We start from the raw sequence: 56,821 nt of genomic DNA, 5'->3' as shown, positions 1-56,821 counted from the left end.
GTCAACACGATCCTCGTGGACTTCCGCGCCCTGGACACCCTGGGCGAACTGACGGTGCTGGGTGTCGCCGGGCTCACGATCGCCGCCCTGCTGCACGGGCGCCGCCCCGCCGCGGACGACCCCGCCCCGATCGACGAGCAATCGCCCGTGAGCGACCCGGAGACCAACACCGTGTTCGTGCGCACCGCCGCGCGCCTGCTCGGGCCCGTGATCGTGGCGATGTCCGTGATACTGCTGCTGCGCGGACACCACGAACCCGGCGGCGGCTTCATCTCCGCGCTCGTGGGCGGAGCCGGCTTCACCCTGAGCTACCTGGCCGCGCCGTCCGACGAACGCGCCCGCGTGCGCCTGCCGTACCTGTGGTTGATCGGGGCCGGCGTGGCCGTGGGAACCGTCACGGGCCTACTGGGGTACCTGGACGGGTCCTTCCTGCGGCCCCTGCACCCGCGCATCCTCGGATTCGAGATCACCACCGCGCTCGTGTTCGACGGGGGCGTGTACCTCGCGGTGATCGGCGTGATCCTGGCCGCGTTCAACCTGCTGGGGCGGCCGCCGTCGGACATCACCAAGGTGCTGTCCCGCGAACCCGAACCCGGTGCCGCGGGACCGGACGACCAGCCCGGTTCCGGCGCGTCCCCGGGCGCGCGCGCCGGGGCCGGCGAGCGCCGTCGTGCCGCCCGGAGCGGTACCGCCGCGAGTCCCGCGACGACCCGTTCGTCACACACGACCCACGAGACCGGAGAGGTGACCCCCCGATGAGCGCAGCCGTGATCGCCGGACTCCTCGTGTTCGGTGCCGTGTACCTGCTCATGCAGCGCGAGATGCTGCGCGTGATCCTGGGCTTCGTGCTCCTGGGCCACGCGGGCAACGTGGTGCTCATGGCCGCGGGCGGCAGCGCGCGGCGCCACGAGCCCTTCGGTGCCCCCGAGGACCTGTCCACCGTGGCGGATCCCCTGCCCCAGGCGTTCGTGCTCACGGCGATCGTGATTGCGTTCTCGATCACGATCGTGATGCTCGTGCTGGCCGTGACCGGCCGGGACGATGACGACGACACCGAGGCGAAGCTCGAGGAGGTGCGCTCATGAGCGGCGCCCTCCTCCCCCTGTTCGTCGCACTTCCCCTGCTCGTGTCCGCGGTGTTGTTGATCGTGGGCGACCGCCGCGTGCTGCACGCCGCGGGTCTCCTCGGGACCCTGTTGCTCGTGATCGCCGGAGGCGTGTGGCTCGTGACCGATTTCGCCGGCAGCGGCGGGGCCGTGGCCCACGGTGTGGCGCAGTGGCCCGTGGGGATCTCCATCCCGTTCGTGGCGGACATGTTCGCCGCGCTCATGCTCACGGTCACCGGGGTGCTGACTCTGGTGTGCTCGTGGTTCGCTTACGCCTCCGGCCGGGCGGCCACCGTGTACTTCGCCCCGCTCGTGCTCGTGCTCACGGCGGGCGTGAACGGCGCGCTGCTGACCGTGGACCTGTTCAACCTGTTCGTGTTCGTCGAGGTCATGCTGCTGCCGTCCTACGGGCTGTTCGTCCTCGCGGCGCGGCACCGGGGCACCGAGCGGCAGGTCATGGGTGCACGGTTGTACGTGACCCTGAACCTGCTCACCTCCACGATCTTCCTCATGGGCGTGGGCTTCATCTATGGCACCGCGGGCACCGTGAACATGGCCGAACTGGCCGGCCGCGCCGCGACCGACGGCACCGTGGCGATCTCGACCGCCGTGTGCTTGTTCGCCCTGGCGATCAAGGCCGCGGTGGTCCCCATCCACGGGTGGCTCGCGGTCGCCTATCCGGCCACCTCCCCCGCGATCACCGCACTGTTCTCCGGGCTGCACACCAAGGTGGCCAGCTACGCGATCTACCGGATCTACGCCGTGGTCTTCGACGGCGACGCCCATTGGCTGTGGATCGGCGTGGCACTGTGCTGCCTCACGATGGTCGCAGGCGTGCTGGGCGCCGTGGGCGAGAAGACCACACGATCGATCCTGGCGTTCCACATGATCAGCCAGATCGGGTACATCCTGCTGGGGGTCGCACTGTTCACCCTGGCCGGGCTCGCGGCGGGCATCTTCTACCTGCTTCACCACATGATCGTGAAGGCGTCCCTGTTCCTGTCCACCGGGGCGATCGAGGTGCGCTACATGACCGGGAGGATCGGCGCGCTGTCCGGGATGACGACGCGTGAACCGGTCATCGCGGTTGCGTTCTTCGTGGCCGCGCTGTCCCTGGCCGGGCTGCCGCCGTTCTCCGGGTTCGTGGCCAAGTTCTCGCTCATCCTCGCGGCGGTCGACACCGGTCACGTGATCGCGGTGATCGTGATGCTCGCGGTCAGTCTCGTCACGCTGCTGTCGATGCTCAAGATCTGGAACGGCGTGTTCTGGGACTCCGCGCGCGAGTCGTCGCTCGAGAACGGGGGCGGTTCCGGGGCCGGTGGCGGTCCCGCCGCCCGCACTGGCGGTTCCGGTGCGGGGACCGTGCCGGAACCTGCCCCGGCCGCCCGTGACGACGGCGCCGTGGCCACCGCGAGCGGGCGACGCATCTCCGCGGCCCTGGCGGGGCCCGCCGTCGTCACCGCGTGCCTGACGCTCGCGCTGGGCCTCGGCGCGGAAGTGCTCATGGGCGTATCCACGACCGCCGCGGAGGGCCTGCTGGACACCTCGACCTACGTGAAAGCGGTGATGGACTCATGAGTTGGCTCACCTGGCCTGTCCGGGTCGTGGGGTTCCTGGTGTGGTACGCCGGGCAGATCATCTCCTCGAGCACCGCGGTGCTGCGGGACAACCTCACCCCGGGACAGAACTCGACTCCCGGTGTGGCCCGCGTGCGGACGCGCTGCCGCTCGGACCTGGAGGTGACCCTGCTGGCCGCCCTCATCACGCTCACCCCCGGCACGCTCACGCTGGGGATGCACGACGCACCCGTGGCGGCGCAGCGCCGTCGTGACGAGAACGAGATCCGCACGCTGTACGTCCACTCGCTGTACTCGGGTAACGCCGACAGCGTGCGGGTCGAGGTCCGGGAACTTGAGACACGACTGCTGCGCGCGGTGCGCCGCACGGGAGGGACGTCATGATCGGTGTGACCGTGGGGATCGTGATCCTCGCCGTGGCCTGCCTCGCGGCGGCCTTCCGGATCCTGCGCGGGCCCACGGAGGCGGACCGCGCGGTCGCGGGTGACCTGTTGCTGTTCGGGTTCGTCGGTCTGATCGCGTTGTTCGGTGTGCGCGTGGCCAACGAGTACACCTTCGACATCGTGCTCGTGGCCGCGCTCGTGGGATTCCTCAGCGCGCTGTCCCTGGCACGGGCTCTGACCAGGGGGAAGCGATGAACGAAATCCTGACCGTGCTGGGCAACGTCCTGATCGTGGCCGGGGCCCTCGTGTTCGCGACCGCCGCCCTGGGGGTGGCCCGTTTCCGGGACGCGTACATGCGGGTCTCGGCCGTGGGGACCGCGGGCGGGCTCGGCATCGTGTTCGTGGTGACGGGGGCATTGCTGCTGCAGCCGTCCGTGTCCAACGTGGTCAAGGTCGTGCTCATCATCACGATCCACCTGATCACGTCCGCGGTGGGGACCATGGCGATCGCGCGATCGGCATATCTCACGGGGACTCCCCTGGAGCGGTATGCGTTCGACGAGCTGGCCGCGGATTCGCCCGGCACGGAGCGGGACCCGGAACCCGCACGGAAGCCTGCCGTGGACTGAGGACCGCACGTCCCGCCCCCCGGCACCGGGTGTGGACCGCGGTCCCTCGTGGCGTACGGCTGGCGCTTCAGCGCCCGGAACGGCCACCCGGGGTCAGTGTGCGGCCCCGCTGAGCCGGTCTACCGCCTCCACGACGGTCTCGGGCGCGCACGCGAGGTTCATCCGGGCGAAGCCCTTGCCCGCGCCACCGAACATGGGTCCATTGGACAGTGCCACCCCGGCGTGCTCGAGTGCGTAGGCGGCGGGATCATCGCCCCATCCCAGGGCGCGCATGTCGAGCCACGCGAGATAGGTCGCGTGACCTCGGCGCACGACGACGCCCGGGAGCTTCTCGCTCACTTCGCGCTCGAGCAGCTCGGTATTGTCCTGGATCGAGGTGATCGTCTCGTCCAGCCAGTCGAGGCTGTTGCGGAAACCCTCCCGCGTGGCGAGCAGGCCGAAGCTGCCGGTGCGGTAGGACACCTCGTCCGGCAACTGCTCGAGCCACCGCATCATGGGTTCGGAATCCACCACGAACATGGCAGTCTTCAAACCGGCCAGGTTGAACGCCTTGCTCCCCGATTCCGCGGCCACGCCGTGCGCGCGCGCGGCATCGGACACCGAAAGGTATGGCGTGAACTTGGTCCCGTGATGCGTGAGCGGGGCATGGATCTCGTCGCTGACCACGAATCCGTCGTGCTCGGCCACGATCTCGGAGAGCCGTTCGAGCTCCTCGCGGGAATGTACGAGCCCCACGGGGTTGTGGGGATTGCACAGCAGCACGCCGCGGGCACCCGCGCGCAGGGCGGCGTCGATGCCGCGCAGATCAAGACGGTAGCTCGCGGCGTCGTCGAGCAGCGGGACCTCCACGACCCGCCCGCCGGCCTCGACCACGAGGTCGAAGAACGGCGGGTAGACGGGCGGGGTGATGATCACGCCGTCGCCGGGCGCCATGAGACGGCGCAGCGACTCCACGATCACCACGCTCACGTCCGTGGTGCAGGAGATCCGCGCCGGGTCCGGGCGCCACCCCCACCGCTGCGCGGCGAAGTCCGCGAACGCCTCCGCGGCGCCGCGGTCGGTCGGGGTGGCGTACCCGGTGTCGCTGTTCTCGATCGCATTCTGTAGCGCCGCCTTGATGGCCGGCGGCGTGGGGAAGTCCATTTCCGCGACGAACATGGGCAACACGTCCCGCGGGTACGTGCGCCACTTGGCGCTCGTACGACGTCGCAGGGCGGGCATGTCATCGGCGGTCGTCATGGTCCCTCCTCCCGTTACTGTCTGGTCCTCAGGACTCCGTGAGTTTCTTGGCCTGGCCCAGACGCAGCGACTCGAGGGTCTTCTCCTGCTCCTGCGCGCGCTCGTAGAGGTTCTGCAACAGGTCCTTGTCCAACCGCTCGTCCGGGACCTCCAGGAGCAGCCGCCAGCCGAGGCCCTTGGCGTGCACGGCGGCCACGAGACCCTCGAGTTCCTCGATGTCCGACAGCGGCGAACGTTCCTTGATCCGCTCGTTCGGCTTGAGGCGTGCGAGCTTCTCCCCCGCCTTCGCAGGGAGATCCTTGTGCAGGGCAGGCTTGGCCCCGACCATGGACATGATGTCCTCCAGGGACTTCTGATCGCGGGCGATCTCCGGGACCAGTCGCTCGACCTGTTCCCGCACCTCCGGGTCCCCGTGGCCTTCGGCCACACGGCGGAACACATCCACCCCCGCGGCCGATCCGGCGTGGTGGTCCTGCAGGTACGTGGTGATCACGTTGCTCATGGGATACCCCTTTCGTCGTGTCCCTCCACCTAAGCATGCTGAGCGCCGGACGGTCACACCCGGGTGGGTACATGACGTGCGCATTTGCCCGATGACTCGCGCCACCCCGCCTGCCACACCCGCGTTCTAATGGAGCAAAAGCAGCTTCGGTGCACCGGATCACGCCTTAGCTCAATAAAGGCGAAGGGGTGCGGCGTCGTCGTCCGGGGTGCGGGCGCGGCATACTGGACGGGTACGCGCCGTGCCGGGGGAATCGGGGCGGATCATCTCAGGGGGGACAGTGGCACCGGAAACTTTCGTGGACTTCACCGCGCCGAACGGACTGAGCTCGTGGTACCACGTGTGGGACTCGGGCACCGCGGGGATCATGTACTACTTCGACGGCGACTACTGGGACCTGGACGACACGTCCATCAACTGGCCGGACGAGGGCGATCTGGCCCGGCTCGCGGTGGCAGCACGGGCCCGGGACCTCATGTTCGTGGCCGTGAACACGCCGGACGAGGACGGCTCCGGCGACGGCTACACGTGGTGGGAGGACTGCAAGGCGAACGGCAAGTACTTCCGGGCGCTGCACGAGCACATCGTCGAGCGGAACCCGCAGGTGGACGCGAGCAACATCTGGCTCCTGGGGTACAGCGGCGGCGCCGAGTTCATCACCTACGAACTGCTGGACCGGGGTATTCCCGGGATGACGCACGGCGGCGCGGTGATCATCGGCGGCGGCGGAGCGAACGCGCCGGTGGCCACCAAGAAGAAGGCCCGGCCGTGCATCGGCAACACGGCCATGCACTGGTGGGTGGGCGATCAGGACGTGGACGGTGCCACGAACCCGCCCGAGTGGAGCGCGCTGGGCGCCGCCGAGGAGGGCGTCGCCGCGTTCCAGGCCGCGGGTTTCGACACGAACCTGCACGTCCTGCCGGGCGTGGACCACTCAGGGTACGACGCTGTGGCATGCCTTTCGCACGCACTGCCCGCGGTCTCGCGCAAGGCGGGCCTGCGCGCTGCGCTGTCCGACGGATGGGTGCGGCTCACGCGGGACACCTGATGAGTGACGAGGAACGGCCGAGTGGCGGGTCATGATTTCTAGTGAAGTTAAAACAGCTTCGCCGCACCGAAATGTGCTCTAACGCCACTAGAAATTCGGGTGGTAGCCATGAGCGGGACCGTGCACCAAAAACCGGCTCCGGCCAAGGATTTCTGCCTGGCCGGAGCCGGTTCACTCGGTCGGGATGACAGGATTTGAACCTGCGACCCCTTGACCCCCAGACGTCCAGACTGCTCCGGCCAGACCGGATTCTGCGTGATTCCTAGCGTCAGATCATGCAGAACACGTCACGAGATGCATGGAGTGCATGATTCTGGTCCCCTTCTGGTCCCCCTCGTGGGCAAGCTCACTTCGCGGCCAGAACCGTGAGAGGCGCTACGGCGGCGTGGAACCTGTTGCCCACGAGCAGCACGACGATCTTGTGGCTGGCGCTGCCTTGCTGCGGTTCTCCGGGTGGTGATGTCGGGGGCGGACGGGCCAGCTCAGGCCGGTTGCGGGATGGCGGCGATGTTCGCGAAGACCGCGACGATCGCGGCTGCCCAGGGCCACGTCTCCGGGATCTTAAGGCGAGTTGATATGTCCGAGACGCTATAGGGCAGGAGAGTCGCCTTCCTCGCCGCCGACGGGGTCGAGCGAGTCGAGCTCGAACAGCCCCGCGAGGCACTGGAGCGGGCTGGCGCGCAGACCGAGGTGCTGTCGATCCATGACGGTGAGATTCAGGCGCGTGAGAACGATCTGGAGGCAGCAGGCACCTTCACCGTTGACAGGTTGGTCGCGGACGCCTCTGTCACCCACTATGACGCCCTGCTTCTCCCGGGCGGCACGGTGAATCCCGACCAACTCCGGGTTGACCCCGACGCGGTCTCCTTCGTCCGCGAGTTCGTCGAAAGCGGCAAGCCCGTTGCGGCGATCTGTCACGGGCCGTGGACGCTGATCGAGGCCGGTGTGGTCGAAGGCCGTGGGCCGCCCCCTTCATTCGGTCCGGTCGCTGTGCGAGTCGTCGGTTTCCGATTGATGGGTGCATTGCCGAGCGTAGTCGACGGGTGCGAGGTAGCCGAGCGATGAATGCCGGCGGTCGTGGTTGTATTCGGTCTTCCAGTCGCCGATCACGACCTGGGCGTGGAGCAGCGAGTAGAAGCTGTTGATGTTCAGGCACTCGTCGCGGAGCCTGCTCTCGGCATCCTCGCCTTCACTTCGGCGAGGTCACCCGTGGCCAGGCCTCTCGCCCTCGCTGCGCCACCGGCGACATCCTCCGCTTCGCGAGGTCACCATGGACGAGCCCCTCGCTGGGCGACGCGTGCGTCCCGTCATGGCCTGAGACCTCACATCACCGACGGGGCCCTGCCGAGAGACGATCCTCACGGCAGGGCCCCGTCACGGTGCTTGGGCGCGAGCGGCCGGGTGCGCCTCGGGGGTCAGGCGTCGTCCCGCCCGGCGGCGCGGTGGACGAACTCGATGAGGGAGTTCTCCATCTCGGCGCGGGTCTCGGGCTCGTTGTGAACCTCGTGGCGGACGTCGGGGTAGATGTGGAGTTCGACGTCGTGGCCCTTCTCCTCCAGGCGCCGGGCGACCTCGCGCGCACCCTCGCCGTAGTTGGTCACCGGGTCCTCCGCGCCCGCGAAGATCGCGACGGGAACCTGCGGAAGGCGGTCGAAGAAGTCGTCGCCGTTGGCCTGGTCGTACACGTCGACGAAGCCCTGCAGGAACCGGTTGCTCAAGGGGGCGCCGAAGTTGTTGAAGGGGTCGCGGCCGTGATCACGGACGACGTCCGCGTTGCGCGCCACCCAGTCCGTCGGGCCGAAGTCCGGGCCGAGGCGGTCGTAGAAGCCGTCGAACAGCTGGCCCACCAACGCATCCGCAGCGGGGGCGGAACCGTCGGCCGCCACGGCAGCCTTCAGGGCCTCGCGATCCAGCGTCGACTCGACACCGCGCATGCCCACGGCGATACCGCCCAGCGCGAGCCCGTCGACCTCGACACCCGGCTGCAGCACCAGCGCCCGCGCGATCATCGACCCCAGGCTGTGGCCGAACACCACGTACGGCAGGTCGGGGAACAGCTCCTTGGCCTTCCGGTACAGCGTCACCTCGTCCTGCACGATGACCGTCGCCGACTCGTCACCGGCGTCACCCCACGTCCCCGACTGCATCGCCGTCCGACCGTGACCCGCGTGATCGTCCGCGACCACGACGAACCCCGCATCCACCAGCGCGGCCGTCATGTGCAGGTACCGGCGGGAGTGCTCGCCGAGACCGTGGATGAGCTGGACCACCGCCACCGGCGTGACCGCCGGTTCGTACACCCAGGCCTGGATGGTGTCGGTGCCGTTGTGCGACGTGAACTCGAGTTCGCGCAGAGCCATGCTGACCTCCTCGTCATGCCCCTCGGGCGGGGAGCTCGACGGTATGACCCTACCGTACCTGCCGACAACGGGATGTCCGGCCCCCGACCTCCGTCGCCCACTCGCGGAACTCCCTGTCGCGGGCGCTGAGAGCGGCAGGTACGCGCCCAGCCCGTCCCGAGAGCCGCGTGACCGGGTCCGGACCCGGCGGCCCGGCAGGGTCACCCCCGGTGGGGGGGCCGCGTCCCGCCCGGATCATGCCTGCCGGCCCGCCCCGTGGCACTTCGGACGCTCTGTGCCGGCGCCGGGCGTGCCCGTCCACGCCCGGACGGCCCGCAGAACGTGGACCAGGCCTCGGCATCGCGGCTAAGGAAGGTGAGGCCGGGGTCGATCAGACAGGCGACACGGGACATCACATGGAGAAACGGCGTCCCCGCTCCGGTGCTGCGTGTACCCGACGACGGCCCCCCGGCCGACGAGCCCGGCGCCGACGACCTCGGTCCCGGCGATCACGCCGCGGCCCACGTCGCCCGCGACTACGGTGCCCGCGCCGACGACGCGCCCCACGACCACGCCCACCACGCGCCCGACGACCCGTCCGAGCGTCCCCGCAGTGAAGGCGGTGCAGCGCACCTTCCAGGTGGACCGGTACATGCCCAAGACCGCGGCTCAGGCCCGGGTCGTGGCGCGCCTCGACGACGACGGCGTGCTGCGTTACCGCGAGGACCGCGCCCTCTGGGGCGCGAACAACTGGCAGTTCGTGACGGTGCGGGTGCCCGCCGACGCGAGCAAGGCGCAGGTCATGGCCGTGATCGACGCCAAGACGTCCTCGCGTGTGGGTGACGTGCACACCGGTTCGCGCCTGCGTTCCATCACGCGTGGTCGCTCGGTGACGATCGCGTGGGAGCTCGGCAAGGGCGCCCGCCCCACCTCCGCCTGGGGTGCGAACAAGTCCGTCAACCAGATGTTCTTCGCCCGCTCCTGAGCGACCACAGGTGGGCGTGGCCATCACCACCACGCCCACCTGTGGCGGGCCTGCATCGCCGAGCCCGGCCGAGCGACGCGTCACCCTTGCGAGGGTGGCGCCGTCGCCGCATGTCGGCTCCGCCCCTCGGGGGTGAGTCCGGGACCGGCGCCCTCATGGGTCGAATCACTCGGCCCGGCCATCGAATTCGGCGGCAGCCTCTCGGTGATCCTGGGACCCGCGCGGTGTTGCGGGGCGGCCTGGCACCTCTTCTCCGCGTCGTGCAGCAGCGTCCCTTCGCGTGAGAACACTGTGAACGTTCCCCGAGATGCCGGGGGCGGCCCAGGACGTCGTGGTGAACGGGAACCTGATCACCAGCCGCTCGCCCGATGACCTGCCTGCGTTCTGCGATACGATGGGGGCGAAATTTGCGAGCAATTCGACCCGGGAAGAGGTGATGTCATGAGCGTGACTAAGGGACTGCTTGTCAGGCTGGAGGCCCTGCCCGGCAAGGAAGACGAGGTCCAGGAATTCCTCGGCATCGGGCGAGGGCTCGTCGAGGAGGAACCGGCCACCGTCGCATGGTTCGCGATCCGTCTCGGCCCATCCTCCTTCGGGATCTTCGACGTGTTCCCCGATGACGATGGCCGCGACGCGCACCTGTCCGGCGCAGTTGCCACCGCTCTCGGCGAGCAGACCGGCAAACTGTTCAGCGAGCCCACGATCGAGAAGTTGGACGTCCTGGGCTCCAAACTCCCCGCCTGACACCACAGACCGGGAGTACTGGCCCAGAGAGGAGGGGTCGTTGCGCGCGGTGACTTCGGGCTTACACAGCCCGCTGACGTCGTGGCAGCGGCCCCTTCTCTTGCGGCCTATCGCTAATCACCAACGGATCGAGGAACCGCGATGACAGGAACTGACGACGGCGTTGCCACGACGCGTTCACCCGAGGTAGCAGTGATCGGGGGCGGGATCGTCGGTCTGTCCACGGCGTACGCGCTGCGGGAGCAGGGCGTGCCGGTGCGCTTGTACGAGGCTGGTCTGCCCGGGACGGGTCAGTCCGCAGGCGAGTCGCGGATCTTCCGGCATGCCCATGACGACCCGCGACTGGTCGCTTTCGCGCGCGAAAGCCGCGGCGTATGGGATGAGTGGGCCGAACACTTCGACGTCGAGCTGGTCTCATCAGACGGTGTCCTGGCGATCGGAGACAGCGCCCTGGCGCGGCTGCGGGTGCTCGACCAGGTCGGCGGCGTGGAAGCGCACGAGATCGACGCGGCCGAGGTCGCCCAGCGGATGCCGCTGCTCGCTGGGTACTCGGGGCCAGCGGTGCTCGACGAGTCGGGCGGCGCGATCCGCACCCGCGCCGCGATCACGGCACTCACGGGTGCTCTCGCAGATGCGATCACCACCGGTGAGGTCATCTCCATCGATCCCCGCGCCGACGGGACGGTCGAGGTGCGCAGCGTCACCGACCGGGCTGTCTACTCCAAGGTGGTCGTGTGCGCCGGCCGCGAAACCGCCCGCCTGGCACGCAGCGTCGGCCTGTCGCTGCCGGTTCGCCTCGCCGCACACGTACGGCTGACCTTCGACGTGAAAGCCGCCGCCCCGGCACGAGTCGCGTGCCTGCAGGACAGCAGCGGCGTCTTCGGCGAAGTCGGCGTCTACGCCACGCCGCTACCGGGCAACAGCAGCTATTCGGTCGGACTCAGCGACACCGTCGGCGTCCGCGACGACGGAACTTTCATCGACCCGGCGGCGATTCGATCGCTGGACGAACGCGCACGCGAATACGTGACACGGGCGCTGCCCGGTCTCCACCCAGAGCCGCGCGACTTCCTCCACTGCTGGGTGACCGACCTCCCGTGGAGTGAGGACGGCGTGGCCGTGTGGGAGGCAGGCTCTGTCTTCTTCGTGGCCGGTCACAATTTGTTCAAGCAGGCACCTGCACTGGGTCGCGCTCTTGCCCGGGCTGCGACCGGCGGCGGTCTCCGCGCCGAGCTCACGCCCGAAGCGCGCCTCGGCGAGGCCCAGGGCTAGCCCCGGTCTTTCATGACGGCGGTCGGGATCGTGTCGGAGCCGTGTGGTCGAGTGCGCCCGTGTGCGGAGTGACTGCGGGTACGACGACGGGCTGGCTGGCGCTGTCGGGCTGCGGTTCTCCGGGTGGTGATGTCGGGGGCGCACCGGCCAGCTCAGGCCGGTTGCGGGATGGCGGCGATGTGCGCGAAGACCGCGACGATCGCGGCTGCCCAGGGCCACGACCCCGGGATCTTAAGGCGACGTCGGCGTGCGCTGTGAGCGAGTCGGGCGGGCACGTGGAGGAATCGGTAGCGCAGCGCCTTCGGCTCGCAGGTTGCCAACATGGCGGCGGAGCCGCTGCAGCCGAGCAGGCGGGTCCACGCGGTTAGGTCGCCCGCGATCTGGGTGATCATCAGCCAGGTCTGGTTGATGTTGAACTTCCGCGACGGAAACCGTCCCAGGCCGCTGTCCTTGGCGTGGCGGATGCGGTCCTCGACCCGTGCATGGGCCCGGTGCCGGGCCTCGAGAAAGGCGAGATGGCCGGCCGTGGTGTTGGTGTCGAAGACTTCGTAGCGCCAGCCGTCGCGTTCCTCGAACAGAGACAGTTGCGCGCCGGGGTGGGGGCGTTCGCGGCGCACGATCACCCGCATCCCGGCTGGCCACTTGGCGAGAACCTTCGGGTCGATGAGGCCGGTCAGCTCGGCGACGTCGCCGCCCTCACGAACGCCGCCGTTGGCATCGAGTGCTGGGGTCCAGACCTTCTTCGGGACCAGATCGATGGCATCGCGGAGCTTTCCGGTGATCGCGAATCCCACGCTGTACTCGACGCTGCGGCCGCGGACCGTGCCCCGTCCGGTGAAGGAAGGGGGTTCAAGGCGCTCCGTTCGGCCACAGGCGACCGCCGGCGAGAGCGCCGGGGGGACCAGAAGGGGACCACGAAAAACGACCGCCGGACATGATGAAGCCCAGGTGAGAAACCTGCTCTCACCTGGGCTTTTCTGTCGGGATGACAGGATTTGAACCTGCGACCCCTTGACCCCCAGGCGTCCAGGCGGCTCCAGGGGGACCGACTTCCGCGTCATTCCGGATCGCGGATCATGCAGAGCACGTCACGAGATGCATGGTTTGCATGGTTCTGGTCCCCTTCTGGTCCCCCTCGGGACCGAGACAGTGCCGACGAACTAGCCTGCTCGCCAGCGACGCTCGGAGAATAGTTGTCGTTGAGCCACGATCTCGCGTGCGGCGAACGCAGGCAGCTCAAGCTGCTCCACGTCAACATTCCCGATCCAAGCTGTGCATTGCGCAGGAGAGAGCGAGGGCTCCAGCACAAACTCCGCAATCGCGCGAGTAGTAGCCCTTGACAGCCCAACCGAGATGAAGGACATGTCGGTTGGCCGTGGCACTCCCAGTTCAAGCATCATCTCGATATCGACGGCATCCGCATCGATCTGCCGACCAAGTTCTCCCGCCGCTTGCGCCACGATGTCGGCGTAGCAGGATAGGTACCTTGGCGCCTCAAAACGCGCGATGTCCTCTACGTCCGCCATCACCTTGCGGATCAGGCCCGGATAGGAGACTTCTTGGCCTTGATCGCGTCGCCACCTCGCGCGGTTGTCGATAATGACGCTGAGAGGCACTCCTCTCATCCAGTGAACGATGAGGCGCGCAAGCGACAAGCGACGAGACTCGGGCTCGAACGATCCGCCCAGGTACTCAGCAACATAGTCCAGCGCGATCTTGTACTCATCGAAAGCATCATCGCTAGTTGGAGGAACGAGAGCAAGTTCCTCGGGGTGACCGTTCGCCAAGACGGCGTCCAAGAGGCGCTGCATCGACATCGGACTGATGCCTGCATGCTTCTTCACGAGGTCTGAGCGAAGCCGGAGAGTTGGCGTCACGCGCCCAAGTGCCTCAGCAATCCGGTCGGTCTCTTCCGCCCTTAAGGCAACACCATGAAGTCCAACCAGATTCCCGTCAGATATGAAACGACCAGCAAGCCAGTTGAAGGCTGATTCGAGCTCCGGAGGCGTCTCGCGATCAGCTTTGTGTGCGCCACGATCGATGTATTCGATCACGCTAGCTACGTTGGACAGGGTCGTAGTCGCCGCAGGCACGATCGATGACCGCTCTCGCCTGCCGGGTTTCTCAGGCCAGGCCTTCGAATCTGATGTATCGACGCAGAATATGTTCCCCTGGAACTCAGTGCCCCATCTACCAGCTCTTCCGGCCAGGTTCCAGAAGTCTGGCATGGGCATATGCATCCTGGGCCCCTTGTGCGGAGCGCGTAGGAAGAGGTTTCGGCACGGCAGATTCACTCCCTCAAGAAGGGTGGAAGTGCATACCAGGTATCTGAGTTCTCCTCGCTTGAACAACTCCTCAACCTTTGCCTTGAGCACGAGAGGCATGTCACCGTAGTGGAAGGCGACACCCCGCCTGGCGAACTCGGCGAGTTTAAACCTCTCGTGCACGACGCCTTTGGAGAAGTCGACCAATTCTTGGATCGCATCCGACTCTATCGCGAGGTCTTCACCTAGAGCATCAAATATGGTTCTAGCAAACTTCTCCGCTTCAGCCGGTCCGTTCGCAAAGACAAGGTTCCCAGTGGAGTCGCCCCCAATCGCGGCAGCGATGAGAGGAACTTTCTGCCCAACGCCATCTGGAGCAAGGGGAAGCTCTATTTGACCAACCTCCCGCTCCTCACCCTCGTAGACGAGTGAGAGCGCATAGCGGCGCGGCTTCCGAGGGACCTGGTTGACGAAGACGAGGTTCTGATTCACCGTCACCGTCTCGCCGACAAGCGCGGCCTTGCGCTCCTGTGAGGATTCGGGTTCCAGGAGTACACGGGGGTTTGCTGACAAAGGACTTGCGAACACTAACCGAACAGTTGGGTCCCGACGAAGGGCTTCGTCAAGCACCTGCGTTAGCAGTATCCCGCGAGTTCCATCGGCGATCTTCTGCGCTTCGTCTACAAAGATCACCGATGGTGCAAACTGCGGCAACCGCTGATGCAGCAGGTGAAGACGCTCTTGCGTGAGGACGAATACCTGTCGCTCGAAGCCAGTAATTTCAGGGTCCCACGGGAGGGTATGAACACCCACGCTGTCATCCAGTTTGGATCGGAAGACCTCGCTAACCTCCTCAACGAGGGCTCTGGTGGGTGCTATGTACACAAGTCGCGCAGGCGTCGACCCTCGCAGTTCGGAGAACATCCACTCGCGGATGATGTACGACTTACCTGCGGATGTCGGCGCAGATACACTCACCCAGTCATTGGCGGAAGCGAGCTCCCAGAACGCCTTTTGAAAGGGATTGACATCGATTACGTCGCCGCTCGGCAGCGTTACCGTTAGTTCGGCGCGACGGCCAAGCGCATCAAGGACAAGTGTCGACGAGTTTGCTTCGATCGACGCCAGGATGCTTTCGTCACGGTCTCGCGCCAGAGCGATTGCTGGTTGATTCCCCACACGATCTAATAGAAGAATGGCGGCGGCCCGCTGCTCGTCGGTACTTTGGCGCGACCGAAGGCAGCCTTGCGCAACACGCAGCACGGCATCCTGAGCAACCTCATTCACCTCCGGCGTTAGTGCGCTCGCACACACCAAGAGAAAGGCCCAGTCAGGCTCGCGTGCAGGAGACGCGGAGTCGTCCAGCAAAGGCACATCCGCCTGTACCGAACTGACCGCTATTTCCTCAAGTCCAGCTCTGAACCGGCTGAGGGCGAGCACCCGGTCCGACAACTGGCTCACGACTTGACCTCGATCCGGAGTTCAGCCTTGATCGCCTTTCGAAATTCCTCGACGGACGGCATTGGAAAGAAGAACACCTCAATAGCGTGTTTAGTCAGGGAGCGATTCTCAAGGCGCGTCTTTGTAGATTTTGTCCAGCTACTGAGGACTTCGTCCAATTCAGCCTTCACAGACGCTTCTTCACGAGGAAGACTTGGATAGTTCTCATGCACGAAGCCAATAAGACAGGCGCCACGCATCTCGACATTCGCAGAAAGAATCGATTTGTCGTTGAAGTACTCGAGCAGCCGGGCCGTCACCTCCGCGTTTCCAGCGTCGACGTAGTGTCTGATCAGGAATACGTCCTGCTCGTGAGCGGTACCAGTCAAATACGGCTCGATGCTGTCCATGCAATCCGTCATCGCTTTAGCAACCGACTCATAGAGTTTTGCTTCACCCCAATAAACAGCCAGATCCCCGTTATCAAGGAGCTTCGCATGGACTCCGTCAGCGCCGTGGTACTGCATCTCGGTACTCGTCTTTAGAGACATCTTGCTGAGGACCTGCGGTATCTGGAGTCCTTTCTCAAGCAACGCGTATAGAAGTAGTTCTGCACCCTCCCCTGTCTTGACCTGGGTTTGAGTGAACAGGCGTGCGGCTTCGTTAGCTAGGCGAGTAATCTCCGGAATCTGCCGATCTGGGGATAGTAGTCCAACCTTCTCAATTTCCGTCCGAGGGATGCAGTAGTTGACGATCTGATTCGCAAGCTGCTGCGCCAGCGTCTTGAGGCGAGGGGTCCCCAGAGGGTCACTTCGGAGGAAGTGGCAGCGGACAATCGAACGCGTGCCTTCAACAGCGATCGGTTCGCCGTAAGTGACTAACGAACTCTCTACTTCGTCCCAGCCACCCCGCACGAGCCGCTGAACCGCTTCGATCAACGGCACTTGTTCGACAACGGCAGTCTGAGCCGCCTCGCTAGTCATGCGGTCAAGCCGATCTTGCTCCGGGCGGACGACGCGACGACTCGCGGTCCAACGCCCCACGACTCGTGTTGGTTCATCATCGACCTTCCTCAGCTAAGGGTCGAGTGGACCGACGACCCGGGTCAGACTGTCACGTCGCCCATCTTGCCGTATCGCCATGGCCGAGAGGCCGCGACACGGCGACGCCGGCAGCCATGTTCCTGAGGAGCCGCAGTTCGGGCGCCATCGCTCACAATCGGGGCTACCGTGGCGACCTCACAGACTCCGACGTGGGGGTGCGGGCGGCCGCACCGATGGTGGACGAGGAGCACGAGGCTTACCGGTCCGACCCAGATGAACTTGAGGGCATTCCAGGCGAACAGCAGGGCCAGCAGGTGGAGCCAGCCGGGACCGTCGTCGTTGATGATCGTGGTGCAGGTCGCTGCCGCGTAAAAGTAAACCCCGGCGAGCAGCATCGCGGGGACGCCACACTTCATGCCGCGTCTGGTGCGGATGGCGTTGATGAGCAGGTTGGTAGGTGCGTAGCGGAGTACGCCGTAGCCTCGTGCGCTGAGCGCGACCGATGTGCGGAGCATCACCGGGTCTCTCTTTCCTCGTCATAGCGCGACGGTGTTCCGTCGTGGAGGCGGCTATGAACCGAGTGCCCTCGAAGGGGCCGTCCCGCAGAACCCGCGTAGCTGAAGAACCTGCCTCACCATCCAGTCTACGACCGTGCTCTGACAGAGGGAACCCGTCACTGGAGCAGAGGCGTGTACCTCGTCGGTGACCTTGGAGCGAGAAGACACCGATCATGGCGACATTGGCAGAGCGGATGCAGGGTGAGCGGATGGCGCGGGTCGCGTTGTCGATGGTCGCCGAGCCGAACGACTCGACCACCGGGCGCGTCCTCGCCCAGGTCGGTGGTGTTGAGACTTTGCGGCTGGTCGAGTCTAACGATCCGGTTCCGGGTCTTGCCCGCGCGGATACGATGATATGGCGCGAACGGCTCGCCGCTCGGGTCACTCCCGACTTGCCCGACCGGGTGGCTGAGACGCAAGGCGGCGAGTTCGGCACTCTCCTCCCGGCGGACAAGGAGTGGCCCGCGGGTCTGGATGATCTGGGTGAGCGTGCTTCGTACCTGTTGTGGACGCGCGGGGCGACTTCGTTCTTGACAGCGGCGTTGAGCAATCGCGTCACGATCACCGGCTCCCGCGCCGCGACCTCCTACGGCGAGCACGTCGCCGGCGAGCTGGTGACAAGTCTTGCCGATGAGGAACGCGTCGTCGTCTCCGGCGACGCCTACGGCATCGAAGGTGCCGCGCACAAGAGCGTGCTCGCCGCGTGCGGACAGACGATCGCGGTCTCGGCCGGTGGGGCTGAACCGTCCCTACCCTGCCGGGCACAGCGAGCTGCTGGGTCGCATCGGAGATGTCGGGCTGCTGGTGAGCGAGCTGCCGCCGGGCGCCGCGCCGACGAGACACAGGTGTTCCTGGCTCGCAACCGCCTGCTGGCGGCACTCTCAGGTGCGACCGTGATCCCCGAGGCCGGTCCCCGATCCGGGTCGATGACCACCGTCATCGCCGCGCACGAACTCGGCCGGGGCGTCGGCGCGGTGCCCGGTCCGGTGACCAGCGCGACCAGTAGTGGCCCCAACCAGCTCATCCGGCAAGGCTTCGCCCAACTCATCACGGAACCCAGCGAGCTACTTGTCCTACTCGACGCCGACGAGGTACCAAGTCGAGCGGCGACGGGGCCGGGGGTTCGACAGCAGTTCGACCGCCGCCCTCAGCTGGGAAGACCGGGCCGTTCGCTCTGATCATCTTCAATCGACACCGCAACCGGCGTGAGCTACACGGCTTCGATGTCGTCGGTCGATGTCGAGACCGCCTCAGTGCGGGCTACCAGCTCACTGTCTGAGCGTGTCACTACTGTTTCGGGTTTCAGGAAATGGGATGGCCCGTACATCGAGAGCATCCAGCGGCCCGGTTCCCACTCTGTCGCGGTACCTCCTGCTTCATCGACGCGAACCCATCGGAGATCGGTTCGGTAGGTGTCGCCATTCACGAGGAGTTCTACATCGACGTGTGCCACGGCGGCCGCAACGTGCCGGACGCCGAGGATCGTCCATGCCGTGAGGTCTAGTGTCTGGTAGAGGTCCTTGGCCTCGACGGCGAGCTTGCCGACGGAGGATCGCGAGCTGCCGAGTTCCATGAAGTGGGCGCCTGCGGGAGCCCATTGCTTCTTCTGCCACCTCAGTAAGAAGTCCCCGCACGTCGTAGCGACCTCGGACGGATTGTCAGTAGATGCGCCTGGTTCGTACCGATGAGGGTGCCATTCTTCGAGTTTGGCCTTCTGGTCTTGGACCGTCTTCCAGCGGGTCAAGGACTCGCGCAGCGTTGGCGTCGGTTCGACAGGCTTTGCCCGACGTTCCTGGGCGTCTGCCCAGTCGGTTACCGCGAAGAGCCGATTCCACGCTTTGGTGGCGACGACCTCGTTGTCGAAGTTGACCAGGGTGCCGTGCATGATGCCGTTGCGGAATAGCTCGGTTACTTCGGTCGTATCGGTCTTGTAGAAGCCCTTGACGAACGACTGGTGTGCATGGCTCAGGCCCAGATGGTGTCCGGCCACACTGTCCCACGCCACCATGTCTTCTACGGGACGCGCATGCAGTCCCTGCCGTGCCGCCGTGTCGAGGTCGTTGACGAAGCCGTCCATCACTGACAGCAGCACAAGAACGGTGCTGTAGTACCGGCCTGCCTCGTAGTCGATCAGCGCCTTCTTCAGTAGCGGGATGCGCGGACGCATCGCGTCGAAGCGATGGAGGCGGCGGAGCGGGAACGCGATCCGATCGGCTGACTTGTAGTACTCGATGAGCCGTGCCTCAGCGATCGACGCATCATCGGCGCAGACGACGTGCTCGATAGCAGGCAGATTGAAGTCACCGGTAAACACCCAGTTCCGTTCACCAAGAAAGCCGTAGAAGGTGTCAACAATCCCAATGATGCGCCGGTGCTCGCTCTGCAAGTCCTTGAGCTGCTTCCGTTGCGCCTTCGGCAGCAGCAAGCCAAGCAGCTTGAACGCCGCCATCTGCTGCTCCATCTCCTTGACGGACGGAAGATCGCGCGCCGAGCCGTAGGGGCTCACTTTGTGCGTGTCGCTCATGTCTTGACCGTATCTGTGAGCACCGACACTCACGGCATGTTGTGGCTCGGTCCGTGCAACTCCGCTCGTCATAGGCTCCGAGCGGGCCGAGCCGCCGCGGTCTGTCGTACCTGCTGCGCCGACTGCTCGTCGTTGGTGATGGCGTGGGCGCGGTTGAGGGCGGCGCGGGCGCGGATGGCATCGATCTTCTGGCTGGTGCTCTCGGGGTCCGGGCCGAATGGCGTGCGGTCGTCGGTGATGCCGTAGCGGTCGCGGTAGGCGGCGATCGTGCGGGCTGCGCGCCACCATGCCGCCTTCTGCTTCTCGCTCCTCGGCTTCCTGCCGAGGTCGGCCGTCCACGGTGCCTCATCGGTGAGGGAGCCACGGAGCACGGCGTCGGCACGAGCTTCGATCAGCTCGCGGCGCTCGTCCAGGGCTTGCCGCATGTCGTCTGCTATCTGCCCGCTGGCGTGCGGGATCAGACCGACGATCAACCGCGGGGACTTGCGAGTGCGGCCTGATCCGGCGGGCCGGACGGTGGCGCGCGCGACGCGGGCGTGGAGGACGGAGGCGATGTCGTCGGCATCGTCAAGACGGCGGGCACCGACGAGCCGCGGGAGCAGAGCATCGAGGTCGTGGTGATTGGCCTCGGCGTGCCGAAGTTCGGCCGACAGCGCGCCGTAGGCGTCGGAGTCCAGCACGTCGCCGACCTGATCCGGCGTGAGACCGGACGCCGCAAGCAGAGCTGCCCAGCGGTCGTGCTGTGCGGCTTGGGCGATGGTGTCGTATTCGGCCGCAAGTTGGGCGATGGAGCCCCAATATTCTTGCTCGGCGGTGATCGTCTCGTGCGCCGACAGCTCCGCGCCGACGTGCTGGAGCACGCCATACAGGACGCTGCGGGCGGTGACGTTCGGGTTGTCATCAGGGTGCGGCTCGCTGTGCTCGTGATCCTCACGGTCGACGGCTACATACCCGAAGTTGCCTTCCGCGCCACGCGTCATGGAGACGTAGAAGTTCTCCCGCGTAGTCGTCGGAGCGACAACGACGTGCGAGGTCTGCATGGTCACGCCCTGCGCCCGGTGCGCGGTGATCGCGTAGCCGAGGTACAGGTGCTCGGCTACATAGTCGGCAGGTAGGACGATCCCGCCGCCGAACCTGCGGGCGGCCGGGCGGATGCTGACCGATCCGTCCTCGCGTACGGCAGTAACGGTCCAGCGGGAGCCATTGCGGACCCATGTTCTGCCGTTGCGGAGGCGGCGGTCGTTGTGGCGGGTGATGACCAGATCACCTTCAGAGGCCGCGGTGCCGTTATGCAGGGCGGCCTCAGGGCCGAGTTCACCTGCCCGCCGATGATCCGATCGGCTCGCGCTCGCCCGTTGAGGGTCGTGACCGTCTCGTGCGTTTCGGCCACGAGGACCGGCGCGCGGCCGGCAGCGAGGTCGCGCTGCCAGGCGGTGTACGCGGCGTCGATCATGGTCTCGGCTTCGCCGCCGGTGATCCGGTCGTGCTCGATGAGCGTGTCGATCGCTTCGGATCGGCCGTGACGGAGCTGCAGCGAGGTCGTCTTCTCCCAGGCGTGGGTGAAGCGGTGCAGGTCGTGAAGCTCCGGGGCGTCATCGCGGGAGTGGACCAGGAGACCGAACGATCCGCCGGCGTCGACCATCAAGAACACCATCGCACCGCTGGTCCGTGTGCTCGATGAAGCGGTCCGGGACGGGCTGATCCAGATCAACCCCGCCAAGAACCGCGCCAAGCCGAGCCTGAACCGCAACGCCTTCCGCGACCAGTCCGCCGAGCAAGCCTCCCCACGGGCGCACGCGATCCCGGATATGAAGACCCTCAACCGGCTCGCCAAGACGTGTGGGAAGGTGCACCAGTCCTACAGCGACTTCGTGATGCTCGCCGCGCTGCTGGCCGCACGGTCCTCGGAGGTGTCCGGGTTACAGGTCGGGGACGTGGACTTCGGCAAGAACCTCGTCGTGATCCGCAGGCAGGTCTTCCCCGGCAAAGGCGGCCTGGTGACCAAGCCGACCAAGAGCCGCAAAGAGCGCCGGGTGCCGATCCTCGAACCGCTCCGCCCCGTCCTGGACCGCCTCACCGAGAGCAAGCAACCCGAAGACCAACTCCTCGTCGGCCCGAAGGGCGGATACCTCACCACCGCAACCGTCCGCGACGCCACCAACTGGGACAGCATCGTCGCAGGGCTCGGACTGCCCGACCTCACCCGCCACGGCTTACGCCACACCGGAGCGACCTGGATGGCCGACGCCGGCATCCCGTTGCACGTCCTACAAGACATCCTCGGTCACGCCTCGATGGAGACCACCCGCGGCTACCTCCACCCCGACGACCGCCACCTCGCCTCGGCAGCCGAGCAGGCCAACGCCTTCCTCTCCGCCGCCGGGCAACGCAAACAGGCCCGGCGCAGCGGCCCCTCAGCCAGGGGCCTGTGATGTGCGCCCGCGACAGCATGGGTGGCCGCGCGAGCGTTCTGGTCCTCTTTTGGTCCCCTTATCCCCAGGGAAGCGGGTCGAGGCGGTCCGACTGTCCACAGGCGACCGCCCGACGCCACCCCAGGGGGACCACCGAAAACCGCCCTCGGACAGGACGAAGCCCAGGCGAGATACCTACTCTCACCTGGGCTTTTACGTCGGGATGACAGGATTTGAACCTGCGACCCCTTGACCCCCAGTCAAGTGCGCTACCAAGCTGCGCCACATCCCGCGACCGTGTTCGGCACCGTTTCCGGCCCCGAACACCCGAGTTACATTACCCCAACCCTGCCCGAATTTCACATCGGCGCGGGCGACTCGCGAGCCGCCCGCGCCGACTGGAAACCGAGCCAGTAGGGGCAACCACTCAGCGCTTGCGCTGGCGCTTCTCCCGCACCCGCATGGTGACCTCCAGCGGGGTGCCCTCGAAACCGAAGGTCTCACGGATCCGACGCTGGATGAACCGGCGGTAACCGGGGTCCAGGAACCCGGTGGTGAACAGCACGAACTTGGGCGGCCGGGAGGCCACCTGCGTCCCGAAGAGGATCCGGGGCTGCTTGCCGCCGCGCACGGGGTGCGGGTGGGCCGCCACGATCTCGCCCAGGAACGCATTGAGCCGCCCGGTGGGGATGCGGCGGTCCCAGGAGTCCAGGGAGGTATGCAGCGCCGGGACCAGCTTGTCCTTGTGCCACCCGGTCTTGGCCGAGAGGTTCACCCGGGGAGCCCAGGACACGTGGGCCAGATCCCGTTCGATCTCGCGTTCCAGGTAGAACCGGCGCTCGTCGTCCAGGGTGTCCCACTTGTTGAACGCGAGCACCAGCGCGCGGCCCGAGTCCACGGCCATTTGCAGGATGCGCACGTCCTGTTCGGAGAGCACCTCGTCCACGGCGAGCAGCACCACGGCCACCTCGGCGCGTTCTAGAGCGGTCTGGGTGCGCAGCGACGCGTAGAAGTCCGCCCCCTGCTGCAGGTGCACGCGGCGGCGGATGCCGGCGGTGTCGATGAAACGCCACGGTTCCCCGCCAAGCATCACGATTTCGTCCACGGGGTCACGCGTAGTGCCGGCAGTCTCGTCCACGACCACGCGCTCGGAACCGGCGAGCTTGTTCAGCAGGGAGGACTTGCCCACGTTGGGCCGCCCGATCAGGGCCACGCGGCGCGGTCCACCCTCGAGCTCGGCCTCGGCCACCTCCGAGTACTCGGGCAGCGCCGCCACGAGGGCATCCAGCGCGTCGCCAGAGCCCTTGCCATGCAGCGCGGAGACCGGGAACGGCTCCCCCATGCCCAGGGACCACAGCGCGGTGGCCTCGATCTCGAGCTGCGGGGAATCCGCCTTGTTGGCCACCACGATGATCGGCTTGGTCACGCGCCGCAGCATGGACACCACGGCCTCGTCGGTCGCGGTGACCCCCACGGTCACGTCCAGCACGAGCAGCACGGCGTCCGCGTTCTCCACGGCCAACTCCGCCTGATCGGCCACGCGCTTGTGGATGCCCTTGGCGTCCTGCTCCCACCCGCCGGTGTCCACCAGGGTGAAGTTCTTCCCGTTCCACTCCGCCTTGTAGGACACGCGGTCGCGCGTGACGCCCGGGGTGTCCTCGACCACGGCCTCGCGGCGCCCGATCACGCGGTTGACCAGTGTGGACTTGCCCACGTTGGGCCGGCCGACCACGGCCACCACGGGGTCGGGGCGGCGGGCGTCCCGCTCGTCGTCTCCGTCGACCCAGTCCGCGAGCAGCGCGGCGTCCTCGTCGTCCAGCTCGTAGTCGGCCAGCCCTTCGCGCAGGGCCTGCGCACGGGCCTCGGCCTCGGCGTCGTCGATCGCGGCCAGGCGCTGGGAGATGTCCTCGTTGCCCCCGCCCAGGACGGACTGTTCGTAGGAGTCCACCGTGGGCTCGTCCGATGCGCTCATGGTTACCTCGCTTCCTCGGGGGCGTTGGCGCCCGTGTCGTGAGGCGCGGCGAGCGCCCCGTCGTGTGTGGTGGCGCGGATGATCAGGTCGATCACGCCCTGCACCGTTTGTTCCATGGTCAGTTCGGAGGAGTCGAGCAGGTGCACACCGTCCTGCGCCGTAGTGAAGTTCACCACGGTGGAGTCCTTGGCGTCCCTGCCCACCACACGGGCCTCCAGGTCCGACGACGCCGCTGCGCCCACCTGTTTGCCCCGCCGCGCCATCCGCGCGGCCTCCGAGGCGGTCAGCAGGATCCGCACCTGGGCGCCCGGGGCCACGACCGTGGTGATGTCCCGGCCCTCGGCCACGATCCGGTACCCGCTGTCCCGGATGATGTCCTGCTGCATGCGCACCAGGACCTCGCGGGCGGGGATGGTCGTGGAGACCGCAGAGACGTGGTCCGTGACCCGGTTACCGCGGATCGCCGTGCGCACGTTCTGCCCGGCCACCGTGATCCGCTCCTCGTGGGGATCGGTGCCCATCTCCAGGGGGACGGTCTCGGTTGCGGCCGTGACGGCCTGCGGATCAGTGAGATCCACCCCGGATTCGAGGCACCACCAGGTCACCGCCCGGTACATGGCTCCCGTGTCCAGGTAGGCCAGGTCGAAGCGGCGGGCCACCTCCTTGGACACCGAGGACTTCCCGGAGCCCGAGGGCCCGTCGATCGCGACCACGAGTCGCGCGTTCGTGTCCCATGCGTTCATCACTGCACCACCTTCCAGCCGCGTTCCTGCAGCTCGTCCACGAGGCCTTCCCGGCGGTTGGGATCCACCGAGGCCACGACCAGGCCCACCGGTTGCCCGGGTGAGTGTTCCAGGCGCAGGTCCTCCAGATTGACCCCGATCTCCCCGATCTCCGTGAGCAACTTGGCAATGGTCCCGGGGGTGTCGTCCACGGCCACGGTGAAGGTCGCGAAGGCCCGCGGTGCCCCGCCGTGCTTGCCGGGGATCCGCGCCTGGCCCGCATTGCCCTCGGCCATGAGTTGGGCAATGTCCAATCGCGCACCGTCCGCCGCCGGGTCCTCCAGCGTGGCGATGAGCCGTTCGATGTCCTCGCGCACCTCGTACAGCGAGCGCACCACGGGCCGGGCGTTCGCGGAGAGGATCTGCACCCACAGGCCGGGGTCCGAGCCCGCGATCCGGGTGGTGTCCCGCAACCCCTGCCCCGCGAGGGACAGGTGGTGCAGCGGGGTGTCCTGCAAGCGGGAGGCCAGCAGGGAGGACATCACCTGCGGTACGTGGGAGATCAGCGCGACGGTCTCGTCGTGTTCGGTGGGGTCCAACACCGTGATCGTGGCGCCGAGGTCCACCGCGAGGTTCTTCGCCGCCGTGATGGCGCCCGCACCGGTCTCAGGACCGGGGCAGATCACCCACGGCATGGATGTGAACAACTCCCCGCGCGCGGCCACGGGCCCGGACTTCTCCCGCCCGGTCATGGGGTGGGTCCCCACGTACCGGGTGAGGTCCGCACCGGACGCCGTGACGGCGGCCAGGATGGGGGCCTTGACGGAGGCGATGTCCAGCACCGTGGCACCCGGGTGATCGGTCAGTGCCTGCACCACGAGCTCGGCCACGACGTCCGGAGGGGCCGCGACCACCACGAGCACGGGCTCGGGCACGTCCCCGCCCGCGGCGCGCACGCTGCGCCCCGCGCCGATGTCCTGGGCCACGGCCTCCGTGGTGGGCGAGGAGTCCCGCAAGTACACGCTCACACCCAGGTGCCGCAGGCCCAGGCCGATGCTCGCCCCGAGCAGACCGGAACCGATGACCAGCACCGGTCCGGTCGTGGATGCTGTCACGGGAACCACGATCACATCCCCACGGACGCGAGGAGGTTGCCCACCTCGGTGTGCGAGAGCTTGCGCACGGTGCCCTGGCGCTGGTCTCCGATCGCAATGGGGCCCACGTGGGTGCGCGCGAGCTTCTCCACGGGGTGGTTCACGGCGTCGAACATGCGGCGCACGATCCGGTTGCGCCCGGAGTGCAGCACCACCTCGATGAGCACGTGCCCGGGGGTGGAGTCCACGAGGCGGAAGTCGTCCACCTTCGCATCGCCGTCCTCGAGCCGGATGCCCTGCTTCATCTGATTGCCCACGCCCTTCTCCACGGGCCCGTGCACCTGGACCAGGTACGTCTTGGGGACCTCGTAGGAGGGGTGGGTCAGGCGGTTGGTGAGCTCGCCGTCGTTGGTGAGCAGCAGCAGACCCTCGGTCTCCACGTCCAAGCGGCCCACGTGGAACACGCGTTCGTGCTTGCGCGGGTCCAGGAAGTCGCTCACGCAGCGCCGGCCGTCCGGGTCCTCCATGGTGGAGACCACACCGGCGGGCTTGTTGAACGCGTAGTAGACGAGCTTCTCGTCGGTCTGGATGCGCATCCCGTCCACGTGCACGGCCTGCAGCACAGGATCCACGCGCACGCCCAGCTCGGTGACGATCTCACCGTCCACGGACACGCGCCCGTCCTGGATCATCTCCTCGCACACGCGCCGGCTCGCCACGCCCGCCTGGGCCATGAGTTTCTGCAGCCGCACGCCGTTCTCGTCGTGCACCTCCAGCCGGTCCACGGGCGGGTTCTTGGGACGACGACGCCGGTGCGGGCCGTGCTCCTTGATCGCCGCCGCGCGGCGCTCGTACTTGTCCACGCCCGCGAACGCGCGAGGCTTCTGGGGTCCCTTGCGGGACGCCGCGGCCTTGGGCTTGCCCGCCGCCTTGCCGCGCCCGGCACCCGGGCCCTTGGAGTAGCCGCGCCCGGCTGCGTCGCCCGAGCGGGATCCGGAGGCCTTACCGGGACCCGAGCGGAAGCCGGCCTTGGGCCCGGATTTGGAGCCCTTGCCGCGACCCTGGGGGCCGCGGGCTCCCCCGCCGCGGGATGGGTTGTTGCGTGATTGTGCCATGCGTCGATCAGTCCTCTATGTCGTCAAGTTGGTCGGTTCCCGGCAGCAGGGGTGCGATGTCCGGGAGCTCGTCCAGCGAGCCGAGACCGAGTTTTTCCAGGAAGAGCGGGGTGGTGGAGTACAGGACGGAGCCCGTGGCTTCCTCGCGCTCGTGGGCCGTAAGCAGCCCGCGCTGCACCAGGGTGCGTACCACGCCGTCCACGTTCACGCCGCGGATCGCCGAGACGCGGGAACGGGAGACCGGTTGCAGGTAGGCCACCACGGCCAGGGTCTCCAGGGCGGCCTGCGACAACCGCGAGCTGCTGCCCTCCACCACGAAGTCCGTGACGAGCTGCGCATGCTCGCTGCGGGAGTAGATTCGCCACCCGCCGGCCACTTCGCGCAGTTCGAAACCACGCACGCGGGCGGCGGGCACCGTGTCGTCACGGGAGGCCGACCGTCCATCATATCCGGCGGCGCCGTCCCGTGGTGAGTGCGCCGGGGTGTTTCCGATCACGCCGTCGTAGTCGGCCTTGAGGTGTTCCAAGGCGCTGCGTACCCGGTGCACGGGCTCGCCCGTGACGCGCGCGAACTCCTCGAGCTGCACGGGGGCCGCGGCCACCATGAGCACGGCCTCCAGGGCCGAATACAACTGCGCGTCGTCGAGCCCTGTGGGCTGTTCCGAGTCGTGGGTGTCGACGATGTCGACATTGGGGGGTCGTGCGGGGCTGGGTTCCGCCACGCGCTCATCATCTCCTTCGGTACGGTTCACACCGATCCTGTGCGGGAATCATTCTCCCAGGTTTTGCTCCCCGGCGCTCGCCGCCGGATCCGCCTCCGCGCCCGTGTACTCGCTGCTCAGGGACTCGGCGGTCCAGTCGTCGGAGCCGTCCCAGCGCACGAGCAGGGGTCCGAGCACTTCGTCCTGGCGCATGCGCACCACCCGGTCTCGGTACATCTCGAGCAGGGCCAGGAACCTCACGACGATCACGAGCGTGGACGTCGCGTCCGCGATCAGCGACCGGAACGTGTGTTCCTCGCCGTCCCGCAGCGCCTCGGCGATCGTCTCGGCCTCGTCCGCGACCCGCACCCGCGCGCCGTGGAGGTGAGCGACGTCGACCTCTTCAGGGACGTGCCGCTCGGGGTCCAGCGTCACGACGGCCAGGTGCGCGAGCTGATCGGGTGTGAGCGTCCACATGAGCGGCGGCAGGGCCGTGACGACCGCGGGGTCCAGGTCCACGTGGCGCGGGATCCGCACGGACTCCGCGGCGAAGCGCGCGTTGAGCTGCCCCGCGACCTCCTTGAACGCCTTGTACTGCAGCAGGCGTGCGAACAGCAGGTCGCGCGCTTCGAGCAGTTCGACGTCGTACTCGTCCTCGACCTCGCCGCGCGGCAACAAGCGCGCCGCCTTGAGATCCAACAGGGTGGCCGCGACCACGAGGAACTCGCTCGCCTCGTCGAGCGCCTTGGGCGAGGCGATCTCCTGCAACTCTCGCACGTACTGGATGAACTCGTCCGTGACCGCGGACAGGGACACCTGGGTGATGTCCATCTCGTGCTTGGCGATCAGGGACAGCAGGACGTCGAACGGACCCTGGAAGTTCTCGAGCGCCACGGTGAAACCCGCGGCCGCCCCGGACGGCGCGTCCGACGGCTCGCCGGAGGACCCACCCGACGCCGCATTTGCCTCGCGCTCGACGGTGCTCACGAGTGCGTGGGGATCACGGCGCCCCGCCGCGCGAGATCAGCTCGCGCGCGAGCTGACGGTAGGACTCGGCACCGGGGTGGTTGCTCGCGAAGTTGAGGATCGGCTCCGCGGCCACGGTGGCGTCCGGGAACTTCACGGTGCGCTTGATGACGGTGTCGAAGACCTTGTCCCCGAACGCGTCCACGATGCGCGCGATGACCTCGCGCGAGTGCAGGGTGCGGGAGTCGAACATGGTGGCCAGCACGCCGTCGATCTGCAGCTTGGGGTTGATCCGCTCCTGGACCTTAGAGATCGAATCCACGAGCAGTGCGACCGCGCGCAGCGCGAAGAACTCGCAGATCAGCGGGATGATCACGCCGTGGGAGGCCGTGAGCGCGTTGACCGTGAGCAGCCCCAGGGACGGCTGGCAGTCGATCAGGATGACGTCGTAGTAGTCCTCGACCTTGCGCAGCGCGGACGCGAGCACCTGCTCGCGGGCCACCTCGGTCACGAGCTGGACCTCCGCGGCGGAGAGGTCGATGTTGGCGGGTAACAGGTCCACGTTTTCCACATGGGTCTGCTGCACCACATCCCACACGTCCACGGAACGGTCCATCATGACGTTGTAGATGGTCAGGTCCAGCTCGTGGGGGTTGGACCCGAAGCCCGCGGACAGCGCGCCCTGCGGGTCGAAGTCCACGAGCAGCACCTTGCGCCCCAGCTCGGCGAGCGCGGCCCCCAGGTTGATCGTGGACGTGGTCTTACCCACCCCGCCCTTCTGGTTGACCATCGCGATGATGCGGGCGGGGCCGTGTTCCGTGAGCTCGGGCGGGTCCGGGAAGGTCCGCACGGGGCGGCCGGTGGGGCCTACGGCGTCCGACGCCGGGTTCTGCTGGGGCGTCTCATCACTGGCGTTGCTCACGGGCGACAGCCTTCCTTCCTGGGCGTCCGTTCAAGTCTCAACGCCCTACCCTACCGCCCGGGGGTGCACCCGACCGGTACCAGCTGCGCTCCCCCGCACGAACGTGGACATGCACCGGGCCCCACCGCGGTGACGGTGGGGCCCGGTACGGGGGCTCGGCGGCGTGACCTGGGGAGTCAGTGCTCCCGCGGGGTCACGGGCCGGGATTCCGGATGTCCCTCGAGGGCCTGCTCCGGGGCGGTCGGGGAGCCGTGCGGGTCCACCGTGAGGGATTCCTCGTCGAAGGGCTCGGCACCCGAGAGCACCCGGCGCACCCGGTCCTTGTCCACCTGCTTGACCCACGTGCCCAGCACCAGGGTGGCCACCGCGTTACCGGAGAAGTTGGTCAGGGCGCGGGCCTCGGACATGAAGCGGTCGATCCCCACGATCAATCCCACGCCGTCCACGAGGTCCGGGCGGTGGGACTGCAGGCCGGCGGCCAGTGTGGCGATGCCCGCGCCGGAGACACCGGCCGCACCCTTGGACGCGATGATCATGAACAGCAGCAGCGTGATCTGCTCCCCCAGCGCCAGCGGCTTGCCCATGGCGTCCGCGACGAACAGCGCGCCCATGGTCAGGTAGATCGCGGTGCCGTCCAGGTTGAACGAGTAACCCGTGGGCACCACCACACCCACGACCGGCTTGGACACACCCAGGTGCTCCATCTTGGCGATCAACCGCGGCAGGGCCGCCTCGGAGGAGGACGTGGAGAAGATCAGCAGGTACTCGCGGGCCAGGTACCTCATGAGCGAGAAGATGTTGACCCCGGAGACGAGCTTGAGGATCAACCCCAGGACCACCACGATGAACAGGATGCACGTGACGTAGAACGCGAGCATGAGCCCAATCATGGACACGATGGCTTTCATGCCGGTGGCACCGACCACCGCGGCGATCGCCCCGAGCGCACCGATGGGTGCGAGCCACATGACCATCATGAGCAGCCGGAACACGAGCGCCTGGATGTAGGTCACGGCCTTGAGCACGGGCTTGCCGGACTCCCCCATGGCCTGCAGTGCGAAGCCCACGAGCAGCGCGACCAGCAGGGTCTGCAGGATGTTCCCGGAGGTCAGGGCGGAGAACAGCGTGGTGGGGACGATGCCCAGCACGAAGCCCACGGCACCGCCCTCGGCCGAGTGGTCTCCCCCGGAGGCCAGCCCCGAGGAGTCGTAGTGCGCGTTGGCCAGGTCCAGTCCGGATCCGGGCTGGACGATGTTGCCGACCACCAGACCGATCGCGAGCGCGAAGGTGGACATCACGATGAAGTAGGTCAGCGCGAGCCCACCCACCTTGCCCACCGTGGCGGCGTGGGCGATGGACCCCACCCCGAGCACGATCGTGCAGAAGATCACTGGCGCGATCATCATCTTAATCAGGGCGATGAACCCCGTGCCGAGCGGCTTCAGCGCCACACCGACGTCCGGGAACAACAACCCGATCAGCGCGCCGAGCACCACGCCGGCGATCACGAAGATGTAGAGGTAGTGGGTGCGGTCCTTCTTCCGCGGACCGGCGCCCGCGGCGCGGGCTCCCCCGGGGACGCTGCCCCGGACGCGCGTGTCTGACATGGTGTCTCCTGACGGATCGGAGGTGGTTCGGTGGTGGAATGGTGATCAGCCTCACGCACCATCCGCGCCCGCGTCGCGTTGTGGTCATATCGTTCATGACCGGGATCACAGTGCCCGCCGCGAACCTCCCGCTGCCCGCCCGTACGACCCGCACCATTCGCTCGGAGCCGCCATGTCCCTCGCCCGCCGTTTCCTCGCTCTGCAGTTGGGGCTCGTGGTGGTCATCTCGCTCGTGGTGGCCGGTGTGATGGTGTGGCAGACCCACACCCGGGTCACGGAGCAGGCCCAGGCGGTCACGCGGGTGGCCACGGGAACACTCGTGGACGATCCGTTCGTGCGGGACGTACTGCTCTCCTCCGACCCCCACCCGAGGCTGCAGGAGCTGACGAGCACCCTCGAACGGGACACCGCGGTGGACTTCATCACGATCATGACCCCGGACGGCACCCGGATCACCCACCACGACGAGGGCCTCGTGGGTCAGCAGTACCTGGGCGACCGTTCGCAGGCGCTGCGCGGCGAGGTGCACGCCGCGACCGAGGTGGGTCGGCTGGGTCCCTCCGTGCGCACGATCGCGCCCGTGCGGGACCGGGACGGGACCATCATCGGACTCGTGTCCTCGGGGGTGCTCGTGAACCGGATCGCCGCGGAGAGCCGCCACGAGCTGCCAGGACTCGCCCTGATCGTGGGTGCGCTGCTCGCGGCGGCCTCGGTGGTCTGCGTTCTGGTGGCGCGCTACCTCAACCGCATCACGGACGGGCGCTCCCCCGAATCCCTCGTGCGCGGTCTCGCGCTCAACCGCGCGGTGCTGTCCCGCGCACGGGAGGGGCTCGTGCTGCTGGACCCCGCCGACCGCCCGGTGCTGAGCAACACGCGCGCCGGTGAGCTGCTCGGCGTCACCCCCGGCGAGCAGCGCGGCTCCTCGCCGGAGGACGCCCGCTTCGAGCCGTACGACAACGCCCGCTCCGGCCCCGGGAGCCCACGACGCGGTCGCGGTCTCTCGGGTTCACGCGGGATCGCCCGACGACGACGCCGCCCGGCCGCCGAGCCCGTGCCCCCGGCCGTGGCCGAGCTGCTCGCCCGGGCGGGCACGTTCGCGGACGAACGCTGCACCGTGGCAGGACGCACCCTGGTGGCCTCGTGCACCCGGGTCTCGGAGGACTCCGGGCTGCGTGTGCTGATGGTCCAGGACCAGACGGAGCTGAGCAGGATGTCCGGCGAGCTGGACACCGTGCGCACGATGGCCGCCGGGCTGCGCGCCCAGACCCACGAGCACGCCAACCGGATGCACACCGTGGTCTCGCTGCTCGAACTCGAGCGCTACCCCCAGGCCCGGGAATTCGCGGCCTCGACCCTCGAGGGGTCAGTGCGATTGGGTGAGACCGCCCGAGAGATCGAGGACCCGTACGTCGCGGCATTGCTCGCGGGTAAGACCGCCACGGCCCACGAACGCGGCGTGGAACTGGTGGTCGTGACCCACGAGCGGGTGCCACCGCTCGCCGTGGACCCCTCCGAGCTCGTGAGCGTCCTCGGCAACCTCGTCGACAATGCCGTGGATGCGGTCAGCGATGTCGAACGGGACGAACGTCCGGGCGACGAACCGCCCACCGTGGAGGTGGAACTCGTCCCGTCCCGAGACGGGCGGTTCTTGCACCTCACGGTCGCCGACAACGGGCCCGGCATCCGACCGGACGTGCGGGAGCGGCTCTTCGACCCCGGGGTCACCACCAAGCCCGCCACGGACGCACCCCGCGGGGTGGGCCTGGACGTCGTGCGCCGGGCGGTGGAGGGCTGGGGTACAGAACTCACGGTGTCCCACGAGGCGGGCGCCGTGTTCTCGGTGGACATCCCCGCGCAGCACCCCGCCCTCGATCGGAAGGAGAACCGATGATCCGCGTGCTCGTGGTGGACGACGAAGCCCTGACGGCGTCCGCGCACGCCGAGTACGTGGCCCGCTGCGCGGGATTCGAGGTGGCAGGGGTCGCGCGCAACGGCACGGCGGCCGTGCGCGCGGTGCGGGAGCGGGCGGCGTCGTCGGCCCCGGTGGACCTCGTACTGCTGGACCTCACGCTCCCGGACATCTCCGGGCTCGAGGTGGCCCGGGCCCTGCGAGCACAGCGCGCGGCCGTGGACCTGCTGATCGTCACCGCACACCGGGACGTGGCCACGGTGCGGGACGCCACCGCGGTGGGGGTGGTGGGCTACCTCGTGAAACCGTTCACGTTCGACGAGCTGCGGCGCAAGCTCGAGGCCTACGCCGCGTACCACCGGGTGCTCGCGGCGGCCACGCCGGACGACGCCGCGATCGAGCAAGCGGAGCTCGACCGGATCTTCGCCGCCCTGGTTGCTCGCCCCGCTCCCGCGCCGCCCAAGGGTCTCGCTCCCGACACCCTCGAAGCGGTCGCCGGCTTCCTGCGGGAGGCCCCCGACTACCACTCCGCGGGTGAGCTCGCCCGTGAACTGGGGCTGGCCCGCGTGACCGCGCGGCGTTACCTCGAGCACCTGTGCGCGGCGGGATCCGTGGAGCGGCGGGCGCGACACGGCACCCCCGGGCGCCCCGAACTGGAATACGGGTGGCGCCGCTGAACCCAGCGGCGCCACCCGTCACGTGGTCGATCGGTCGTGGGGGGGGACTACTCGGAGGTCACGGCGCTGCTTTCCGCGCGGGCACGACGGCGCTCGCGGCGCCGTCGTGAGAGCGGGACGTGGACCCTGGCCACGAGCCCGCGGTGCGCGCGGTGCCTCAGCATCTTCAGGGGCCCCGGTGCGGGTACGGCGCGCGTAGAACGCGGCCACCAGCCCGAGCACGCCGAAGGCCACCATGGACGAGGTCCCGTAACGGGACAGGGAGCTCGTGGTTTCCGCCCACAGGGTGCGGCACGCGATGTCCAGGGGCAGGCCCACCAGGAACCCCAAGGCGCCCACGAGGAACAGGCCCAGACCCATCGTGAACATGATGGGGATCTCGAAGCGCACGGCCACGAAGGTCTCCAGGCCTTCCGCGACCATCCCCCGTACGACTCGGTGTTGCGCAGCCCACCGCCGCCGTTGCCGACGGCGCCCAGGATCGCCGGCGCCGATGGACGAACGGCTCGAGGACTGGCCCGGCAGCAGGGTGAGCACCGTGATCATCACGGCGTGCAGCGCCAGGCCGATCCAGAGCCAGATCTTCTAGGCCTGGGGACTCGTGGCCAGCACCGCCGCGACCACCAGGGCCGCGAGACTGCTTACGGACGAGCTCGAGAAGAGCCAGATGTTGGTCAACAGGGTGCCCAGGAGCGCCAGGCCGCGCAGGACTTCCAGAGCCACGAGCCGTCTGCTCATACTCAGGGCGAGGGCCTGGGCCCCCGTCCACCGCACCTGCCGAGTCACCGGACGGCGGGTGGCAACACCCCGCGAGCGGTCCTTGACCGCGCGGGCGGGGAGTGTTTGTGCGGAGTCAGAGTGTCTACGCGACTGCGGAGTGCCCGCGCGGATCCTGTCGGTCCGCGCGAGCCGCTACCCCTGCTCGCGCGGTGCCAGCACGGCGTGCAGCGCCTCAAGTACGGAATCGTCCTCGATGGTCGAGGGCACCGTGTACTTCTCCCCGTCCGCCATCTGACGCATGGTCTTGCGCAGGATCTTCCCCGAGCGGGTCTTGGGCAGGGCGTCCACCACGGCCACGTCCTTGAAGTCCGCCACGGGCCCTATCTGCGAACGCACCATGCCCACAAGGTCTTCGCGCAGCTTCTGGGGTTCGATGTCCGATCCGGTCTTGAGCACCACATACCCGCTGGGGCGCTGACCCTTGAGGGGATCGTTCACACCGATCACCGCGCACTCGGCCACGTCCGGGTGGGTCGCCACGACCTGCTCCATGTGCCCCGTGGACAACCGGTGCCCGGAGACGTTGATGACGTCGTCGGTGCGGCCCATCACGAACACGTACCCGTTCTCATCGATGTAGCCCGAGTCCCCCGTGGCGTAGTAGCCCGGGAACGCCGAGAGGTAGGAGGACACGAACCGCTCGTCGTTGCGCCACAGGGTCACCAGGGTGCCCGGCGGCAGGGGCAGCCGCACCGCGATGTTGCCCTCTTCCCCCGGACCCAACGGCTCACCCACGGGATCGAGGATCTCCACGTTGAACCCGGGCACGGGGACCGTGGGCGAGCCCGACACTATTGGCAGCTTCTCGATCCCGAAGGGGTTGGCGCAGATGGCCCACCCGGTCTCGGTCTGCCACCAGTGGTCCACCACGGGCACCCTGAGCACGTCCGAGGCCCAGCGGTGGGTCTCCGGGTCCAGTCGCTCACCGGCCACGAACAGCGTCTGCAGCGAGGAGATGTCGTAGTCGCGCACCAGGTCCCCCTGCGGATCGGCCTTGCGGATCGCGCGCAGCGCCGTGGGGGCGGTGAACAGCACCTTGACGCCGTGCTCGGCCACGCGCTTCCAGAAGGCCCCGGCGTCCGGGGTGCCCACGGGCTTGCCCTCGTAGACCACGGTGGTCGCGCCGGCCAACAGGGGCCCGTAGACGATGTAGGAGTGGCCCACGACCCATCCCACGTCCGAGGCGGTCCACATCACGTCCCCGGCGCCGATGTCGTAGATGTTGCGCATGGACCAGCTCAGGGCCACCGCGTGCCCGCCGTTGTCCCGCACCACGCCCTTGGGGGTGCCCGTGGTGCCGGAGGTGTAGAGGATGTAGAGCGGGTCGGTGGCCTTGACCGTCACGGGCTCCGCGGGCGTCACGCCGTCCTGCGCCTCGGTCCACGACAGCCACGCGGGCCCGCCGTCGCCGGCCCGCTCGCGCGCCTGGGCCACGGTCGTGACGAAACCGTCCCGTTCGTGCACGAGCACCGCCGACGGCGCGTGGTCGCTCAACTGCAGGGCCTCCTCGATCGCGGGCAGGTACTCGATCCGGCGCTTGGGCTCCACGCCACCGGACGCGGTGACGACGACCACCGGGGCGGAGTCGTCGATCCGGCTCGCCAGTTCCTTGGGGGCGAAACCCCCGAACACGACGGAGTGCACCGCACCCAGTCGCGCGCACGCGAGCATCGCGATCAGGGACTCCGCGATCATGGGCATGTAGAGCAGTACCCGGTCCCCCTTGGTCACACCCTGGGCGACGAGCGCACCGGCGAAGCGGGCCACGCGCTCCTGCAGCTGCGCGTACGTGATGTGTTCCTGGGTGTCCAGCACGGCGGAGTCGTAGATCAATGCCGTGCGCTCCCCGTGCCCCGCGGCCACGTGACGGTCCACGGCGTTGACGCACGTATTGAGCTCCCCGTCCGGGAACCACCGGTAGAGGGGTGCGGCGGAGTCGTCGAGTGCGCGGGTGGGTGGGCTCACCCAGTCCACGGCGTCGGCGGCGTCGAGCCAGAACCGCTCGGGGTCCTCCACGCTGGAACGGTAGACGGATGCGTACGTGGCCTCGGACATGGCTTCCTCCGCGGGTGGTCGTGGTGAGGATCGGTGCCACCAGGATAGTGTCCCTGATCACACAAAACAAGAGCTTTGTATACACACGATGCGTAACTTCCTCTTCAGTCCCGGAAAACTCTTGGCGCATGACGGGCTCGTGTATACACTGGAAGAACTTTCGATCTTCAGGAGGAGCCATGCGAGCGGGTGAGCGTGCCTACCGCGAACTGCGCGCGGACATCGTGTCGTGGCGCCTGGTCCCCGGGCAGGTCCTGGGCGAAGTGGACCTCTCCGAACGGCTCGGCATCTCCCGCACCCCCGTGCGCGAAGCGCTGTCCCGGCTCACCGCGGACGGGCTCACCGAGCCGCACAACGGCCGCGGCGTCGTCGTCAGCGCCCTGTCTGCGGACGACGTGCGCGCCCTCTACGAATTGCGCGACACGCTCGACTGCCGGGCCGCCGAACTCGCTGCCCAGCGCGGCGACCCAGAGACGTTCCGAGCGCTCGCGGACGAACTGTCCCACGCGGCGGAGCGGCTCTCGGACGACCCCGACCACCCTGCGTACTACGATCTCGTGGACCGCATGGACGAACAGATCGACGCCGCCGCGGGCAACCCCTACCTGCAACAGGCCCTCGAGAACGTGCGTCTGCACCTCGCCCGCGTGCGCCGGCTCGCCACCTCCGATCCGCAGCGGCTGGCCGCCGCGGCCGCCGAACACGAGGCGATCGCCCGCGCGATCGCGCACGGGGACGCACCCCTGGCCGTCGCGACCACGCGCGTGCACCTGAAGAACGCCCTGAGCAAGGCCCTCGGCTCCCCCGCGCTCGCGCGGGCCCGCCCGGAGGCCTCCTGACCGGGGCGTACGCCCCACGAACCATCCGCAAGCCCGCGGAGACATCCCAGAGACACCTCGCAGCGAAAGGAACGCCCGTGACCGTCGAACACACCGTGCGCACATACTCGTCCAAGGAGGAACTGCCCCGCGAGGAGCAGCTCGCCCACAAGCTCGCGAGCGTCGCGACCGACCCGGTGGCCGTGGAGCCCGAGGTCGTGGACATGGTCATCAACCGGATCATCGACAACGCCTCCGTGGCCGTGGCCTCCCTCAACCGCGGGCCCATCGTCTCCGCGCGCTCGCAGGCCCTGTGCCACCGGGTCGTCGACGGCGGCGGCTTCTCGGGCACCGGCGCGCTGCTCTACGGCGCCCCGGACGACGACGCCGCGGTCTCCCCCGAGTGGGCCGCGTGGGCCAACGGCGTGGCCGTGCGCGAGCTGGACTACCACGACACGTTCCTGGCCGCGGAGTACTCCCACCCCGGGGACAACATCCCGCCCATCCTGGCCGTCGCGCAGCACGTGGGCAGCTCGGGCGAGGACCTCGTGCGCGCGATCGCCACCGGGTACGAGATCCAGGTGGACCTGGTCAAGGGCATGTGCCTGCACGAGCACAAGATCGACCACATTGCGCACATCGGTCCGTCCGCCGCCGCGGGCATCGGCACGCTGCTCGGCCTGGACACCGAGACCATCTTCCAGGCGATCGGTCAGGCACTGCACACGACCACCCAGACCCGGCAGTCCCGCAAGGGCGAGATCTCCACGTGGAAGGCCCACGCGCCCGCCTTCGCCGGGAAGATGGCGGTCGAGGCCGTGGACCGCGCAATGCGCGGGCAGACCTCCCCGACCCCCATCTACGAGGGCGAGGACGGCGTGATCGCGTGGCTGCTCTCGGGCCCGGAGGCCCGCTACACGGTGCCCCTGCCGGCCCCGGGTGAGCCCAAGCGCGCAATCCTGGACACGTACACCAAGGAGCACTCGGCGGAGTACCAGGCCCAGGCGTGGATCGACCTGGCGCGCAAGCTGCACCGCGAGCACCCGGAGGTCACCGACCCCGCCAACGTGGCCTCGGTGCTCATCAAGTCCTCCCACCACACCCACTACGTGATCGGTTCCGGGGCCAACGACCCCCAGAAGTACGATCCCACGGCGTCGCGTGAGACCCTTGACCACTCGATCCCGTACATCTTCACCGTGGCCCTGCAGGACGGCGCGTGGCACCACGTGGACTCCTACTCCCCCGAGCGTGCGGCCCGCCAGGACACCGTGGAGCTGTGGCACAAGGTCACCACGCAGGAGGACCCGGAGTGGACCCGCCGGTACCACTCCCTGGACATCTCCGAGAAGGCGTTCGGCGGTTCCGTGGAGATCACCCTCACGGACGGCACCGTGATCACGGACCAGATCGCCGTGGCGGACGCCCACCCGCTCGGTGCCCGCCCGTTCGCGCGGGAGCAGTACATCACCAAGTTCCGTACCCTGGCCGAGGGCATCGTGGCCCCGGAGGAGATCGAGCGGTTCCTGGACGCGGTCCAGCGCGTCCCCGAACTGGGTGCCGGGGAGCTCGGGCAGCTGAACATCACGGCCGCCGTGGAGCTGGAGACCTCAGCGAAGGGAATCTTCTGATCATGCTGTACACCACCGTGACCCCCGCCGAGAAGCGCGAACGGTTCCGCGAACTGCTCGCGGCCCCGGAGATCGCCCGTTTCCCCGGAGCGTTCACGCCCCTGTCCACCAAGCTCATCCAAGAGCAGGGCTTCGAGGGCGTCTACATCTCCGGCGGCGTGCTCGCCAACGAACTGGGCCTGCCGGACATCGGTCTCACGACCCTGACCGAGGTGGCCACGCGCGCCGGTCAGATCGCGCGCAGCACGGACCTGCCGTGCCTCGTGGACGCGGACACCGGATTCGGTGAGCCCATGAACGTTGCCCGCACCGTCCAGGAACTCGAGGACGCCGGCCTGGCCGGTTGCCACATCGAGGACCAGTTCAATCCCAAGCGCTGCGGCCACCTGGACGGGAAGAACGTGGTGGACACCGCCACGGCCACCAAGCGGATCAAGGCCGCCGTGGAAGCCCGCCGGGACCCGAACTTCGTGGTCATGGCCCGCACGGACCTGCGCGGTGTGGACGGACTGGATGCCGCGATCGACCGAGCCAAGGCCCTCGCCGACGCCGGCGCGGACGTGATCTTCCCCGAGGCCATGGCGGACCTCTCGGAGTTCGAGCGCATGGCTGAGGCCCTGGACGTGCCGATCCTGGCCAACATGACCGAATTCGGCAAGTCCCAGCTGTTCACCACGCAGCAACTGCACGGTGCAGGGGTGTCCATGATCATCTACCCCGTGTCCCTGCAGCGCCAGGCCCTCGGCGCCATGGAACGCCTGCTCACCACCATCCGGGAGGACGGCACCCAGCAGGCGCAGGTAGAGAACATGCTCACCCGTAAGCGGCTGTACGAACTCGTGGACTACAACGGGTACAACCAGTTCGATTCCGGGGTGTTCAATTTCGAGGTCCCCGAGACCCCGGACGCCTGAACCCCTCTGTTCCCACCACGCCAAGTGTGGTGTGGTGGGAACACTCAGTCCGTGCACGAGCCCGATCGTCGAAGGAGATCACCGTGGCCGATACCGAGATCCACAAAGGACTCGCCGGGGTGGTGGCTGACACCACCGCCGTGTCCAAGGTCAATGCAGAGACCAACTCGCTGCTCTACCGGGGCTACCCGGTGCAGGAACTCGCGCAGAACTGTTCCGCGGAACAGGTGGCGCTGCTGTTGTGGAACGGCGAGCTGCCGTCCGAGGACGAGCTCACCGCGTTCCAAAAGCTGGAGCGTTCCCACCGCGCGCTGACGCCCGAGCTCAAGCGCGTCATCGACGAGCTGCCCACCACGTGCCACCCCATGGACGTGTGCCGCACCGCCGCCTCGGTGATCGGCGCGCAGCACCCGCACGCAGAGGACAACTCCCCCGAGGCGGAGCTGCGCAAGGCCCAGGAACTGTTCGCCGTCATGCCCGCCGTGGTGTGCTACGACCAGCGCCGCCGTCACGGCCAGGACCTCGTGGATCCCCGCGAGGACCTCGATTACTCCCAGAACTTCCTGTGGATGGCCTTCGGCGAGGAACCCGCCCCGGAGGTCGTGGACGCGTTCCGGGTGTCGATCATCCTGTACGCGGAACACTCGTTCAACGCCTCCACCTTCACGGCGCGCGTGATCACCTCCACGCTCGCGGACCTGCACTCGGCAGTGACCGGGGCCATCGGCGCCCTCAAGGGCCCCCTGCACGGCGGTGCCAACGAGGCCGTGATGCACACGTTCGAGGAGCTCGGGATCCGCAAGGACGAATCCGCCGAGGAAGCGGAGAAGCGCGCCAAGGAGTGGATGGACCAGGCGCTCGCGGAGAAGAAGAAGGTCATGGGCTTCGGCCACCGCGTGTACAAGCACGGTGACTCGCGCGTGCCCACCATGCAGGACGCCCTGTTCCGCATGCTCGAGCACTACGACCGGCCCGAGGTCCTCGGGCTCTACAACGGTCTGGCCAAGTCCATGGACGAGGCCAAGTCCATCAAGCCCAACCTGGACTACCCCGCGGGCCCCACGTACTGGCTCATGGGGTTCGATATCCCCGCGTTCACGCCCATCTTCGTGGCCGCGCGGATCGTGGGCTGGACCGCGCACATCATGGAGCAGCGCGCAAACAACTCGCTGATCCGCCCGCTCTCGGACTACAGCGGCCCGGACGAGCGTCACCTGTCCTGAGCTTGGGACACCACGACGGCCCGCCGCCCCTTCACACGTGAGAGGTGGCGGGCCGTCGTCAGTACTTCGGGGCCCGCGGCAGACCCATGTAGGACTCCACCGTCGCGGACCCGCTGTTCTTCAAACTCGTGGCCGTGGCGGTGCCCACGTAGCGCAGGTGCCACGGTTCGTAGGCGTACCCGGTGGTTGCGGTGTGCCCGTTGGGGTAGCGCACCACGAACCCGTAGGTGTGCCCGTTCGCGGCGATCCACTTCCCCTGTGGGGTGTTGCCGAAGCACGGGAGCAGACCGCAGGTGGCCCCGGGGGCGCCCACGTCGATCGCGAGGCCGGTCTGATGTTCGGAGTGACCGGCCCGCGCGGAAATGGTGTCGGCGGTGGCCTGTCCGTACAGGGCCGTGTACTCGCGGTAGAGGCGCGCTTGGGCGCCGTAGTCGCGGTACCCGCTCACCGGGACCAGCGTGACCCCCTGTGCGGCCGCGGCACGGCTCATGCGCTGGTAGGCTGCTGCGGCGTCGTCCCGAAGCAGGACTCCCCCACCCACCGAACGTAACGGAGCCGGGGCGTAGGTGCGCGGGGACAGCGGGCGTTTCTTGTTCACGACCACGGACACGCTGCGGGCATCGTCGATGTCCCGGTACACCCGCGCTCCTCCCTGGGCGGTCCAGGTGATGCGGCCGCGCTGGTAGCGGACCTCGCACGTGCCACCCGTGCAGGTCTCACGCGTCACGGGGTACCCCAGGGCCCCGTGCTCGGAGCCCTCCGCGCGCCACTTCGCCAGGATCCCGCCGCGCTGGGCACGCGCACCGGTCGTGGACGTCCAGTGGATCGTGCCCTTCTGGTACTGCCGATAGCAGCCGCGGTCCCGCAGGCCACAGCGTTCGGCGGACGTGGGCTTGCCCAACCATGCGCCGGGATTCGGCAGGGCGCGGTACTCGTTGTCGATCCCCGCCCCGGCGTGGGCCGGTACCACGCCGCCCACGAGCAGCAGCGCGGCTAACAGGGCGGTGAGCAGGGCCGGACGACGCATGACGGTTCGCATGAGGCCACGATAGATGCTGCGCGTGACGCGCGGTCGGCCTATGGGCGAACAGCCGACGACGCCGCTCCCCGCCCCTCGCGGGCCCGGCGCCCACGCGCGGGAGGTCCCGGGCTCCGGGCGGTGCGGCGGGCGACGTCGCCGGCTCGGTGTGCGGGCGGAACGTCACCCACTCCGTGTGCTGCGGCTCCCGACGTGGTCGGCTCAGTGCGCGGCCCCGACGTGGTCGGCTCAGTGCGCGGCCCCGACGCTGCCGGCTCAGCGCGCTCGCGGGTGGGACGTCGCGTAGACCTCGCGCAGGGACTCCACGGACACGCGCGTGTAGATCTGGGTCGTGGCCAGGGAGGCGTGACCCAGCAGTTCCTGCACGACCCGCAGGTCCGCGCCGCCCTCGAGCAGGTGCGTGGCGAACGAGTGGCGCAGCGTGTGCGGCGTGATCCGCTCCTCCTGGTGGATCGTGCGCGCGGCGTCCTTGACCATGTTCCACGCCGTCTGCCGCGAGATCCGCGTGCCGCGAGCATTGAGGAACACCGCCGGGCTCCCCCGACCGTGCCGCGCCAACTCGGGGCGGGCCCGGACAAGGTAGCGGTCCAGGGCCGCCACGGCGAACGATCCCACGGGCACGAGCCGTTGCTTGGCGCCCTTGCCCGTCACACGGATCAGGGCGAGGTCCTCGTCGTGCAGACCGGCGAGGTCGTCCACGTCCAGTGCGACGGCCTCGGAGATACGCGCACCCGTGGCGTACAGCAGTTCGAGGAACGCCCGGGCTCGCAGTCCCGCGGGTGTGTCCGGGTCCGGGGCGGCCAGGAGGTTCTCGACCTCCGTGACGCCGATGGCCTTGGGCAGCCGCTGCGGCGGCATGGGCGGGCTCACGCGGGACGCGACGTCCGTGTCCACGCTCGACTCCGTGACCCAGAACGCGTGGGCCCCCCGCACCGCTGCGAGCACCCGCGCACTGCTGCGCGCGGACAGCGCCGGGTGGGCGGCGTCGCCCTCGCGGATGCTCCGCACGAACGCCCGCACGTGATCGGCCGTGATGTCCCTGGGCACGCGCACGTGCGCGGCGGTCGCCGTGAGGTGCTGCAGGTAGCGCGCGAGGTCCCGGCGGTACGCGCTCACAGTGTTCGCTGCGAGTCCGCGCTCGACCACGAGGTGGTCCAGGTAACGCGCCACGGCCCGCCGCAGTTCCGGTGCGGCCTCCGCCTCGGTCGTCGAGTCCGACGGCGCCGCACCCGCCCTCGGTCCCCCATCCACGATCGGCAGTGGTTCGGTGATGGGACCGTGCGGCTCGAGGGAGTCGTTCACCCCTCGTGCCGCGGCCGCGAGGTCCATTCGGCGTCCGGTGCGCGCAGCGTGGCCCAGTCCCGGGACCGCGCAATGTGCGTAGCGAGGATGCCGAGCGTGGCCGTAGGGGACGTGATCCGCCCGGCCATGACCGCGGCCACGGCGTCGTCGAGGTCCGCGAAACCAGCCACGATCTCCGCCTCCTCGCCCTCGCGTTCGAACCGCTCGGACTCGGGGACCTCGCTCAGGTCACGGGCCAAGAAGATCCGGTTGGCCTCCGCCGAGGAGCCTGGCGAGTTGTCGAAGTCCACGAGCGTGTGCCATGTCCGGGCCGTGAGATCCGCTTCCTCGCCCAGCTCGCGCTGGGCCGCCTGCAGCGCGGGTTCCCCGGACACGTCGAGCAGCCCCGCTGGGATCTCCCACATCCGCTTGCGCACGGGGTGGCGGTACTGGTTGATGAGCAGGATCCGTTCCTTCTCGTCCAACACGACCACGGACACCGCCCCCGGGTGCGTGATGAACTCCCGGGTCAGCGGTTCTTCCTGGCCCGCCATGCGGAAGGACTCACTGCACACGTCCCAGATGGCGCCGTCGTAGACGGTCCGCGAATCCGTGACGGTGTGCGGATCCGGGCGATCCGTCAGCTGCTCGGCGGTGATGCTCGTGTACTCCACGGCTCAGCCCTTGGCCTGGACGCCCCGGCGCTCGAGAGCGGCCTTGACGAGGCCGTCGAACAGCGGGTGCGGACGGGTCGGGCGGGAGGCCAGCTCGGGGTGTGCCTGCGTGGCCACGTAGTAGGGGTGCTCCTCACGGGGCAGCTCCACGAATTCCACGAGCGTGCCCTCCGGGGACGTGCCCGAGATCCGCAGCCCGGCCTCCGAGAGGGCGTCGCGGTACGCGTTGTTGACCTCGTAGCGGTGGCGGTGACGCTCGGAGACCTCCGTGGCACCGTAGGCCTCGGCCACCACGGAACCCTCGGCCAGCGCGGCGGGGTACAGGCCCAGACGCATGGTGCCGCCCAGGTCACCGGCGCCCTCCACGAACTGCTTCTGCTCCTCCATGGTCGCGATCACGGGAGTGTCCGTGTCCGGGTCGAACTCGGTGGAGGAGGCGTTGGGCAGGCCCACGACGTCGCGCGCGTACTCGATGACCATGCACTGCAACCCGAGGCACAGCCCCAGGGTGGGCACCTTGTGCTCACGGGACCAGCGCAGGGCGCCGAGCTTGCCCTCGAGCCCGCGGATGCCGAAGCCCCCGGGGATCAGGACGGCGTCCACGTCACCGAGTTCGCGCTGGGCGCCCTCTGGGGTGTCGCACAGGTCGGAGGCGACCCACTTGATGTGCACGCGGGCGTTGTTCGCGAATCCACCGGCCCGTAGCGCCTCGGACACGGACAGGTACGCGTCCGGGAGGTCGATGTACTTGCCCACGAGCGCGACCGTCACGTGGTGCTCGGGCTCGTGCACCGCGGTGAGCAGCCGGGACCACTGCCGTAGATCGGCGTCCTGGTAGTCCAGACCCAGGTAGTCCAGGATGTAGGTGTCCAGACCCTGGCTGTGCAGGGTGTTGGGAATGTCGTAGATGCTGGGGGCGTCCGCGCACGAGATCACGGCGTCCAGGTCCACGTCGCACGCGGCACCGATCTTGCGCAGCATCGCGTCCGGGACGTCCCGGTCGCAGCGCAGCACGAGGGCGTCGGGCTGGATGCCCAGACCGCGCAGCGAGGCCACGGAGTGCTGGGTGGGCTTGGTCTTGAGCTCACCGGACGGGCCGATGAACGGGATCAGGGACACGTGCAGGTAGAACACATTGCGCCGACCCACGTCCTGGCGCACCTGGCGCGCGGCCTCGATGAAGGGCTGGGACTCGATGTCACCGACCGTGCCGCCGATCTCGGTGATGATGATGTCCGGGGCGTTTTCGTCCTCGGCGCGGCGGCGCATCCGGCGCTTGAGCTCGTCCGTGATGTGCGGGATGACCTGCACGGTGTCACCCAGGTACTCGCCGCGGCGTTCTTTGGCGATCACCGTGGAGTACACCTGACCGGTGGTCACGTTCGCGGAGGCGTCCAGGTTCTCGTCCAGGAAGCGCTCGTAGTGACCGATGTCCAGGTCCGTCTCGGCGCCGTCGTCCGTGACGAAGACCTCACCGTGCTGGAAGGGGTTCATGGTTCCGGGATCCACGTTGAGGTACGGATCCAATTTCTGCATGGTCACGGACAGGCCGCGCGAACGCAGAAGCATTCCGAGTGAGGACGCGGTGAGCCCCTTGCCGAGGGACGAGGCCACACCTCCCGTGACGAAGATCTGCCGGGTCACCTTGCCGTCGTTCTTTTCTGTGCCTGCCTCGTGGGCGGCGTCCTGAGCATTCACCACGGGATTCGAGCCTACCATTCGTGTCTCGTCGGGGCGTTGGGGGTCGTCGGTCATGCGGTAGCGTCCCGCATGAGTTCTCGCGCGTGTTCGCGGGCCGCACTGGAGTCCTCGTGGCCCGCGAGCATGCGGGCCAGCTCCACCACGCGTTCCTCGTCCGTGAGCACTTTCACGTCCGAGACGCTCGAGTCCGAGGACTTGGTCACCAGGATGTGCTGATCCGCGAACGCAGCGACCTGGGGAAGGTGGGTCACCACGAGCACCTGCACGTTCTTGGCGAGCATCTTCAGCCGCCGGCCGATCTCTACGGCAGCCTTGCCGCCCACACCGGAATCGACTTCATCGAACACGAACGTAGGCACGGGGTCCACCTCGGAGAGCACCACCTCGAGCGCGAGCATGATGCGCGAGAGCTCACCACCGGAGGCACCCTTGCCGAGCGGGCGGGGTGTGGCCTGCGGGTGGGGCGCGAGCATGAACTCGATCGTGTCCCTGCCGTCGTCCGTGAAGCGCTCGGAGGGTTCCACCGCCACCACGAGGGACGCGTTGGGCATGGCCAGCGCGCTCAGTTCCTCGCTCACGGCGCCCGCGAGTTTCTTGGCGGCCACCCGTCGCAGCTCCAACAGCCTGGTCGCGTGCTTCACGAGGGCCGCATGCAGGCTCTCGCCCTCCGCGCGCAGTTGTTCCTCGCGTTGGGGGTCCACCACGAGCCCCTCGAGCCGGGTCCGGGCCTCGTCCGCCCAGGACAGCACTTCGTCGATGCTCGCACCGTACTTCTTGGTCAGCGCGCGCAGGGCACTGCGGCGGGCCTCGACCTCGGCGAGCCGCGCGGGGCCGTCCTCGTCCAGACCGCTCGCGTATCCCGAGAGGTCCGCGGCGACGTCGGCGGCGACCACGGTCAGCTCGCGCACCCGGGTGGCTAGGGCCACGAGTTCGGGGTCAGACTCCGCCACGAGGTCGAGCGCCTGTTGCGCGTGGGACAGCAGGGCGACGGCGTTGAGGTCCGGTTCGTCGTCCGCGTCGGATCCACTCAGGGCCCCGTGGGCGGACAATGCCGCACCGCGCAGGGCCTCGAGGTTAGTGAGCTTCTCGCTCTCCGCGTCCAACTGGGCGTCCTCGCCCGGAACGGGCTCCACGGCGTCGATCTCCTCGAGCACGGTGGTCAACGCCTGGGCCTGCAGCGCTCGTTCGCGGGAATTTTCCTTGGCCGCGCGCAACGTGGCCACGACCTCCCGGTAGCGCGCGAGTTTGCCGCGGTAGGTGGCGAGCTCCTCGGCAACGTCCGCGCCGGCGTAGTCGTCGAGCGCCGTGCGCTGGGCCGCCGGGGACTTCAGGCGTAGCTGGTCGGACTGCCCGTGGACGGCCACGAGGGTCTCACCGACGGCGCCGAGCGTGCCCACCGGTGCGGAACGGCCGCCCACATGGGCGCGACTGCGCCCCTCGGCCGAGACGGTGCGGGAGAGCAGGACCAGGGACTCCTCGGTGCCATTGACCGTCTCGCTGTCCACCGCACCACCGGATTCCTCCACGAGCGCCACAGCGGCGTGGTCCGACGGCACCCGCACGGTGGCTTCCGCTAGCGCCTTGGTGCTGCCCGAGCGCACGGATCCGGCGTCCGCGCGGTTGCCGAGCAGCATGCCGAGCGCAGTGACCACCATGGTCTTCCCCGCGCCGGTCTCACCCGAGAGGATCGACAATCCGGGGCCCAGTGGCAGGACGGCGTCCGTGATGACGCCGAGGTCGTGGATGTGGATCTCCTCGATCATGACCGGGAGGTCCCGTCCGGTCGGTCGCCGGTCCGCTCACCGGTCGAGGAGCCGCCATCGAGCCAGGGCGCGTCGTTGTGGTGCGGGATCTCCCGGCCCACGCTGAGCTTGACTTGTTCCTCGTCCTGAGCGACCACCTTGGTGGTGGGCTGCACGACAGACAGGGCCGAGGTGAGGGCCTCGAGCTGTTCCTTGGGCATGGGGCCACGCCATCCGGCGATCGGCAGTTCGAACTTCTTGACGAGGCGTTCGGAGAACGGGGTCGCGTGCATGCGGGCCAGGTTCACGGACTTCTCGGACCGGCGCACCTCGATGCGCGATCCCGGGGGCAGGTCCACGGTTCGCCGTCCGTCGCACCACAGGACACCGCGGGCATCCGTGCGGGTGAGCACCTCCACGGCCATCATGGAGCGCGGGGAGATCACGAGGGGGCGGGAGAACAGGGCATGGGCGGACAGCGGGACCATGAGCAGGGCCTCGACCTCCGGCCAGACCACGGGACCACCCGCGGAGAACGCGTAGGCCGTGGAACCGGTGGGGGTGGCCATGACCACGCCGTCGCACCCGAACGTGGACAGCGGCCTGCGGTCCACCTCCGTGACGACCTCGATCATCTTCTCCCGGTTGCCCTTCTCCACGGAGGCCTCGTTGAGCGCCCACGTGTGCAGGACTTTTCGGCGCTGCTCCCACACGGTGATGTCCAGGGCCATGCGCCGCTCCACCGTGTAGCGACCGTCGACGATGGCCTCCACGGTCTCGCTCAGCGCGGAACGCTCGGACTCGGCGAGGAAGCCCACGTGACCCAGATTGACGCCCAGCAGAGGGGTGTCCACTCCGCGCACCAGTTCCGCCGCGCGCAGGATGGAGCCGTCACCGCCGAGCACCATGACGATCTCGATCTCGCGCAGCGCCACGTCCTCCTCGAGGATCTCCACGGGTGCCATGTCCGACCCGTCCGCACGCAGGGCCTCGAGGTCCGGGCGGCAGAGGACAGGTACGAGCCCGGCGTCGTGCAGTTGTTCGCAGGACTGGCGGGCCGCTTCCTTGGCCTCGTGCCGCCCCGTGTGGGTCATCACCAAGATTTTCCGGCTCACGAGCTGAAGACCATCCTCCTGCGATCGACTCCCACGGTGGGCTGACTCAGCCAACACTACGCGAGCGCCCCGACGCGGTCAGTGCTTCGGGCTGCGGCACCACACGAAGAACTCCAAGTTGCCGTCTTGGCCCGGCAGCGGACTGGGCGCCGTGCCGAGGACCTCGAGCCCGACGTCGCGCGCGCAAGCCCGTACGCGCTCCACCGCCGCTTCCCGCGCGGCGTCGGACGTCACGACGCCGGTGCGGGACAGCGCGTGCGCCCCCACCTCGAACTGGGGTTTGACCATGAGCAGCAGGTCCCCTCCACGCTCCGTGGCCGCCGCGAGCGCAGGGACCACGAGGGTCAGGGAGATGAAGGAGAGGTCGCACACCGTGAGTTGGGCGGGGCCGCCGATCTCGGCGGAATCCAGGTAGCGCACGTTGAGCCCCTCGTGGACCCGGACGCGGGGGTCCGCGCGCAGTTCGGGGACCAATTGGTCGTGCCCCACGTCCACCGCCACGACCTCGCGCGCACCACGGCGCAACAGGACGTCCGTGAACCCTCCGGTGGACGCCCCCGCATCCAGACAGCGCTTACCCGCGGGGTACACGTCCGGGAACCGTTCGAGCGCGCCGGCCAGTTTGTGCCCGGCGCGGCTCACGTACTCCTCGCCCTCGGCTGCCGCGACCTCGAGCGTAGCCTCCGAGGTGACCACGGCGGAGGGTTTCGTGGCCGCGGACCCGTTCACACTCACGCGCCCGGCCTTGATCAGAGCGGCGGCCACGGTGCGGGACCGGGCGAGACCGCGCGCGGTCAGCGCCCGGTCGAGCCGATCGTTCACGGGTGCTCCCGCTCCCCCGCGGCGTCCGACCCAGGCTCCGTCACGGAGTCGATGAGCCCGGCGGGCAACGAACCCGGCGACGCGTTGAGGATCCGCTCCAGTTCCTCGTGCAGGACCTCGTACGCCGCCGCCTGTTCCGTGACGGGGAGCGCGGCGATGTTTGCTTCACGCGCGAGCACGCGGTCCACGGGGTCCAGGCCGGTGTGCGGGGGCTCGGGGTGTTCCTCGTTCACGCGGGGTCCTGCCACGTCAGCGACGGTTCGTGAGCGACGTCGACGTCGGGATGGGCGGCCCACCACGCGGCGCACGCAGCGCGCCAACCGTCCAGGCTGTCGCGAGGCGCGGTGACCGTCACGGCGGTGCTGTCGGTCTCCGCGACGGCCTCGCGGCACCGCGCGCGGAACCGGCCGCCGTCGTGCGTGACGTCCACCCGGGGATACGGTTCGAACAGTTCACGCAGGTTCCCCAGGAGGTAGGTGGGGCGCTGGGACGTGCACGCGGCGAGCACCGAACGCGGCGAGTCCACCCCCGTGAACACTTCGATCCCGGGCATGCCCGCGTTGTTGGCCCCGAGGATGTCGGTGTCCAGCCGGTCCCCCACGACTGCGGGGTTGCGGGCGCCGACGCGCTCGGCCGCCTCGCGGAAGATGGGGGCCTCGGGTTTGCCCGCGACCACGGGTTCCCGGCCCGACGCCGCGGCAACAGCGGCCACGAGCGTCCCGTTGCCGGGGGCGATCCCCCGTTCCTTGGGGATGGTGCGGTCGGTGTTGGTCGCGCACCACAGCACGGCGTCGTCCGCAAGGGTGAAGGCGGCCTCGGCGAGGTGCTCCCATCCGATGTGCGGGTCGAAGCCCTGCACCACGGCCTCCGGTTGCTCGTCCTGGGAGATCACGGGGGTCAATCCCACGGCGCGGATCTCGTCCGCGAGCGCCTGTGCCCCCGTGATCAACACTTTCGCCGACCGCGGGAGCCGCTCCGCCAGCAAAGCCGCGGCCGCCTGGGCGGAACTCACCACGTCCTGCGTCCGAGCGGGAGCGCCGAGGGACGAGATGTGCTCGGCCACCGCTTCGGGGGATCGGGATGCGTTGTTGGTCACGTACATCACCGCGCGCCCCGAGTCCTTCACTCGCTTGAGGCTCTCCGGGGCGCCGTCGATCGCGTGCGGTCCCGCGTAGACCACACCGTCCAGATCGCACAGCAAGGCGTCGAACCGTTCGATGAGCGTCGCGTCCTCGCTCCCCTCCTCGCGGGCGGGATCAGTTGCGGTCATGACCGGTGTCCGTCCCGTGCTCGCCGTCGGCGCTCTCGGCGGGTGCGTGGTTGTCGGCTGACGCGTCACCCGGAGCGGCCGCGTCGTCCGACGGCGCTGTCTCCTCCCGCGCAGGGGCCGCCTCCTCGTCGGAGTCCGTGCTCACTTCGGGGGCGTCATCACTGGGGCGGTCCGCGCTGTGTCGCTTCTGGGCCTCCCGGACGGTGCGCCGAGCGTCGTCCTCGTCTAAGTCGTCACCCAGGTCCACGATCTCGGGCTCGGAGAACTGGCCCATGCCCAGCGCCGCCTCCGCGACGATGGCCTGGCGATCCCACGACATGGCCTCGCTGTCGCGACCCACCGCGCGCAGGGCGTCCGCGTACGCGCGGAAAAGTTTGGGGCTGTAGGAGAACCCGCGGTTCTTGTCGAGCTGGGGGATCTCGAGCGCCGCGAGCGCGGCCTGTTCGTCACCGGCGTCGGCGTGGATCCCGGACACGACCATGGCGAGCTCGGCCTTGCCCTCGGCGTCCAGCGCATCAGCGGCATCCGAGATGGCCTCTTCCATGGCCTTGTCCACGCGGCCCAGGGCACGCTGGGCGTCCACCATGAGCGGCAGGTGTGCCTGCGAACCGGAGATCCGCCGGTGGGTGCGCAACTCCTTCAGGGCGAGCGCGTAGTCACCGGCCGCATACGCCGCGATCCCGGCAACCTCGCGCACAGCGCCGATCCGCCCCGCCTTACGCACGGCGGCGTTGGCGTGTTCAAGGGCGAATTCGGGATCGTCGTCGAGATAGCGCGCCGCCATCACGAGGTGTTTGGACACCCGCTCGGCATTGCTCGCCTCGAGGGCCTGCAGTTCCCGGCGCACGGTCCGGTCGATTTCCCGACCCGTGACGTCCGCGTCGATGTCCGGGGCCACGAACCGCGGCTGGGCATCTCGGCGGTCATCGCGCTCGGGGCCACGTGCGTCACCGCGCCGGTCGTCACGGTAGTCGCGGCGCTCGTCGCGCGCTCCGAAGCCGCGCCCGCCGCCCTGGCGAGCCCGGTCACCGCCCCGGCCCGCGAAGCCCCCGTCCCGGCGATCCCGGTCCCCGCGATCATCACGTCGCCCAAAACCACCATCACGACGGTCGTCCCGACGTCCATAGCCGCCCTCACGACGGTCCCGGTCACCACGCTCGTCCCGACGCCCGTAGCCGCCCCGTTCCTCACCACGAGCGCCGTCGCGCGGACCGCGTCGATCGTCGTCACGGCGGTAGCCGCCTCGCCGGTCATCATTCCTGCGCTCATCACCGCGCCCGCCGTAAATCCCCGCCCGCTCGTCCCGGCCCCGGTAGCCGCTGCGAGCGTCGTCGCCGGATGAACGGCGTCCGCTGCCGCCTCGGCCGCCGAAACCGTCCCGATCTCCGGGACGGCCCCCCGAGCCCCCGCGGTACGAGGAGCGATCGGAGCCACGGCGATCCGTGCCCCGACGATCGTCGTCGCCCCGGGAGAACCGGCGGTCTCCCCCACCGCGGGATGAACCGCGCTCGTCACGGCCCCACCGGCCGCCGCGGTCACCCCCGCTGCGTCGACGATCGGAACGATCGTGGGAACCGTGCTGTTCAGATTCGCTCAAGGGGTGTCTCCTACTGCGGCCTGCGGCCATGGTGCGGGGGCGGGATCTGGCACCGCCGGATGTTCTCGAAGAGCATTCTACAAACGGTGCGCGGAGCACTCCCAACGCCATGGACGGGCCGCTCGCGGCACTCGAACGGGACGCGGCGAGATGATCCGCGCGCGGAGTGAACCGCAGGAGGGTGGGCGCCGTACATAATGAAGCATGCGTTTGAGATCCCTCTCCAAAAACCTGCTTCTGCGGGTCCTCGTGGCCATCGTCATGGGCGTCGTCTTCGGCCTCTTCTTCCCGGAATGGCTCGCACGGGTGTTCATAACCTTCAACGGCATCTTCAGCCAGTTCCTGGGGTTTCTGATCCCCCTGATCATCGTGGGCCTCGTGACACCGGCCATTGCGGATCTGGGGCGGGGCGCGGGCAAGTGGTTGGCCGTGACGGCGGCCATCGCGTACGGGTCCACCATTTTCGCCGGTCTCCTGGCGTTCCTCGTGGCCAAGGCGAGCTACCCGTGGCTGCTGGGCGGTGACAGGTCCGTCAACGGGCTGGAGAACCCGGAGGACCACGCCCTGAGCGGGTTCTTCGACATCACCATGCCACCCGTGTTCGACGTGATGACAGCTCTCATCCTGGCCTTCTGCATCGGCGTGGGGATCACGTTCGTCAAGGGCAACTCCCTGCACCGCGGGTTCGGGGAGCTGCGCACGATCGTGATGCGGATCGTGGAGAAGATCATCATCCCGCTGTTGCCCGTCTACATCTTCGGCATGTTCCTGAGCCTCACCATGAACGGGCAGATCGTCCTGGTGATCTCCACCTTCCTGCGCGTGGTGATCCTGGCGTTCATCATGACCGTGGTGATCCTGATCATCCAGTACTGCGTGGCGGGCCTCGTGGCCAAGCGCAACCCGTTCGTGATGCTCAAGAACATGCTCCCGGCGTACGCCACGGCGCTGGGCACGTCATCGTCCGCGGCGACCATCCCCGTGACCTTGGAATGCACCAAGCGCAACGGCGTGGACGAGCGCGTCGCCGGGTTCACCATTCCCCTGTGCGCCACGATCCACCTCTCCGGGTCCACCATGAAGATCGTGCTGTTCTCCCTGGCGATCATGACCATCTCGGGGATGCCCATCAACACGTGGCAGTACATCGGGTTCATCCTGCTGCTGGGCGTGACCATGGTCGCCGCGCCCGGTGTCCCCGGCGGCGCGATCATGGCCGCGGTCGGCATCCTGCAGTCCACCCTGGGCTTCGACGAGACCGCCGTGGGGCTCATGATCGCCACCTACGTGGCCATCGACTCGTTCGGCACCGCATGTAACGTCACCGGCGACGGCGCCATCGCTGCCGTCATGGACCGCATGCTCAAGGACAAGAGCGGGCGCCTGCGTGACGCCCCCGCGGAGTCGACCGTCTGACCATCTCGTGCGGGCCTCGCAGCCCGCACCTGCGATCCATGACGACGGCGCGTCGCACTGTGCGACGCGCCGTCGTCATCTCGTGGCCGGGTGCCGGTACGGGTGGCCCGCCCAGGGAGCACCCGCTCAGGAGACCCCGGTGATCACGGAGAGTCCCGCCGAGGCGAGGCCGGCGAACAGGACACCCCACAGCACGATCGAGATGCACTGCCAGAAGATGATCTTCCCCTTGGCCACGCCAGCCCCGGCCATCATGGACGAGGTGATCTGACTGGGCAGCACGGCCTGACCCAGGATTGACACCCCGGCCACCCCGTACTTCTCGAACATCCTCACGAAACGCTGCTGACGTTTGCTCGGCTCCTTGCGCTCGTCCCGATTGCGCGTGAAGAACTTCCGGACCCGCTCCGCGAACAGGACCAACAGGGTCATGGAGACGATGTTGCCGATCACGGCGAAGAGCACCGCCATCACGGGATGGATCCCCGCGATGACCCCCACCGCCGAGGCCCCGTAGGACTCGATGAACGGGATCGCCCCGCCCAGCATCAGGAACAGGGCCTGAACGGTCTGCCCCGCGGCCTCCACATTCTCCTGCAACCACTGCATGGCGTTCTTCCTCTCCTCCGGCGGGTGCTTGAGCGCCGCGCTGTGGACGTGTGTTCGGGCTGTCGTGCCCTTCTGCCCACCACTCTTCCGCGCGGGGACCGTTCGCGGCAGTGAGCCCGCGTCATCACCTTGGCCACGGATGTCATCAGCCCACATGACACGTGTCATATCCGGATCACCCGGCCCCTAGGGTGGAGGCATGTCGGCGATCCCTACGTCCGCGCCGGTCCACGGCGCAGAACAGCACGAGCTCGACCTCGCGCGGCAACGCCGGAACATGAGCCTGGTGTGGTGGAGCACCTACCTCACGCTGGTGGGCATCCTGCTCTACGTGTTCTTCCTGAACTTCGCGGCCATCGCGTTCAGGCCATCGGCGGCCGCGTACGTCACGACGGGGATCATCGGCGTGACGAGCCTGCTGTGCTGGGCCGCAGGGCTGTTGCGGATTCGTCGGGGTGTGAGTCGGGCGGCCGTGTTGACTCCCTTCATGGGTGTGGCTGCGATCCTGGGGATAGTGTGCGCCGTTCTCGCGGCGAGCGTCGGCCCCCGAGGGGTTTACGCCGCACTCCCCCTGGCCGTCGTGGTCATGACGGCCGGCCTGCAGCCCGAGCACCGCTGGCGCTGGTTGTTCCTCGTGGCCGCTGCGATCCCGCCCGTATACCTCTTGGTCTGTTGGGCCATGGGAGTGATGAACCCGACCGCGATGGACGTCGCCATGACCATCCAGTACGCGGGGATCGTCCTGCTCGCCATCCCCTCCTCGTTGTGGGTCTGGGGCGTCATGCTACAGCTGGAGGCCGCTCAGCGCCGTGCCGCGGACCTGGCCATCGCGAACGAGCGGCTGCGCTTCGCGGCGGACCTGCACGACGTCCAGGGGCATCACCTGCAGGTCATCAGCCTCACCACGGATCTCGCGGCCCGCCTGCTCGGCAAACAGCAGTACGACGCCGCCCGCGAGCAGGTCCTCGCGGCTCACGCAGGCGCGCAGGAAGCCCTGCGTGACACACGCTCCCTCGTCCAGGGTTATCGCTCCACCACTCTCGTGGGCGAGCTCGAGAACGCGTCCTCCGTTCTCGGCGCGGCCGGGATCCACACGGACGTGGACCTGCCCCCGATGCTGCGGACCTGGGCCGGTCGCTCACGACCCTTCCCCGACTCCACCGAGGACGGCCGCGGTGACACCGTCACGAGCAATGTGCTGGGCCTCGTTGTGCGGGAGGGCACGACCAACATCCTGCGGCACTCCCACGCCTCCTCCGCGCGGATCTCGCTGCGTTTGATCTCGTCCACGGGACGTGACGACGACGCCGCACCCACCGGTCGTGCCGCACGGCGCCGACGCCTGCCGGGCGGGGGCGCTCATCTCGAACTCGTCATCCACAACGACGGCGCGTCCCCGTCCTCGGAATCCACGCCGGACGCCTCCACCGGGAACGGATTGGCGGGGTTGCGTGAACGACTGTCGGCGCTGGGAGGCACGCTCACGTACACCTTCGATCCCGCGCACGACGGTTTCACCCTGACCGCGCGCGTGCCCATGACACGAGACGACCATGAATGACGAGCGGATCACGATCCTTCTCGCGGACGACGAGCACCTGATCCGCGGGGCCCTTGCTGCCCTGCTGCGCCTCGAGGACGACTTCGACGTGGTGGCCGATGTCGCAGACGGGGCCGAGGCTCTACGGGCGGCTCAGCAGCACTCCCCCACCGTGTGCATCCTGGACCTGGAGATGCCGCCCACGGATGGCGTGGACACGGCGCAGCGCATCGTGAGCTCGGTGGACACCCGCATCCTCATGGTCACGCGCCACGCCCGTCCCGGAGTACTGCGCCGCACCCTGTCTGCGGGCGTGTCCGGGTTCCTCCCCAAGTCCACGCCCTCCGAGAAGCTGGCCCAGGTGGTGCGGGACATCGCGGCCGGCAAGCGGTACGTGGATCCAGAAATCGCCGCGAGTGCGCTATCGGGCTCCGCATGCCCTCTGAGTGACCGGGAACTGGACGTGCTGCGTGAATCCGCGCAGCAGCCCACTCTCGCGGACGCGGCTGCGGCCCTGCATCTCGCACCGGGGACCGTCCGGAACTACGTCTCCTCGGCCCTGGCCAAGTTGCACGTGTCCACCCGTCAAGAGGCCGTGCAGCGGGCATGGGACGAGGGATGGATCTGAGGGTGAGAGAGCGTGACGCTGTCGACTCGCATCGGGGTGCAGCAGAAGAACCCGATCGTGGTGGTGGCCCGAACGAACCCATCGCCGCTGGCGCCATGGTGAAGCCCACCGTGGCGTTTACACTGCACGATCGCGGGCTTGTGTGCGTTCCGGCGTGTTAAATGGTGGGAGGCCGCGCCCCCTAAGGGGGTGCGGCCTCGACCACTTCTTTCTTTCATGT

54 protein-coding genes, 1 tRNA gene and 2 pseudogenes (1 of these 57 cut by a window edge) are annotated in these 56,821 nt (G+C 68.4%); 23 read left to right on the top strand and 34 right to left on the bottom strand.

Going from position 1 to position 56,821, the window contains the following annotated elements; genetic code table 11:
* The 6 genes in view from IE157_RS05430 to IE157_RS05405 are tightly spaced (each overlapping or abutting the next) and all read left to right on the top strand, a layout consistent with a single transcriptional unit that may run on beyond the window.
* A protein-coding gene (locus tag IE157_RS05430; protein WP_193519383.1) for a DUF4040 family protein crosses the window boundary here: on the top strand, window positions 1-759 show its final stretch. Its footprint begins 2,193 nt before the window's first position; only the last 759 of its 2,952 coding nucleotides appear in the window; its start codon lies beyond the left edge, outside the window; the stop codon is at window positions 757-759.
* Complete coding sequence (locus IE157_RS05425; RefSeq protein WP_064845766.1) at window positions 756-1,085, top strand: cation:proton antiporter subunit C; 330 nt, start codon at window positions 756-758, stop codon at window positions 1,083-1,085. The genes IE157_RS05430 and IE157_RS05425 overlap by 4 nt, the downstream gene beginning before the upstream one ends.
* Entirely contained in the window at window positions 1,082-2,683 is a 1,602-nt protein-coding gene (locus IE157_RS05420) for a monovalent cation/H+ antiporter subunit D family protein (RefSeq protein WP_193519382.1), read from the top strand. The genes IE157_RS05425 and IE157_RS05420 overlap by 4 nt, the downstream gene beginning before the upstream one ends.
* Window positions 2,680-3,066, top strand: coding sequence for a Na+/H+ antiporter subunit E (locus IE157_RS05415; RefSeq protein WP_193519381.1), 387 nt, complete (start codon window positions 2,680-2,682; stop codon window positions 3,064-3,066). The genes IE157_RS05420 and IE157_RS05415 overlap by 4 nt, the downstream gene beginning before the upstream one ends.
* A complete protein-coding gene (locus IE157_RS05410; protein ID WP_035961140.1) occupies window positions 3,063-3,320 on the top strand; it encodes a monovalent cation/H+ antiporter complex subunit F in 258 nt (85 codons plus the stop codon). The genes IE157_RS05415 and IE157_RS05410 overlap by 4 nt, the downstream gene beginning before the upstream one ends.
* Entirely contained in the window at window positions 3,317-3,694 is a 378-nt protein-coding gene (locus IE157_RS05405; protein WP_098055217.1) for a cation:proton antiporter, read from the top strand. The genes IE157_RS05410 and IE157_RS05405 overlap by 4 nt, the downstream gene beginning before the upstream one ends.
* A gap of 93 nt (window positions 3,695-3,787) precedes the next feature.
* Here IE157_RS05405 and IE157_RS05400 read toward each other — a convergent pair whose 3' ends face one another.
* Together IE157_RS05400 and IE157_RS05395 are read right to left on the bottom strand one after the other, a co-directional pair.
* Entirely contained in the window at window positions 3,788-4,933 is a 1,146-nt protein-coding gene (locus IE157_RS05400) for a MalY/PatB family protein (protein WP_193519380.1), read from the bottom strand.
* 28 nt (window positions 4,934-4,961) lie between these two features.
* Window positions 4,962-5,435, bottom strand: a complete 474-nt coding sequence (locus IE157_RS05395) for a hypothetical protein (protein ID WP_064845771.1) — start codon at window positions 5,433-5,435, stop codon at window positions 4,962-4,964.
* A 280-nt stretch (window positions 5,436-5,715) separates the two neighbouring features.
* Between IE157_RS05395 and IE157_RS05390 the strand changes: the two genes are divergently transcribed.
* Both IE157_RS05390 and IE157_RS05385 read left to right on the top strand, forming a co-directional pair.
* Window positions 5,716-6,483: a hypothetical protein gene (locus IE157_RS05390; RefSeq protein ID WP_064845772.1), complete on the top strand. Its 768-nt coding sequence runs from the start codon at window positions 5,716-5,718 to the stop codon at window positions 6,481-6,483.
* A 594-nt stretch (window positions 6,484-7,077) separates the two neighbouring features.
* Window positions 7,078-7,443, top strand: a pseudogene (locus IE157_RS05385) (DJ-1/PfpI family protein); the annotation flags it as partial.
* Window positions 7,444-7,455: 12 nt separating this feature from the next.
* Here the strand turns inward: IE157_RS05385 and IE157_RS05380 are convergent.
* A pseudogene (locus IE157_RS05380) lies at window positions 7,456-7,668 on the bottom strand (integrase core domain-containing protein); the annotation flags it as partial.
* Between the two features lie 230 nt (window positions 7,669-7,898).
* Window positions 7,899-8,843, bottom strand: a complete 945-nt coding sequence (locus tag IE157_RS05375; RefSeq protein WP_035964342.1) for an alpha/beta fold hydrolase — start codon at window positions 8,841-8,843, stop codon at window positions 7,899-7,901.
* Window positions 8,844-9,435: 592 nt separating this feature from the next.
* On the opposite strand from IE157_RS05375, the gene IE157_RS05370 reads away from it, so the two are divergent.
* The 3 genes from IE157_RS05370 to IE157_RS05360 all read left to right on the top strand — a co-directional run bounded on the left by IE157_RS05370 (window position 9,436) and on the right by IE157_RS05360 (window position 11,823).
* Window positions 9,436-9,807: a hypothetical protein gene (locus IE157_RS05370; protein WP_193519379.1), complete on the top strand. Its 372-nt coding sequence runs from the start codon at window positions 9,436-9,438 to the stop codon at window positions 9,805-9,807.
* Window positions 9,808-10,248: 441 nt separating this feature from the next.
* Window positions 10,249-10,551, top strand: a complete 303-nt coding sequence (locus IE157_RS05365) for a putative quinol monooxygenase (protein ID WP_064847389.1) — start codon at window positions 10,249-10,251, stop codon at window positions 10,549-10,551.
* 141 nt (window positions 10,552-10,692) lie between these two features.
* Window positions 10,693-11,823 carry an NAD(P)/FAD-dependent oxidoreductase gene (locus IE157_RS05360; protein WP_193519378.1) on the top strand — a complete coding sequence of 377 codons (1,131 nt, stop codon included), beginning with the start codon at window positions 10,693-10,695 and terminating at the stop codon, window positions 11,821-11,823.
* Between the two features lie 152 nt (window positions 11,824-11,975).
* Here the strand turns inward: IE157_RS05360 and IE157_RS05355 are convergent, their stop codons facing one another.
* From IE157_RS05355 to IE157_RS05340, 4 genes are all read right to left on the bottom strand, one after another.
* Window positions 11,976-12,884 (bottom strand): transposase, encoded by a 909-nt coding sequence (locus IE157_RS05355; RefSeq protein WP_404820589.1) that lies wholly within the window; start codon window positions 12,882-12,884, stop codon window positions 11,976-11,978.
* 99 nt (window positions 12,885-12,983) lie between these two features.
* Window positions 12,984-15,548 carry a DEAD/DEAH box helicase gene (locus IE157_RS05350; RefSeq protein WP_193519377.1) on the bottom strand — a complete coding sequence of 855 codons (2,565 nt, stop codon included), beginning with the start codon at window positions 15,546-15,548 and terminating at the stop codon, window positions 12,984-12,986.
* A complete protein-coding gene (locus IE157_RS05345; RefSeq protein WP_193519376.1) occupies window positions 15,545-16,510 on the bottom strand; it encodes a HamA C-terminal domain-containing protein in 966 nt (321 codons plus the stop codon). The genes IE157_RS05350 and IE157_RS05345 overlap by 4 nt, the downstream gene beginning before the upstream one ends.
* 122 nt (window positions 16,511-16,632) lie before the next feature.
* Window positions 16,633-17,085, bottom strand: a complete 453-nt coding sequence (locus IE157_RS05340; protein ID WP_193519375.1) for a sulfate permease — start codon at window positions 17,083-17,085, stop codon at window positions 16,633-16,635.
* A gap of 215 nt (window positions 17,086-17,300) precedes the next feature.
* On the opposite strand from IE157_RS05340, the gene IE157_RS05335 reads away from it, so the two are divergent.
* Window positions 17,301-18,305 carry a DNA-processing protein DprA gene (locus IE157_RS05335; protein WP_193519374.1) on the top strand — a complete coding sequence of 335 codons (1,005 nt, stop codon included), beginning with the start codon at window positions 17,301-17,303 and terminating at the stop codon, window positions 18,303-18,305.
* A gap of 32 nt (window positions 18,306-18,337) precedes the next feature.
* Here IE157_RS05335 and IE157_RS05330 read toward each other — a convergent pair whose 3' ends face one another.
* From IE157_RS05330 to IE157_RS13165, 3 genes are all read right to left on the bottom strand, one after another.
* Complete coding sequence (locus IE157_RS05330; protein WP_193519373.1) at window positions 18,338-19,651, bottom strand: hypothetical protein; 1,314 nt, start codon at window positions 19,649-19,651, stop codon at window positions 18,338-18,340.
* Window positions 19,652-19,719: 68 nt separating this feature from the next.
* Complete coding sequence (locus IE157_RS13170; protein WP_449768865.1) at window positions 19,720-20,697, bottom strand: hypothetical protein; 978 nt, start codon at window positions 20,695-20,697, stop codon at window positions 19,720-19,722.
* 50 nt (window positions 20,698-20,747) lie between these two features.
* Window positions 20,748-21,305: an AAA family ATPase gene (locus IE157_RS13165; RefSeq protein ID WP_449768864.1), complete on the bottom strand. Its 558-nt coding sequence runs from the start codon at window positions 21,303-21,305 to the stop codon at window positions 20,748-20,750.
* Window positions 21,306-21,321: 16 nt separating this feature from the next.
* Between IE157_RS13165 and IE157_RS05320 the strand changes: the two genes are divergently transcribed.
* Window positions 21,322-22,083: a tyrosine-type recombinase/integrase gene (locus IE157_RS05320; RefSeq protein WP_318281344.1), complete on the top strand. Its 762-nt coding sequence runs from the start codon at window positions 21,322-21,324 to the stop codon at window positions 22,081-22,083.
* Window positions 22,084-22,280: 197 nt separating this feature from the next.
* Here IE157_RS05320 and IE157_RS05315 read toward each other — a convergent pair.
* The 9 genes from IE157_RS05315 to IE157_RS05275 all read right to left on the bottom strand — a co-directional run bounded on the left by IE157_RS05315 (window position 22,281) and on the right by IE157_RS05275 (window position 31,160).
* A tRNA-Pro gene (locus tag IE157_RS05315) sits at window positions 22,281-22,354 on the bottom strand.
* Between the two features lie 135 nt (window positions 22,355-22,489).
* The gene (gene der, locus IE157_RS05310; RefSeq protein WP_098055213.1) at window positions 22,490-24,034 is read right to left on the bottom strand and encodes a ribosome biogenesis GTPase Der; all 1,545 of its coding nucleotides are present in this window, start codon (window positions 24,032-24,034) and stop codon (window positions 22,490-22,492) included.
* A gap of 2 nt (window positions 24,035-24,036) precedes the next feature.
* Window positions 24,037-24,777, bottom strand: a complete 741-nt coding sequence (gene cmk, locus IE157_RS05305) for a (d)CMP kinase (RefSeq protein ID WP_193519372.1) — start codon at window positions 24,775-24,777, stop codon at window positions 24,037-24,039.
* Complete coding sequence (locus tag IE157_RS05300; RefSeq protein ID WP_098055211.1) at window positions 24,777-25,886, bottom strand: prephenate dehydrogenase; 1,110 nt, start codon at window positions 25,884-25,886, stop codon at window positions 24,777-24,779. The genes cmk and IE157_RS05300 overlap by 1 nt, the downstream gene beginning before the upstream one ends.
* Window positions 25,883-26,965, bottom strand: a complete 1,083-nt coding sequence (locus IE157_RS05295; RefSeq protein WP_144996930.1) for a pseudouridine synthase — start codon at window positions 26,963-26,965, stop codon at window positions 25,883-25,885. Before IE157_RS05295 ends, IE157_RS05300 begins: the two co-directional genes overlap by 4 nt.
* Before the next feature lie 7 nt (window positions 26,966-26,972).
* On the bottom strand, window positions 26,973-27,686 hold the full coding sequence (scpB, locus tag IE157_RS05290; protein ID WP_369795636.1) for an SMC-Scp complex subunit ScpB: 714 nt from the start codon (window positions 27,684-27,686) through the stop codon (window positions 26,973-26,975).
* Window positions 27,687-27,734: 48 nt separating this feature from the next.
* Window positions 27,735-28,559, bottom strand: coding sequence for a segregation and condensation protein A (locus tag IE157_RS05285; RefSeq protein ID WP_404820611.1), 825 nt, complete (start codon window positions 28,557-28,559; stop codon window positions 27,735-27,737).
* Between the two features lie 106 nt (window positions 28,560-28,665).
* Entirely contained in the window at window positions 28,666-29,553 is an 888-nt protein-coding gene (locus tag IE157_RS05280; protein ID WP_064847382.1) for a ParA family protein, read from the bottom strand.
* A 176-nt stretch (window positions 29,554-29,729) separates the two neighbouring features.
* The gene (locus tag IE157_RS05275) at window positions 29,730-31,160 is read right to left on the bottom strand and encodes a cation:dicarboxylate symporter family transporter (RefSeq protein WP_193519370.1); all 1,431 of its coding nucleotides are present in this window, start codon (window positions 31,158-31,160) and stop codon (window positions 29,730-29,732) included.
* 172 nt (window positions 31,161-31,332) lie between these two features.
* Between IE157_RS05275 and IE157_RS05270 the strand changes: the two genes are divergently transcribed.
* Window positions 31,333-33,051: a sensor histidine kinase gene (locus IE157_RS05270; RefSeq protein ID WP_193519369.1), complete on the top strand. Its 1,719-nt coding sequence runs from the start codon at window positions 31,333-31,335 to the stop codon at window positions 33,049-33,051.
* The gene (locus tag IE157_RS05265) at window positions 33,048-33,746 is read left to right on the top strand and encodes a response regulator (protein ID WP_193519368.1); all 699 of its coding nucleotides are present in this window, start codon (window positions 33,048-33,050) and stop codon (window positions 33,744-33,746) included. Before IE157_RS05270 ends, IE157_RS05265 begins: the two co-directional genes overlap by 4 nt.
* 18 nt (window positions 33,747-33,764) lie before the next feature.
* Here the strand turns inward: IE157_RS05265 and IE157_RS05260 are convergent, their stop codons facing one another.
* The 3 genes from IE157_RS05260 to IE157_RS05250 form a co-directional block, all read right to left on the bottom strand.
* Window positions 33,765-34,292 (bottom strand): hypothetical protein, encoded by a 528-nt coding sequence (locus IE157_RS05260; RefSeq protein WP_193519367.1) that lies wholly within the window; start codon window positions 34,290-34,292, stop codon window positions 33,765-33,767.
* Between the two features lie 39 nt (window positions 34,293-34,331).
* Window positions 34,332-34,469 (bottom strand): hypothetical protein, encoded by a 138-nt coding sequence (locus IE157_RS05255; RefSeq protein ID WP_179861289.1) that lies wholly within the window; start codon window positions 34,467-34,469, stop codon window positions 34,332-34,334.
* Between the two features lie 189 nt (window positions 34,470-34,658).
* Window positions 34,659-36,581 (bottom strand): propionyl-CoA synthetase, encoded by a 1,923-nt coding sequence (locus tag IE157_RS05250; protein ID WP_193519366.1) that lies wholly within the window; start codon window positions 36,579-36,581, stop codon window positions 34,659-34,661.
* Window positions 36,582-36,760: 179 nt separating this feature from the next.
* On the opposite strand from IE157_RS05250, the gene IE157_RS05245 reads away from it, so the two are divergent.
* From IE157_RS05245 to IE157_RS05230, 4 genes are all read left to right on the top strand, one after another.
* Window positions 36,761-37,420 carry a GntR family transcriptional regulator gene (locus IE157_RS05245; RefSeq protein ID WP_167318624.1) on the top strand — a complete coding sequence of 220 codons (660 nt, stop codon included), beginning with the start codon at window positions 36,761-36,763 and terminating at the stop codon, window positions 37,418-37,420.
* Between the two features lie 77 nt (window positions 37,421-37,497).
* Window positions 37,498-39,030 carry an MmgE/PrpD family protein gene (locus IE157_RS05240; RefSeq protein WP_193519365.1) on the top strand — a complete coding sequence of 511 codons (1,533 nt, stop codon included), beginning with the start codon at window positions 37,498-37,500 and terminating at the stop codon, window positions 39,028-39,030.
* Window positions 39,031-39,032: 2 nt separating this feature from the next.
* The gene (gene prpB / locus IE157_RS05235; protein WP_064845376.1) at window positions 39,033-39,944 is read left to right on the top strand and encodes a methylisocitrate lyase; all 912 of its coding nucleotides are present in this window, start codon (window positions 39,033-39,035) and stop codon (window positions 39,942-39,944) included.
* A gap of 83 nt (window positions 39,945-40,027) precedes the next feature.
* Entirely contained in the window at window positions 40,028-41,167 is a 1,140-nt protein-coding gene (locus tag IE157_RS05230; RefSeq protein ID WP_144996955.1) for a bifunctional 2-methylcitrate synthase/citrate synthase, read from the top strand.
* Between the two features lie 58 nt (window positions 41,168-41,225).
* Here the strand turns inward: IE157_RS05230 and IE157_RS05225 are convergent, their stop codons facing one another.
* From IE157_RS05225 to IE157_RS05180, 10 genes are all read right to left on the bottom strand, one after another.
* Window positions 41,226-42,206 (bottom strand): D-alanyl-D-alanine carboxypeptidase family protein, encoded by a 981-nt coding sequence (locus IE157_RS05225; RefSeq protein ID WP_193519364.1) that lies wholly within the window; start codon window positions 42,204-42,206, stop codon window positions 41,226-41,228.
* 255 nt (window positions 42,207-42,461) lie between these two features.
* Window positions 42,462-43,508: a site-specific tyrosine recombinase XerD gene (locus IE157_RS05220; RefSeq protein WP_318281343.1), complete on the bottom strand. Its 1,047-nt coding sequence runs from the start codon at window positions 43,506-43,508 to the stop codon at window positions 42,462-42,464.
* Window positions 43,505-44,161: an NUDIX domain-containing protein gene (locus tag IE157_RS05215; RefSeq protein WP_167318627.1), complete on the bottom strand. Its 657-nt coding sequence runs from the start codon at window positions 44,159-44,161 to the stop codon at window positions 43,505-43,507. Before IE157_RS05215 ends, IE157_RS05220 begins: the two co-directional genes overlap by 4 nt.
* Before the next feature lie 3 nt (window positions 44,162-44,164).
* Window positions 44,165-45,880, bottom strand: a complete 1,716-nt coding sequence (locus tag IE157_RS05210; protein WP_064845380.1) for a CTP synthase — start codon at window positions 45,878-45,880, stop codon at window positions 44,165-44,167.
* Window positions 45,881-45,912: 32 nt separating this feature from the next.
* Window positions 45,913-47,625 (bottom strand): DNA repair protein RecN, encoded by a 1,713-nt coding sequence (gene recN / locus IE157_RS05205; protein WP_193519363.1) that lies wholly within the window; start codon window positions 47,623-47,625, stop codon window positions 45,913-45,915.
* The gene (locus IE157_RS05200) at window positions 47,622-48,719 is read right to left on the bottom strand and encodes an NAD kinase (protein WP_064845382.1); all 1,098 of its coding nucleotides are present in this window, start codon (window positions 48,717-48,719) and stop codon (window positions 47,622-47,624) included. The genes recN and IE157_RS05200 overlap by 4 nt, the downstream gene beginning before the upstream one ends.
* Window positions 48,720-48,797: 78 nt before the next feature.
* Window positions 48,798-49,541: a TlyA family RNA methyltransferase gene (locus IE157_RS05195; RefSeq protein ID WP_193519362.1), complete on the bottom strand. Its 744-nt coding sequence runs from the start codon at window positions 49,539-49,541 to the stop codon at window positions 48,798-48,800.
* On the bottom strand, window positions 49,538-49,774 hold the full coding sequence (locus IE157_RS05190) for a hypothetical protein (RefSeq protein ID WP_064845384.1): 237 nt from the start codon (window positions 49,772-49,774) through the stop codon (window positions 49,538-49,540). Before IE157_RS05190 ends, IE157_RS05195 begins: the two co-directional genes overlap by 4 nt.
* A complete protein-coding gene (locus tag IE157_RS05185; RefSeq protein ID WP_193519361.1) occupies window positions 49,771-50,811 on the bottom strand; it encodes an HAD-IIA family hydrolase in 1,041 nt (346 codons plus the stop codon). The genes IE157_RS05190 and IE157_RS05185 overlap by 4 nt, the downstream gene beginning before the upstream one ends.
* Window positions 50,798-51,595, bottom strand: a complete 798-nt coding sequence (locus tag IE157_RS05180; protein WP_193519360.1) for a hypothetical protein — start codon at window positions 51,593-51,595, stop codon at window positions 50,798-50,800. Before IE157_RS05180 ends, IE157_RS05185 begins: the two co-directional genes overlap by 14 nt.
* Between IE157_RS05180 and IE157_RS05175 the strand changes: the two genes are divergently transcribed.
* Window positions 51,548-52,153 (top strand): hypothetical protein, encoded by a 606-nt coding sequence (locus tag IE157_RS05175; protein ID WP_193519359.1) that lies wholly within the window; start codon window positions 51,548-51,550, stop codon window positions 52,151-52,153. The genes IE157_RS05180 and IE157_RS05175 overlap by 48 nt on opposite strands.
* A 459-nt stretch (window positions 52,154-52,612) precedes the next feature.
* Entirely contained in the window at window positions 52,613-53,824 is a 1,212-nt protein-coding gene (locus IE157_RS05170; RefSeq protein ID WP_064845386.1) for a dicarboxylate/amino acid:cation symporter, read from the top strand.
* Window positions 53,825-53,950: 126 nt separating this feature from the next.
* Here IE157_RS05170 and IE157_RS05165 read toward each other — a convergent pair whose 3' ends face one another.
* Window positions 53,951-54,433: a small multi-drug export protein gene (locus IE157_RS05165; protein ID WP_098055181.1), complete on the bottom strand. Its 483-nt coding sequence runs from the start codon at window positions 54,431-54,433 to the stop codon at window positions 53,951-53,953.
* Window positions 54,434-54,632: 199 nt separating this feature from the next.
* Between IE157_RS05165 and IE157_RS05160 the strand changes: the two genes are divergently transcribed.
* Both IE157_RS05160 and IE157_RS05155 read left to right on the top strand, forming a co-directional pair.
* On the top strand, window positions 54,633-55,994 hold the full coding sequence (locus IE157_RS05160) for a sensor histidine kinase (RefSeq protein WP_193519358.1): 1,362 nt from the start codon (window positions 54,633-54,635) through the stop codon (window positions 55,992-55,994).
* Window positions 55,987-56,601, top strand: coding sequence for a response regulator transcription factor (locus IE157_RS05155; RefSeq protein WP_131333153.1), 615 nt, complete (start codon window positions 55,987-55,989; stop codon window positions 56,599-56,601). Before IE157_RS05160 ends, IE157_RS05155 begins: the two co-directional genes overlap by 8 nt.
* The last annotated feature ends 220 nt before the right edge of the window (window positions 56,602-56,821 follow it).

Source organism: Kocuria marina (assembly GCA_014652975.1).
GTDB lineage: Bacteria > Actinomycetota > Actinomycetes > Actinomycetales > Micrococcaceae > Kocuria > Kocuria marina.
Note: the sequence above shows the minus strand (reverse complement) of the source record. Positions and strands in the feature narration are given on the sequence as shown.

Excerpts from the sequence above, each read along its gene's own strand:
- IE157_RS05155 (WP_131333153.1), top strand. The coding sequence starts at position 55,987 with ATGAATGACGAGCGGATCACGATCCTTCTCGCGGACGACGAGCACCTG.
- IE157_RS05405 (WP_098055217.1), top strand. The coding sequence starts at position 3,317 with ATGAACGAAATCCTGACCGTGCTGGGCAACGTCCTGATCGTGGCCGGG.
- prpB (WP_064845376.1), top strand. The coding sequence starts at position 39,033 with ATGCTGTACACCACCGTGACCCCCGCCGAGAAGCGCGAACGGTTCCGC.
- IE157_RS05250 (WP_193519366.1), bottom strand. The coding sequence starts at position 36,581 with ATGTCCGAGGCCACGTACGCATCCGTCTACCGTTCCAGCGTGGAGGAC.
- IE157_RS05245 (WP_167318624.1), top strand. The coding sequence starts at position 36,761 with ATGCGAGCGGGTGAGCGTGCCTACCGCGAACTGCGCGCGGACATCGTG.
- cmk (WP_193519372.1), bottom strand. The coding sequence starts at position 24,777 with ATGAACGCATGGGACACGAACGCGCGACTCGTGGTCGCGATCGACGGG.
- IE157_RS05295 (WP_144996930.1), bottom strand. The coding sequence starts at position 26,965 with ATGGCACAATCACGCAACAACCCATCCCGCGGCGGGGGAGCCCGCGGC.
- IE157_RS05185 (WP_193519361.1), bottom strand. The coding sequence starts at position 50,811 with ATGACCGCAACTGATCCCGCCCGCGAGGAGGGGAGCGAGGACGCGACG.
- IE157_RS05330 (WP_193519373.1), bottom strand. The coding sequence starts at position 19,651 with ATGAGCGACACGCACAAAGTGAGCCCCTACGGCTCGGCGCGCGATCTT.
- IE157_RS05260 (WP_193519367.1), bottom strand. The coding sequence starts at position 34,292 with ATGATCACGGTGCTCACCCTGCTGCCGGGCCAGTCCTCGAGCCGTTCG.
- IE157_RS05275 (WP_193519370.1), bottom strand. The coding sequence starts at position 31,160 with ATGTCAGACACGCGCGTCCGGGGCAGCGTCCCCGGGGGAGCCCGCGCC.
- IE157_RS05345 (WP_193519376.1), bottom strand. The coding sequence starts at position 16,510 with ATGACTAGCGAGGCGGCTCAGACTGCCGTTGTCGAACAAGTGCCGTTG.
- IE157_RS05165 (WP_098055181.1), bottom strand. The coding sequence starts at position 54,433 with ATGCAGTGGTTGCAGGAGAATGTGGAGGCCGCGGGGCAGACCGTTCAG.
- IE157_RS05375 (WP_035964342.1), bottom strand. The coding sequence starts at position 8,843 with ATGGCTCTGCGCGAACTCGAGTTCACGTCGCACAACGGCACCGACACC.
- recN (WP_193519363.1), bottom strand. The coding sequence starts at position 47,625 with ATGATCGAGGAGATCCACATCCACGACCTCGGCGTCATCACGGACGCC.
- IE157_RS05265 (WP_193519368.1), top strand. The coding sequence starts at position 33,048 with ATGATCCGCGTGCTCGTGGTGGACGACGAAGCCCTGACGGCGTCCGCG.
- IE157_RS05225 (WP_193519364.1), bottom strand. The coding sequence starts at position 42,206 with ATGCGAACCGTCATGCGTCGTCCGGCCCTGCTCACCGCCCTGTTAGCC.
- IE157_RS05425 (WP_064845766.1), top strand. The coding sequence starts at position 756 with ATGAGCGCAGCCGTGATCGCCGGACTCCTCGTGTTCGGTGCCGTGTAC.
- der (WP_098055213.1), bottom strand. The coding sequence starts at position 24,034 with ATGAGCGCATCGGACGAGCCCACGGTGGACTCCTACGAACAGTCCGTC.
- IE157_RS13165 (WP_449768864.1), bottom strand. The coding sequence starts at position 21,305 with ATGGTGTTCTTGATGGTCGACGCCGGCGGATCGTTCGGTCTCCTGGTC.
- IE157_RS05410 (WP_035961140.1), top strand. The coding sequence starts at position 3,063 with ATGATCGGTGTGACCGTGGGGATCGTGATCCTCGCCGTGGCCTGCCTC.
- IE157_RS05415 (WP_193519381.1), top strand. The coding sequence starts at position 2,680 with ATGAGTTGGCTCACCTGGCCTGTCCGGGTCGTGGGGTTCCTGGTGTGG.
- IE157_RS05400 (WP_193519380.1), bottom strand. The coding sequence starts at position 4,933 with ATGACGACCGCCGATGACATGCCCGCCCTGCGACGTCGTACGAGCGCC.
- IE157_RS05180 (WP_193519360.1), bottom strand. The coding sequence starts at position 51,595 with ATGGCGGCGCGCTATCTCGACGACGATCCCGAATTCGCCCTTGAACAC.
- IE157_RS05160 (WP_193519358.1), top strand. The coding sequence starts at position 54,633 with ATGTCGGCGATCCCTACGTCCGCGCCGGTCCACGGCGCAGAACAGCAC.
- IE157_RS05170 (WP_064845386.1), top strand. The coding sequence starts at position 52,613 with ATGCGTTTGAGATCCCTCTCCAAAAACCTGCTTCTGCGGGTCCTCGTG.
- IE157_RS05335 (WP_193519374.1), top strand. The coding sequence starts at position 17,301 with ATGGCGACATTGGCAGAGCGGATGCAGGGTGAGCGGATGGCGCGGGTC.
- IE157_RS05210 (WP_064845380.1), bottom strand. The coding sequence starts at position 45,880 with ATGGTAGGCTCGAATCCCGTGGTGAATGCTCAGGACGCCGCCCACGAG.
- IE157_RS05340 (WP_193519375.1), bottom strand. The coding sequence starts at position 17,085 with ATGCTCCGCACATCGGTCGCGCTCAGCGCACGAGGCTACGGCGTACTC.
- IE157_RS05360 (WP_193519378.1), top strand. The coding sequence starts at position 10,693 with ATGACAGGAACTGACGACGGCGTTGCCACGACGCGTTCACCCGAGGTA.
- IE157_RS05420 (WP_193519382.1), top strand. The coding sequence starts at position 1,082 with ATGAGCGGCGCCCTCCTCCCCCTGTTCGTCGCACTTCCCCTGCTCGTG.
- IE157_RS05270 (WP_193519369.1), top strand. The coding sequence starts at position 31,333 with ATGTCCCTCGCCCGCCGTTTCCTCGCTCTGCAGTTGGGGCTCGTGGTG.
- IE157_RS05365 (WP_064847389.1), top strand. The coding sequence starts at position 10,249 with ATGAGCGTGACTAAGGGACTGCTTGTCAGGCTGGAGGCCCTGCCCGGC.
- IE157_RS05395 (WP_064845771.1), bottom strand. The coding sequence starts at position 5,435 with ATGAGCAACGTGATCACCACGTACCTGCAGGACCACCACGCCGGATCG.
- IE157_RS05355 (WP_404820589.1), bottom strand. The coding sequence starts at position 12,884 with ATGACGCGGAAGTCGGTCCCCCTGGAGCCGCCTGGACGCCTGGGGGTC.